The following is a 57,671-nucleotide window of genomic DNA, read 5'->3' on the forward strand; positions in this document are numbered from 1 at the left end:
AATTGCTCTTCTTTTTGCAGCACCGCACATTAAAATTGGTGGGCAGCCACTCGTTTTATTAGGAATTTTGGAACGTAAATTTGTATTGTTTGGACAGGTTTTTTGGCCACAAGATTTATACATATTTGCATTCACTATGATACTTATGGTGGTGTTTATCATCCTGTTTACCGTTGTATTTGGTCGGGTATTTTGCGGATGGATTTGTCCACAAACTATTTTTATGGAATTCGTTTTCCGAAAAATAGAATATTGGATTGAAGGAGACTGGACTCATCAAAAGAAACTTAATAAGCAACCTTGGAATGCAAATAAGATCTTTAAAAAAGTTGCTAAACATTCGCTTTTCTTATTGATTTCTTTCCTTATTGGTAATACATTCTTGGCATATATTATTGGAGCAGATGGATTATGGGAAATTCAAACTGATCCTCTTTCTGCTCATTTAGGAGGGTTTATCGCTATGATTGTCTTCTCACTTGTTTTTTATGGTGTATTTGCATTCTTACGAGAGCAAGTATGTACAACCATTTGTCCATATGGCAGATTGCAAGGAGTATTATTAGATTCCGACTCAATTATTGTAGCCTATGATCATGTGCGTGGGGAAACCAGAGGGCGATTCAAGAAATCTGAAAATCGCGCTGAATCTGGCAAAGGAGACTGCATAGATTGTAAACAATGTGTTCATGTTTGTCCTACAGGAATAGATATTCGAAACGGGACACAATTAGAATGTGTGAATTGTACTGCTTGTATAGATGCATGTGATGACATAATGGAAGCCGTAAATCTTCCTAAAGGACTTATTCGTTATGCTTCGGAAAGTAATATTGAAGGGGGAAAGAAATTTGTTTTTACAAAAAGAATGAAATCTTACTCTGCCCTGCTTATTCTATTGATGTTGATTTGGGGATTATTGATAGGAACCAGAACTAATTTCCAAGCAGACATTTTAAAGAAAAGAGGGTCCAACTATCAGCAGTTAGAAGGTGGAATGATTAGCAATATCTACGAACTTCATTTAATTAATAAATCAAATGACTCTTATGAAATTGAATTGAAGTTAGAAGAGGGTCTCAATGGAGAAATAAAACTGACAAAATCTCCATTACACTTGGGACCTGAAGAACATACCAAAAACAATTTCATCATTCGAATGAATACTAAAGAACTAGAAAGAGGTCAAAAAAAGCTGAAAGTTATCGTTTTAGGTGATGGTGAAGAATTATTAAAAGTAAGAACGAGCTTTGTCGGTCCCTTGCTTTAAAAAACTAAAATTTAAAAAAATGAATTGGGGAAAAGCAATTGCAATAGCATTAATCGCATTTATGTCGTATATCATATATATGGTGGTAATCTTAGTAAGTCAAGACACAGATTTAGTGAGCCCAGAATATTATAAAGACGAAGTTACTTTTGAAAAGGAAATTACGGCTCAACAAAACGCAGTTGACAACCGTAGCAACTTGAATATTGATATTACTCCAGAAGGATTGTACCTTGTTTTGGAAACACCTGATGTAATAAATGCGTTGAATGTTCAACTGTATCGTTCTAATGCAAAAAATGATGATATCGTAGTTCAATCTCAAGGAAAAAATCTTTTCATAGAAAATTCTAAATTAAAAAAAGGGAGATATTACCTCACTACAGATTGGGAAATCCAAAATAGAAACTACCAGTTGAGAGACACAGTATGGATTCAATAATAAACATAGTAATTTTAGCTTTCACCTTGGGATTAGTAACCAACCTCCATTGTATTGGAATGTGTGGTCCTATTTCTATGGCACTCCCTTTAAACAGGAAATCTAAAGCGACAATTTCTGGTGGCATCACCTCCTATTCCTTGGGAAGAAGTTTGGGATATACAATAATGGGACTTATTGTTGGAATCATTGGACTCAGTGCATCCCTATTAGGTGTTTTGCAATGGTTAAGTATTCTTTCAGGAATAATAATCATCTTTTTTGCATGGGGAGCTTATTACAAAGGAAATGGAAAAGTTACGTGGTTTAATAAAGTTGTAATGCGAACGATGTCAAAATTTTTACAAGCTAAGCCTTCAGGTACACCAAAACTAATAGGAATTGGATTTATTAACGCTTTTCTTCCTTGTGGAATGGTTTACGTAGCCTTAGGTTTCGCTTTAACAATGGGAAGCGTTCAAAAGGCCATGATTTATATGTTTGTTTTTGGATTAGGAACTCTACCTGGCTTTATTTTCCTGGGCGTTCTCAAAGATTTTTTTGCAAGAATTGGTTTCTTCAATAGGAAATTTGTATTCGCAACCTTGATTTCTATAGTTGGTTTATTTATGGTGATCAGAGGTCTTAATCTAGGAATTCCTTATGTAAGTCCAAAAATTGAAATGATGATAGCAAAAGGTGAAAAAGAAAAAATTGGCGACCCAAGAATGGAAGTAAAAATGACTTGCTGTTCTTCCAAAAATAAAAAATAATATGATACTGAGGAGTAGGCTTAATCACCGAGAATTCCAATTACTCCATTTAAGATTATAGTTTGAATACATTTCAACTATTTTTATCATTCCAGCTTCTAAATCGCTATTTCAGAAAAAACATCTTATAAAACCTTAGTGGAAATACAACAGATTTATAACCAATAAAAAAAGGAGACCTTTCAGCCTCCTCTTCAATATCAATAAATTGGAAAGTTCTTATTTCTGAACCTGTCCTTTAATTGTAACTATTTTTGTAGAACCAGGAATGTTTGCAGTAACAGTTACTGATTTATTCATTGGTGCACCAGCTTGACTAGCATTAGAAGTAAATGACACTTCTAATTCACCTTCTTCACCTGGCATAATTGGCTCTTCTGGTTTACGAGGAACTGTACAACCACATGATGCTTTTGCATCGTTAACGATTAGGGGTTTGTCTCCAGTATTTTTGATTTTAAAAACTGTTGTAACCGGTGTTTCCTTAGGAATACTCCCAAAATCATGAACATTTGGAGTGATCTCCATTGTTGTTTGATTTGCTAAAATTTCTTCTTGTGCTTTAGCTTGTTGAGCTTTACGTTCCTCAGCAGCTTTCTGTAACTCTTCAGCAGATTGTGAACCTGAAGAAAGTCTAGATCTCTTTTGGCCTTCTTTTACTTCAATGTTTGAATCAACTCCTGTTTCATTAGCACATGAAAACGTCAATAGTGCAAAAGAAAATATCCAAATAACTTTTTTCATAATATTTTAATTCTTGATTTTATTACTGTGCAAATATAAAAAATGTAAACGAAATTTTAAACGGATATAATTTCAAATGCTTATTTGTACTCCCGTTTAACATTTATTAAGTTTGTAATTGCTTTCTTATTTTTCGTTTAAATTCATATTGTTATATGTTCCATTCTTTAAAGTATTATAACCTTCCATAAAAATTTCATTCTTAGCATTTATAATTTGGTAGAATGCTTGAAAATCCCATATATTTTGAGCAACCATAGCTTTTAATCGAATTTTAATTAAATCTCCACTCACTTCAAAATCCTCTTCAACAAATGTTAAACTACTGTCTTCTTTAACAGAATAATCAAAGAACTCATCCATAAAATTTTGATCTATTTCAAAGCCATTTTTAAATTCTTCAATCGATTTATAATTGTCTTTGAATTCTTTCCTGTGAGCGTTAGCATATTCTAAAGAAAAGGTGTTGATTACTCCAGAACGACTTAATTTTCTGTAATATTCTGAATACTCTAAAGTATCTAGCGGTACAAACACATCTGGCATAATTCCACCACCTCCGTAAACATTACGTTCTTTGATTAATGTTTTATGAACCAAAGAATCTGGTAAATTAATACTGTCTCTGTGCATCATTTCCCCATGTAAATATCTTTCCATGTAATCGTTTCTATAAGTAGCGATATCTTCATAAGACTTTTGAATAAATCTTCCACTTGGTGTATAATATCTTGCAATGGTTAATCTTAATTGACCACCATCAGACAATTCAATTGGTCGTTGAACCAAACCTTTACCAAATGATCTTCTTCCTACTATTAATCCTCTATCCCAATCTTGAATAGCTCCAGATAAAATTTCACTAGCAGAAGCAGAGCTTTCGTCAATTAAGACAACTAAACGTCCTTTTTCAAAATCACCTTTTTTATCTGCTTTCAAAACACTTCTAGGCTGTCTTCTTCCTTCAGAATAAACAATTAACTTATCATCTGTCAAAAATTCATCAGCAACATATTTCGCCGCATAAAGTAATCCACCTCCATTTCCTTGTAAATCAAAGATAAGGTCTGTCATTCCTGCCTTTTTTAATTTTTTTATCGCTTCATCAACTTCATCTTCCGTGGTTCTAGAGAAATTTGTTAATTTGATATATCCAACTTCGTCATCTACCATGTAAGAACTTACCACAGAATTTACAGGAATATCATCTCTGGTGATAGTATAATCCTTTAACTCTTCTTTCCCCCTTTTAATCGTTACGATTACTTTACTTCCTTTTTCACCCAATAAAAATTCTCTCACTTCAGAATTCTTTAATCCAGTTCCAGCAATTAACTCACCATCAACTTTGATTATTTGGTCCCCTGCACGAATCCCTAGTTTTTCTGATGGTCCGCCAGGAATAGGATTAACCACCAATAAAGTATCCTTTAAAATGTTAAAACGAATTCCAACACCTACAAAACTTCCATTAATCCTTTCATTTGCTTCTTCTACTTCATCCGCTGGAATGTAGGTTGAATGTGGATCCAATTTTTCTAACATTGAAATTATTGCTGCTTCAGAAATCTCTTTATTAGGAACATCATCCACATACATTCGGTCTATGTAAGTATATACCTCATACATTCTTAGCATGTTAGGATCCTCTTGTTGTGCAAATAAAGTGCTTGAAAGTAAAAATGTGGTTAAGGCTATTATTATCTTATTCATGGTATATTTTTAATTATTCTTTGAAATTCAATCAAATTTGACACCAAAAATAATAGTTTGGTGACTTTTAAACACTGAATATAGACATTTGTTTTATAATTCGCTTTTAAACATGTAAATGTTAATCTAATAAATCACCCTCCATACATACTCAATAACATTTAGATTAGTTTTGTAAGAACGAATAAATTGAATCATGCGTAAACTCTTCATATTTCTACTTCCTTTACTATTTAGTTTTTCTATAACAGCTCAAGTGATGGAGTTTGACAAATTAGAAATGCGATATGATCAAAGGCAATACAAGGCTGTTTATAAAACTGCTAATAAGTTGCTAGACAACCCAGAATATGATTTTTCCCTAATACCGAATTACTACTTGGCATTATCAAAACTTCAATTGGCACAAAACGACAGATGGTATAAACGTAATAAATATGCATTTCAAGAAGCCCATGAAACATTTCAAGATCTTAAGAAAACCCATGAAGGACGAGAAATAATTAGAGCGCATACGTACGAATTGAGTATTCTGAAAAGCGATTTAAAAAACTGGATGAATGAACTCAAAAGAGATGGTAATCAAAAAACATTTGAATTAGTAGAACAAGTTGTAAATACATTCTTGTCTGAAATTCCAAATGTGGATGGTATGAAACAAGACTTTACAGTTCCTGAAGAAATTGTTACTGTTGAAACTGTATCTATTTCAAAACAAAGGGAGAACATTTTAGCGCTGTCCAATGACCTACTTGGAGTTCCATACAAATGGGCCGGAAATACACCAAAAGGTTTCGATTGTAGTGGATTTACATGTTATTTGGCCGAAAAAGAAATGGGCAAAAGCATCGAAAGAAGAGCGGCTGATCAATACAATTCCTCAACTAAAATAAAAAGAAGAAATGTAAAACCTGGAGACTTTGTCTTCTTTGATAATGGGTCTGGAATTTCACATGTGGGTGTCATTTATTCTACAAATAACAACAGCATTCAAATGATACATGCAAGCACAAGTGTTGGGATTTCAATCGTTGATATTTATCAATCCTCCTACTGGAAACAAAGAATTGCAGGGTATGGTACTTTTTTGAATGATTAAAGCTAAAATTCCATCGGAATAACGAGGGTCTTGGAGTTTAACGATTGCGATCGGATCTCTCTTTCCAACCCACAAACGTAAGTCTGTTCATTCCGACAATTGGAAGCCGTGATGATTTTATTGAATCTCTTTATTTTAACTAATAAAATAGCACAATCCTTATCACTTAAGAAATGAGTGCATTAATGTTCTATTCTTGGAGTGGTTATTTGGCAATGTTGGTTTAAGAAGCTCAGCAATTAAGAATATTGAATTTAGGTTACATTACTTTAAATTAATAATATGAGGTAAATCAAGAAATCAATGTGAGAAGTTATTTTAACACACTCAAATTTGGCTTTTTAAAAAGCAATAATATCAAACTTAAAACACTAGCGATTACTCCAATAACTATATAATGCATATCTTGACTCAAAACATTAGCATTAAAAATTGAATTAAAGGCCATTATTGTAAACAAGAAATAATTAAAAAGGACTAAAAAACGTTTAATCGGAGTCAATGGTCCCTTCATTAAGCCTCCTAAAATTGAATAAATCCCTGTTCCTATTTGAAAAATAGTTCCTCCAATGAATAGTTTCCAGTAATCGGAATACATTTCTACTGCCATCAATCCAATTAAAGGTATAGAAGCCGGTAAAATCAAAGCAATGACAAATAGAAAATATGATATTTTTCTTACTTCATTGTTGCTAATAAATAAACCAAGGGATAATAAGGTAAAAAGGATTGAAACAAGTACAATCAAGTATTTCAAATGAAGGATAGGATTTAAAACATTAAACACCATCAATAATGAGTAAGTGACCAAAGCCAAAAAACTTATTATTGATAGCATTAAAAATGTTCGATTCATCATAGAAATTAAATAATATTTTTAATACTAATGTCCTAAAAACTACACAGTCTCTTCTTCTTTTCTCTTCATCAAGAAATCCTTAAAGAACAATCCTCCAATTACAATAAAGAGTAAAAGTGAACCAGCCAAAGAAGTATTGTTTGATATATCAAAAGCAGGAACTTCAAACCTCATTTCAAGTTCATAATCTCCAGCAGGTAATTCAACACCTCTTAAAAGATAGTCTACTCTAAGAATATCAACTTTTTCCCCATTGATATATACATTCCAACCATCTGGATAATACATTTCAGAAAAAACGGCAAATTGATTTTCTGTGATATTCACATCATAAACCATTGCATTTGGAGCATACAATTTCATTTCAATACTTCCTTGACCTGAAAATGTTAAAGAAGAAAGTTTATTGGCATCCTCTTGTCCTATTATAGCTTCGTTCTTTGGATCAAAATCATGAATCAATTCTATAGTTAACATTGTGTTGAAGCTATTTAAACTGTCTTTAGCTAATTCTGCTGTAGGAATCCAATTTACTGCTCCGTTTGCATCTTGTACATAACTAGAATTGATACCAGATCGCACAACATTCATCAAGTCTATATTTAACGAATCTCCATCAAATAATACTACTTGCTCTCTTCCAGAAATGGTATCTAACTTCTTTTCTACACCATTCACAAATAAAGAGTTACTTGTTCTGTTTTCAACCATGTACATATTTCCTAAAGCCAATAATTCCTTATTCGCATTTGGTTGAACACTCATTTCTTTCACCAACCATGCAGCTCCAAGAGCTCCCGGATTTCTCCTAGCTTGTCCTTCTTGAATGAAATACTTCACATTCAACATATTCAAAACATCCATGTTATTGTAATTAATATGGAAATCTTTCACATTTTGAATACGTCTTAATTTGGCTCCATGATATCCGTTGAGCGCTTTATGGAAATATGAAGCTCGCGAACTATTAAAACCAATAGCGGGTTCATAAACTCGGTAATTGGTTTCCATTCCCAAAGTTTGTAACTTTTTCAACCACAACTCATCTTGGTTAACTCTTCCTCTAGCACCTCCGTTATCGACAGAAACATTATCTATTATTGATTTTAACTCAGGATTATTGGCTAATTCTTGTTCTAGAATTTGTTTATCTGCTTGAGATGCAGCTACAGGGAAATTATTCTTCTCTGTTTCTGCCCAATGATCATAATTTCTTCCATCCGACTTTTTATTGTTGAGATAATTTAAGTCTACAGCTACCAAATCAATAACCACAAACACCGCTAATCCAATCAAAATATATTCTTTCTGTATATTGGATTTTAAGAAAATTGCAATTAAAACAATTCCCACCACCAAAAAGAATATAGAACGCCACATACTCGACTGATAAACTCCCTTTCTAAACTCTGTTAAGGCATCAAATTGATCATTTACTCGTTTCATTTGTTGATCAACTACTTGTTGAACCTGACTCGGATTATTGATATCAATACCGTTCTCTCTTAACCTCTCCGGATCCTCATTCGCCAACTGAGCTCTTACCTGATCTCCATAAGAATAAATATATTCACTTTCTTGTTGAGACATGTAACCATTTCCTAAACCTGTAAAAGTCAAAACAACCATAATTCCTAACATAGAACCAGAGGCTATGTAAAAAGCCTTTATGTTGTTCACAATAATTTCTTTTTTCTTAAACAATTCATTCAAGAACAAAACGGCCAACAGTGGAATGGTCAATTCAACCAATGCTAGAATAATTGTCACGGCTCTAAACTTGTTGTAAAACGGAACATAATCAAGGAAGAAATCTGTTAATCCCATAAAGTTCTTACCCCAAGACAACATTAAGGCCAAAACAGTCATTCCAAATAAAGCCCATTTTAGAGGTCCTTTAAGGTAAATCATACCAAGAACAGCTAAAAAGAATACTATTATTCCTAAATAAACAGGTCCTGAGGTGAAAGGTTGATCACCCCAATAAATATTGTTTTGAGCCACTAAACTCGCTTTTGACCTCATTTCAGGAGTTTTCAATTGATCAGCAAATTGACTATTTGAAATTGCTGCACTTGAACCACCTAATATATAAGGAGAAACTAGAGTCATGGATTCTTTTACACCATAACTCCATTGTGTAATATAATCTTTATCCAACCCTGAAGTGGAATTCTCCTCATTGGCCGTTCCATCTATATTAATGGAAATATCATTCCCTCCACGAATAGTATATTTTGAATAATCATTTGTAAGCGCAAGGTTTCCATAATTAATTCCTAAGGCAAAAACATAAACCAATAACAATCCAACAGTTGCTTTAACAAAACGACCAATATTTTTCTGTTTAATATGGCGTATGAATTCAGCAATACCCATAAAAACAAGAAGGATACCCAAGTAGAATGTAATTTGAACGTGATTTGCGGTTAATTGTGTACTCATAAAAAGAGCGGAGAGTACGATTCCCCATTTTAAATTATGACGATATGCCATATAAAATGCTCCAATAACAGGTGCTGCTAAACCAATTGCCGCCGCTTTAGTATTATGTCCGGCTTGAAGAATTATGAGGTAATACGACGAGAAAGCAAATGCCAACGCCCCAAAAATGGCTATTTTAGGGTTCACTTTCATACAAAGTAGCATGATATAGAAACCTAGAAGATATCCAAAAAACAATCCACCAGGAGAAGCCATCCACAAATGGAATCCATGATAAATTTTTTTCATTAAATTTCCTTCATATTTAGTAGAGATCTGATATGTTGGCATACCTCCAAACATTGAGTTTGTCCATAATGGTTCTTCACCATTAATCTCTCTGAAATGACTTATTTCATTCGACATTCCTTTGAACTGTTCAATATCATGCTGTTTCAAACTATAACCACTGAATTGCGGTTGAAAATAGATTAATGTTATGATGATAAATAATACTAACGCTAAAAGGTGTATCCAGTTCTTTTTAAATAGGAGTGGGAAATTAATTTTTCTCATGTGTTGTTTATTTGCCTCTTTAATATAAAATGTAAATATAATTAAAGTAGTGAATTAAGTTAGTTTTGAGTAGCTAATTTTGAGTAGGGAGGATCAGAATCTCTCTACTCAAAACTCTATACTCTCAACTGTATTAACCGTGTATGGTATCTTTTTTACCATATTTATTCATTAACCCTCCTTCATACTCAAGAAACTCTTTCCAACGATGATCCACATCAATGGTTGTTGCATATTTTTTAGCAAAATTCAAAAACATCATATAGTGTCTAGCTTCACTTTCCATTAATTTTCTGTAGAAAACACGTAAGTCAGGATCTGTTAATTTTTCTGATAACAACCTAAATCTTTCACAGCTCCTTGCTTCTATCATAGCTCCGAACAACATTTTTTCCACAAACTGCTGTTCTCTGCCTCCACCTTTTCTTTGAAAAGCCAATAAGTCATGAATATATTCATCCTTTCTTTCAAAGCCTAATTTCAAACCACGCTTTACAAGCTCTTGATGAACCATTTGAAAATGTTCAATTTCCTCCTTGACCAATTCTGCCATTGCTTCTACTACATCAGGATACATTGGAAATTTGACGATTACAGTAATTGCATTAGAAGCAGCCTTTTGCTCGCAATAAGCATGATCAGTTAATATTTCTTCTATATTTTTTTCTACAATATTCACCCAACGAGGATCTGTTGGTAGTTTTAAACCTAGCATATTTATGAAATTTTAAATTCATCACAAAAATAGATTTTGAATCCAAATTACCAACAGAATCTTTTTGAATACCTCAAATTTTAATATTAAAAATAAATACTTGGTTGGATCTACTCCAATAAATCAACTTGAATATTATGCCGTTTATTCCATTAGAAATTTTGTGTCTGAATCTGATGGAGGTTGTATATTTTCTTATCACCGCCCTATTTTCTCAATCTAAAATTAATTGATGAGGGATTTATCGCTGAGTGGTTAAACTGATTAATTATTATTGAATTCCTTGCAACAACCTAAGGGGAAACGATCCTTTAATCAATTAAAATTATACTGAAAGCACTTTTTTACTAAGAATTAAAGCATTCTATTTAGCTGTGAACTATTTTTTATTTACATTTGGAGCTATTTCAGAAATTAACTAAAGTAAAATTTTACCATGAAACATATCCTACTTTTCACTTTTCTAACCAGTTGCCTATTCAGTTTTGGGCAAACTACAATTTGGTCTGATGACTTTGAAGCTACTGCAGCGAATTGGGATCTAACGATTCAAACAGGTGTAAATGAACCAGATGCTAACATTTGGACTATTGATGATGGCGAAGGTGGAGTAACTCCTCCAGGATGTTCTGTGACAGCAAATGGAGACAAAACACTATATGTATCTTGTCAAGGTATGGTATGTCCAGCAGTTGGAACAGGTGCTAAGTATTATCCTGGCGATAATGGATTAGCCACCAATCCCGCAACAACAAATATTCGTGCTGCATTAACTACTCCAATTTCAACAGTTGGAGAAACTCAACTAGAACTTGATTTTGATTGGCTAGGAGAAGGAGCAGCAGGTGCAGACTTTACTGAATTGGAATACAGTATAGATGGAGGTGCAACTTGGACTGTATTATGGACTCAAACTGTAGGTCCACTTTGTGGAGGTGGTGAAGCGCAATGGAGTCAAGAAAACATTGCTCTACCATTAGTGACAGAAAACCAACCAGATTTAAGATTCGCATTACATTGGAGAAATGACAACACCAACCCTGGAGTTATAGTTTCATCTTTTGCCATTAACAATATGGTTTTAACTAGCAACTCTGCAGCAACAGGACCAAATGCAGACTTCAGTGTTGTATCATTCACTATTTGCAAGGATGATTGTATCGATTTCACTGACGCTTCTACTGGAACAAACATTTCTGCATGGAATTGGTCATTTACTGGATCAACAACAGCAACATCAACAGACCAAAATCCAACGAATATTTGCTGGAATAATGTAGGAACTTATAGTGTAACACTTTCTATAACGGATGATAACGGTACGGATAACGTAACTTATCAAATATTTGTTCAAAATTGTACTCAAGGTCCACCAACGGCAGATTTCTCAACTGAGGAATTTGTGATTTGTTCTGGAACATGTATAGATTTCACGGACGAATCAACTGGTGATCCAACTTCGTGGGAATGGGATTTTGGAGGAGCTACTCCTGCAACTTCAACTAGTCAAAACCCTTCGAATATTTGTTTTGACACGCCTGGAACATACGCTATTACTTTAACTGTTACAAATTCTGGAGGTAGTAATCAAATTACCACACCAGTTACAGTTCTTGACTTACCTTTAATTGAAGGTTTTGGAGATACCATTATAGACTTAGGAGGAGCAGCAGAATTAAATGCGATACCTGGTGCAGGTGGTTCTATATTATGGATTCCATCAAGTACTATCGACTGCCCTACTTGTCCAAACGTGATAGCTACACCTAGTATTACAACAGATTATTATCCAACAATCACTGACATTAATGGATGTGTAGGTATGGATACTGTTACTGTTTATGTAGCATTTGAAGAAATTGTAGAAGTACCGTCAGCATTCTCACCAAACGGAGATGGAAAGGATGATGTTTTAAAAGTATTAGGTATTGGAATAGCTTCTATTGAGTTTAAAATATTTAATAGATACGGACATATGGTTTTCGATACAACTGATTTAAATGAAGGTTGGGATGGAACTATGGACGGAAAAGAGATTAATCAAGGTGTATTTGTTTACACTTTGTCTTACACTCTTATCGATGGTACAAAAAGCGAGAAATCTGGAAATGTTACACTTGTAAAATAAGACTAAAATGAAATTTATACTATTGACAATATCACTTACCACTATCTTATTTGCTTCTGCACAACAAGGAAATAACTTCAGCATGTGGTTTAAGAATAACATGCAACATAATGCTGCTGCTGTAGGAACAAATGATAATGATGTTAAAGTTTTTACAAACTTTAGAAATCAATATTTCAGTGTTACAGATAATCCCTTTCGTTCCATTTCAGCCTCAGTAGATGGAAAAATCCTTAGATCTTACAAAAGGAATAGCTATTTAGGCTTGGGTGCTTCTTTCGTAAATGACATGAGTGGAGATGGCCGTTATGTAGTAAATAATTTTAAAGTTCCGGTTTCCTATCACATATTCTTCAATAAGGCAACTTCGTTATCTGTTGGGATTGCACCGGGTATATATCAAAGAACAATCGGAAGTGGAAATTTCACATGGGAAAGTCAATGGAATGGTTATGAATTTGATGGCAATATAATTGCAGATCCAATTAACAATGCATCAGTGTCAGAATTTGATCTAAATGCTGGAATATTTCTAAAGCATCAAACCTCAAACTCTAATAGAATTTATTTCGGATTTTCAGCTAACCATATTTTACAACCAGAGTTAGCTTTCAATATTCAAGATAATTTGTTTGTTCGATATGTTGGTCAATTTGGAATGAACCATAGATTCTATCAAAGTGATTTCGGTATCTCACCACAGGTCTTAACAGTTTTTCAAGGTCCTACATCGAACATAGTTGTTGGAACAAACTTTGACTTTTACCTACAAGACGCTTCATTAAGGACTGGGTTTTATACTCCAACAATGATTTCATTTGGTATTTATCACAGACTTAGAGATGCAATTATTGTAAATGCTCAATATTCTTTCAAAGGAATAACTATAGCAGCATCTTATGATTCAAATATCAACGCTATGCTTCCTGCCTCAAGAAGTATTGGAGGATTTGAAGTTGCAATTATGTATGACATAATGTTAAACAGAAAAGGTAAATACGTTTATTAATCTTTGAATTTTTTAGGACATTTATATTTCTCGAAAGAGAATCAAGAGTTAATGGTCGCCAATTTATTTGGCGACTTTGTTAAAGGTAGGAATTATTCCTACCTACCGCAAATAGTTCAGGAAGGCGTTTTTCTGCATCGACAAATTGATGATTTTATTGATCACCACCCGTTGATTACAGAATTAAGACTTCATTTATATCATGAACTCCCTAAAATTGCAGGGATAGCAATTGATTTGTATTTTGATCATCTACTCGCTAAAAATTGGCCAAAGTACCACCCCAAATCATTAGATGAATTCATAGATTTATTTTTGGAATACACTGAAGATCCGAATCATCTTCGCTATAAAAATCCAAAATTTGAATACCCTATTTATTTCAACAGCCTACTTTTGATGATTAAAAATCATAATCTTTTAAAGAAAAATCTACATCTCGACGGATTAAGAATCGCCTCCGAAGGTTTATCCCAAAGAATTGCATTTAAAAACAATCTAAATATAGCGGCAGAAGTATTCATTAATAATGAACAAAGAATAGAAAAAGTATTTCACCTATTTATGGCTGATGCTATTTTACATTTTAAATCGCTTTAGGAATTTACATCTCTCGTTTATTATTTCTCGTTTAAGAACATTTGTTAACCCAAGAAATAAACCCAATAATATCCAATAACTTATCAACTTATTCATCTGAATATCTAAATTTTAGTAACGCTATTTTATATTTTATTTTTTCTTATATTTAACCTAGAAAATATAAATTTTGATAAAAAAACTAACATTATTCACTTCAATCCTTCCCTGCATAACAGTGCTTCTGTTTATAACATTCAGTTGTCAAAACACAAAAGGGAAAGAAAACAAGCAAGATGTTGTTGGTCGTACCGATTTAAAAAAGCAAAAAGATCTTGGAGAAATCCTTAAAGACAACAAACTTACCATTTTAGCAGAAAATAGCGCCACAAGCTATTTTATTTACCGAGGGCATAAAATGGGCTTAGAATATGAAATTCTTAATGAATTCGCTAAGGAAATAGGCGTTAAATTAGAAATTAAGATTGTTCCGGACCTTGACAATATTATTTCAAGATTAAATAATGGAGATGGTGATATTATTGCCTGTAACTACACCATAACCAAAGAAAGAAGAAATCAAATTGATTTTTCTAAACCAATTATGAGGACCTCTCAAGTATTGGTTCAAAGAAAACCTGAAGGTTGGCAAAATTCAAGAAGAAGTACTTGGGAAAATAAATTAATTAGTGACCCTGCTCAATTATCTCGAAAAACCATTCACGTTTGGAAAAACTCTAGTTATTATGATAGATTGGTTAATCTTCAAAATGAATTAGGTGATACCATTATTCTTAAACCTTTAGAAGGAAATATAATTCCTGAAGATGTGATAGATATGGTTTCTAAAGGTTTTATCGACTATACAGTAGTTGATGAGAATGTGGCCCAAATCAACAAAAGATATTATCCTAACGTAGATACAGAACTTGAATTAAGCGTAAAACAGCGAATTGCTTTTGGGATAAGAAAACAAAGTCCATTATTAAGGAAAAGATTAGATGCTTGGTTAGAAGAATTTATGAAGACTTCCACATTCAACTATATAAAATATAAATATTTAAAAAATACAGCCAATGTATCCAAATCAAAAAGTGAATATTCTTCAATTAGGGGTTCCAAGATTTCTCCTTACGATGACATAATTAAAGAAGTTTCTGATCGCTATGATTGGGACTGGAGATTAATCGCAGCCCTTATTTATCAAGAATCGAAATTTCAGCTCACAGAAGAGTCTTGGGCTGGGGCTTATGGTTTGATGCAATTCATGCCTACCATTGGTCCTACCTTCGATGTTTATCCGGACTCCCCCCCTGCGGTTCAAATTGATGGTGGAATTAGAAAAATTATCAAGAATTACAATGAATGGAAAACTATTCCTGATTCAATTCAAAGAATAAAATTTGCTTTTGGAACATACAACGCAGGAATTGCGCATGTATTAGATGCACAAAGGCTAGCCAAGAAATATGGTAAAGACCCCTTGATTTGGGACGATAATGTAGAAGTTTACATTAAGAATCTTTCTAATCCAAAGTACTACCACGACCCAGTATGCTACTATGGGTACATGAGAGGGTCAGAAACCTATAATTATGTGAGATCTATATTTATTAGATATACTGAATATAAAACTGCATTTCCATTGGAAAGCTAGCCCTTATATGAAAGAGAGTTATTGTATCATGAAGTAGTTCCTAATTAATGGCTCGAAATCACTTGCATCTCGTATTGTACAATTCCAAAAATAAGTATCTAAAAAGGTAAAAGACCTTAATAAAGTAGTCAATTAGGTTCATTTGAATTAAAATAATTAAAACAAAAAACGGGCATCTCGAAAGAGAGTACCCGCTTAATAAATTCGGTAAAATAATGCAATTATTTACTCCATTCCTTAATTGATGCTTCATTCATTCGAACATAATCTTGATTTCCTGCTTTTTGAGCTGACTCTAAAGAAACTTTAGCAGCTTCGATTGCTTCAGTTTTCTTACCTAATCCAGCTAAGATCAATGCTTTTTTACGTACATAATAAAAAGGTGCATCACCATTCATTTCTATGGCTTTGTTTATGTAAGTTAATGCATTCTCCAACTCCATGTTAGCATTCAAATAGAAATTAGCAGCACTATAATAATCACGTTCAGAAGGATTTCCTTTTATACCTTCATTGATAGAAGCAATTGCTAATTCATTTGTTGGTAATTTCACTTTAATTGACAATGAAGTATTTCCCCATTCGGCCACTAAATCAAAGTGATTTATATCAAGATTATCAAATGAGATCGTGAAAGTTTCAACATTGTTCTTAGTCTTGTTTACAGGAACTGTAACTTCAGCTGCAACCATATCTGCGGACCATTCTTTAGGCAATCCCCAGTTTTCAGTTTCTTTATACAAAATGATTTTCCATTCCTTTGCTCCAGTTACTGCATACATAGCATATGTTCCTGATGAGATATCTGTTCCTCCAAAGTTCACCTTGGTATCAAAAGATATAGTTGTATTTTTATTCGCCCCAAAACGCCATTTTTCACCTAATGGTAAAATTTCTTTGTGCATATCTCTTCCTCGCAAAGAAGGACGAGAATAATCAACTTCAACCTCAGTTAAACCTACTGTTTGTTCCATTTCAGCCTCAGGGCTTAAAGCTGGAGTTTTCACCTGAGCAGAAGTCACTAAACTAATCCCCAAAGCACTTAATAAAAATAATGTTTTTTTCATATCTATAAATTTTTGAACAAAGATAAAGATTCAAACACAACAAAGCCATCTTGGCATAGCGATAAAACAAATTCATCTTATTTAATACAAAAAATGAAATGAAACTCTAGACTATCAAAGAGAAAGTCTAAGCTATAAAAAGTGTTAAATACTAAAAAAAGTGTCCAAAGAATTACAAAATGAAAGTTCTACAATTACGAATAAAAAGACTTAGTTTATTTTTTTAAACATATATATGAAGGCATTACGAATTTATTTGCGCTAATTTTAATATTATCATTTATTATTCCTAAATTATTATTGAAAAAAGAATAACAATCAAATTCAATAAAAAAAACTATATTAGAAAGGGTTTAGCAGTATCCCGATATTATCAACTCACATTTAATTAAAATATGAACAGTTTAAAAGAGATTTTGATTCCTTCCAATAAAAAGAAAAGAAGACGTCGAATTATTCTATATGCATTTCTGGTGGTCATAATAGGATTTCGAATTTGGTTGCCCTATTTTTTAAGAGATAAAATTGTAGCTGCTGTGAATGAAGTAGATGGCTATGAATGTACACTCGAAGATATCGATTTACATTTATTTAGAGGTGCTATGATTTTCAAAGAATTTGAGATAAAAATTACAGAAAATTCCGTTACAAAACCTTTCGTTTATTGTAAGAATACAGATATTTCAGTTGAATGGAAAGCTATTTTTCAAGGTTCGATTGTAAGTGAAGTTGTTCTTGATGAATTAAAACTTTACTTTGCGGATGGAAACAGCGAAGAACAAGAACAAACCGGAGATGTTTCATGGGTAGAACCTATTATTGATTTTATCCCACTTAAAATTAACAGATTTGTTATTAATAATGGTCAGATTGAATTTGAAAATATGGTTTCAGATCCAGCCGTAAATTTAAAATTAACACAACTTCAATTAAAAGCTGAGAACTTAACTAATTCAACAGATGTCCAGGAGCCACTTCCTTCTCACTTAAAACTAACTTCGAAAGTTTTAAACAAAGGAAATCTTAAGGTCGAAGGAGATTTAAATATCTTGAAAGATTTACCAGACATGGATTTAAATGTTGATGTTAAAGATGTTGATTTAACAGAGCTAAATGCTTTTACGATGGCTTATGCAAATTTCGATTTCGAAAAGGGTGATTTTGCAGTCGCTTCTGAATTTGCAATGTTAGACGGGCAAGCAAAAGGTTATGTAAAACCAATTCTGACAGATGTGAAGGTCTTGAATTTTAAAGAGGACAAACCTGTTTTGAATGGATTTTGGCAAGCCTTTGTTGGTTTAGCCTTTAACATCACTAAGAATATTCGTAAAGATAAGACGGGAACTAAAATTCCAATTTCAGGAAATATTGATAACCCTGAAATAGGAATTGTAACTACAATAGTAAACATCTTCAGAAATGCATTTATTGAGGCTTATGAAGCCGAAGTTGACAATACCATTAGTTTAAAAGACATTGCCAATGAACAGGATGACAGAGGTTTTTGGGATAAGTTTAAAGATATATTTAACAATGATGATAAAGAGTAAATAAAATTCGGTATTCAATGTGGCAACAATAGTTGCCACATTTTTATTATTAGGAACCACATAATAATTATGAAAAATTTTTACACCACATTTTTAACGCTTTCAGTTGTTTTAATTTTAAGCCATTTAAGTTTCGCTCAAGAATCTAGAAATTATTGTTCTAAAAGAGATGCTTTTTCTAATCATCAAATGAGAAGTCCCAATTTGAACCTTCAACAAATTGCTGATGCCAAGAAATATGATATTCATTTTTATTCTCTAGATATAGAAATGGATAATTTAACAACAGATATTGCGGGAACAGGAGAAATTCATGGAATTGCAAATGAAATTTTGGATTCGGTTTTATTTGAATTGTATTCAACTTTCAATATTTCTGAAATCCGTTTAAACAACGTGGCTACTCCGTTCAACAGAAACGGTTCTGTTGTAAAAGTTCCAGTTAATTTGACAAACAATCAACCCTTTAAAATAGCTATCGATTATAGCGGAACTGCTCCAAGCTCCTCTTCTACTCCATTTGGAGGGTCAGGAATGTCAAATGATTCTTCACCTTCTTGGGGGAATCAAGTTACTTGGTCATTATCAGAACCATTTTCGGCATATGAATGGTTTCCATGTAAACAAGACTTAAGAGACAAAGCAGACAGTGTTTCAATGAAAATCACTGTTCCAAATAATTGTAAAGCAGGATCAAATGGACTTTTAGAAAATGTTATTGATTTAGGAAATGGAACATCACGTTATGAATGGTTCCACAGACACCCAATTGCCTATTATTTAATCTCGGTAGCCGTTGCAGAATATGTAGAATACAATGTTTATGCTAACCCAGTGAATTCAACAAATCCAATTCTCATTCAAAATTACATTTATGACAATCCTGTCACTTTAATGAATTTCCAGAGCGACATCGAAGAAACGGTGGATTTCATGGAATTATTTGCCGAATTGTATGGAAAATACCCTTTTGATGATGAAAAATATGGACATTGTATGGCACCTTTAAGTGGAGGAATGGAACACCAAACAATGACAACTCAAGGTTTCTTCGAAAAAGGATTAACAGCGCACGAACTAGGTCACCAATGGTGGGGAAATAGTGTGACTTGTGCTTCTTGGTCAGATATTTGGGTAAATGAAGGATTTGCAACTTATTCTAGTCATTTGATGCTTGAATATCTTCACCCAAATGAAGCAATTCCAAACATGCTAGACATTCATACCAATGTAATGAGTAACCCTGGAGGCAGCATTTGGGTAACAGATAGCCTTAACGAAGGAGCAATTTTTAGTGGTCGATTATCGTACGATAAGGGAGCGGCATTTGTTCACACTTTAAGGTTCATGATGAATGATGATTCTTTATTTTTTCAAGCATTACGAAATTTTCAAACTGATTTTAAAGATAGTGTAGCAATAGGTTTAGATGTTAGAGACGAATTCAATTCTATTTCAATCGTAAACTTTAACAATGCATTTAATGAATGGTATTTTGGTGAAGGTTACCCGACTTATAGTTTAAAATACAACATTGTTAATGATGATTTATTGTTTGAAATAAGTCACACTACCTCTAGTTCTACACCAACTTTCACAAATCCATTAGAATTAGAAATTCAGAGAAATGGGCTACCTGACACCACAGTAAGAGTTGATATTTCTAGTAATAGTAATCATTTTACAATTCCAAATTTCGGAAGTTCTTTGCAAACCTTTGTTATAGACCCGAATAATTGGATAGTAAATAAAACCGGATCAATTACAGAAGATGTCAATTACTTATCAATCGATGAAGAGTCGAAATCAGTTGATCTCAGAATTTTTCCAAATCCATCAAATGGCCAATTTAACGTTGAAATGGATGATCACTCAGAAAAGTTTATCAAAGTTTTTACATCCCAAGGAAAAACTGTTTACGAAGGAAGTTTTAATTCAGCTGTGAAACTCGACCTTCAATCAAAAAAATCTGGATATTACATCGTGAAAATTTCAGACAAAAATGGTCATCAATGGGTAAAAACAATTGTATTAAATTAATTACCAAATAGGTACTTCCAGCTTGGAATTAAGAATTAATTGAACGAATGAAAAAATAATCATTTTATGTGAGTAGTAAATTTAAACTAGATGATAGCATTTCCAATTCTGATCGCATGGATATTATTGAGAACAGAATGAAAAAGTTAGGCTATAATTATCACAGAAAATTATCAAAAATTCATTTTGGAAATAAAACCCCTTTCCTTTCAGGAAGGTTCGCCTACTCCTATTTACTATTTGGAGTTACTAAGCATGGTTATTTTGAATTTGAAAAGAATTAAATTATTTGTAAACCCTCTATTTACACTCAAATTATTGGTCTTTTTATATTAGTGATCACGTTTTCCGCAATTCTCATTAATTAGCATGGATATACCACCATAATTGCGAATAACTTATTTTTCGTTTTTCTGATTGTAAGATGGAAAAATGTTATAGCTAATGAGAGCATGCTGAAAAAATTAGTTGGATGGAGATAAATTTTTTCGGCTCATTGGAAACTTTTAATTTCAAAAATACTCAGTTCCAATTGAAACCACTTTTTTTATCGGATATTCTGACCAATAAAATTAAAATAGTTCAAATAAAAATCTTGAGCATAAACTATTAAATAACATTCTATTACAAGGTAATGAAAGGTATTTTTTATTAATTACTACTTTAAAATATCCTTTAATTTCGTCCTTACTAACGAATAAGAATTATTCAAACATTTTTTCAAATTAATTCGATTAAAATAAAAACATCTCCATTAGCTTGGGAGAACTCACGGTTATGATTATTTTGTCATTTTTCTTAATAAAATACCGAAAAAAACACATTTTTAATGATAAAATTCAGATTTTTAGTTCTTTTTACACTTTTTTCCTTCAATTTTCTAAATGCTCAAACTTCTTCTGATTCAAAATTGAAAGTCGAATTAAAACTTGAGAATCCAACCAAAGAAATTAATGATGGAATAGCCAAAATTAATGTGACAGGTGGTGTTCCACCATACCAATATAAATGGAGTGATCAAAACACATCCTTGAAATCTACAGAATCCATTGAATTAATTGAAGGACTAAACCACGTTGTAGTAGTTACAGATGCCAATGGAGATTCCATTACCAAAAAATTTAAAATTAAAGCTGAATCTATTACAGAGATTTTCAATAGTGGTGTTCAACCTGCTGTGGACGTGATGGGAGCTATATTGTTTTGGGATGCATTTTCAAAACTTGGACTATATGACCCTGTGGTTTATAGTTCTGAAAAAATCATTCAACTACCTTTATTTGAAGTTTCTTCTGAAGAAGAATTCATAGTTAAGAAATGGTTGGTTTCAGATAATAAGGTAGTTACCAAAGGTGAAGAAATAGCAATTTTAGAAACACATCAAGGTAAAGAATTTCCTGTCTATGCACTTGCTGAGGGAAAAGTCCATAAAATTATTCAAGAAGGTAATACAGTTTCACGAACACCCGAAAAGGGCTCATTTAAATCTTCACCCATCGGTGTTATTCACTTTAATTCACCACAACCTATCTTACATCCAAATGGCGAAGTTCGAACCAATAACATTCCTTTTATCGTTATTTGGTTGATTCTAGGAAGTGTTTTCTTCACTTTCAGGTTGAAACTAATAAATATTCGTGGCTTTAAACACTCAATAGACTTAGCACGAGGCAAATATGATGATCCTAAAGCCCCTGGAATAATTACCCATTTTCAAGCAATGGCTACGGCCGTGTCCGCCACTGTTGGTTTAGGTAATATAGCAGGAGTTGCTGTAGCCATATCATTAGGCGGCGCTGGAGCAACTTTTTGGATGTTTATAGCTGGATTTTTTGGAATGTCACTAAAATTCGCGGAATGTACCCTAGGAGTAAAATACCGATTTATAGATAAAGAAGGACGTATTTTTGGTGGACCAATGAATTATTTACGCTATGGTTTAGAAAAAAGAAATCTAAAGCACTTAGGGAAGTTCCTGGCAGTATGTTTTGCCATTCTTGGTATTGGTGCTTCATTTGGAGGAGGAAATATGTTACAATCAAATCAGGCATTTAAAATTGTTTCCGAACAAATTCCTTTTCTACAAGGTTATGGTTTTTGGTTCGGAATTGGATTTGCAATTTTAATTGGAATAGTAATTATTGGTGGAATACAAAGTATCGCAAAGGTTACGGCCAAAGTAGTACCCATAATGGCTATATTATATGTTGTTGGCTGTTTGGTTGTCATTGGCACGCATATAGAATACATCGGAGGAGCATTTATCGCAATATTCGAAGGAGCGTTTTATTCTGAGGCTTTAAAAGGAGGTTTTATTGGAGTTCTAATAATAGGGTTACAACGCGCTGCTTTCTCAAGTGAAGCAGGTGTTGGTTCAGCAGCCATCGCCCATAGTGCGTCAAAAACCAACCATCCAATTTCCGATGGTTTTGCCGCATTGGTCGAACCCTTCATTGACACAATGTTAGTTTGTACAATGACCGCATTGGTTTTGATATTCACAGGAATGCATGAAACCAACACTGGAATAGGTGGTGTAGAACTCACAGCTGATGCGTTTGGAAGTGTTGTTTCATGGTTTCCCAATGTACTGGCTATCGCAGTATTCCTATTTGCATTTTCTACCACTGTTTCTTGGTCATATTATGGTATGCGATCATGGACATTTCTTTTTGGTCAAAGCAAAAAATCAGAAATGATTTATAAAATTATGTACTTACTATTTGTAGTCTTGGGAGCCTCTGTAAGCTTGGGAGCTGTATTAAGTTTTGCCGACATGATGATCCTTGCCATGTCCTTTCCAAATATCATCGGATTATATATTATGTCTTCCGAAATTAGTACTGACATGAAAATTTATTGGCAGAATTTAAAAGAGGGCAAACTTTATATTGACCCGAAGTTTTCAAAAGGGAAGTGATTTATCAATATGAACTAATGTATAGTGAAAAGAACGGTTTCATAATGCTCTAAAAAATAGAACAGGAATACTATGTTTCATAATTGAAGTATTCACCCAACTAGCCCACAAACAAAACCAAAACTAATAAAAAGACAAAACCCCTACAACATTGATACGTTGTAGGGGTTTCTAATCCTCCAGCCATAGAGGCGTATTTTTATGCGGTCCGGACGAGACTCGAACTCGCGACCTCCTGCGTGACAGGCAGGCATTCTAACCAACTGAACTACCGGACCAAAACTTATTATTCTTCTTTTGAAGAACGTTGACGACAGTCAACTATAACTTATTTTACTAAGTCTTTAAATTCTGTATTGTTCATATTTAATACGTATTGAAAAAGGAAAGACAAAACCCCTACGACATTGATACGTCATAGGGGTTTCTGTTCCTCCAGCCATAGAGGCGTGTTGTAAATGCGGTCCGGACGAGACTCGAACTCGCGACCTCCTGCGTGACAGGCAGGCATTCTAACCAACTGAACTACCGGACCAAAATTTATATTCCTACTTTCGAAGGATGCTGACGACAGTCAACTATAACTAATTTAACCTAGTTATTAAATTCTGTATTGTTCATTTGCTTCCGCAACTTACTTTTTCAATTTCTTTCTTTACTTACCGTTGTAAGTGCCATACTTGTTTCGTTAGGCGAGTGCAAATATAACCAACTTTCTTCGACCGACAATGGTTTTTTGAAAAAAAAATAAACTTTTTTTATTGTTTATTTAAACTTGATTGAATTTCAACTATTTAAGGCAACACTTTTTTTTAGCCTTTTTTTTCATTATCCTTTATTTCTTCAAAATCCACATCCTCTGCCTCGCGATAACCTCCCTCCACAATGTGAACCTTTCCCTTCTCCGATTCACTCTTTTCCTTGGCTTTTCTAAAAGCGTCGTTATTTTGATTAAAACGTTTTTCGTTTTCCACACTTTTTTTAGTGGCCATAATTCGACCAATAAACCGAATGATTACAAATATTGCGATGATGATCAACACCATTCTAATCGTACCTGGAACACTTAATATTATCATAATTCAATTAATTTAAACATCTATACTCAAAAGCTTTCAAACTAAAAACAAAAAAAGTCCAGACAATAATCGCCTGGACTTTCTTATAAAATTTTCCAGAAGTAATTTTATAACTATTTAGATAAATATAAATTACGTTCCGCAAATATCTTTCTAAAGAATGGATCTTTCAAATCTTTGATAAATTGAATTGCTTCTCCAGTAGATTTCATCTCAGGTCCCAATTCTTTGTTCACATTAGGGAACTTGTTGAATGAGAAAACTGGAATTTTAATTGCATACCCACCTTTTTTAGGTTGGAAATCGAAATCAGTTACCTTATTTACTCCTAACATTACTTTCGTTGCGTATTTTACATAAGGTTCGTCATAAGCTTTTGCAATAAAAGGAACAGTACGAGATGCCCTTGGATTTGCTTCAATCACATAAACTTTATCATCTTTAATCGCAAATTGAATATTAATTAATCCAACCGTTTTTAGAGCAACTGCAATCTTCTTAGTGATATCTTCAATTTGTTGCATTACTAGATCTCCTAAGTTGTATGGCGGTAAAACCCCGTATGAATCTCCTGAGTGAATTCCTGCAGGCTCAATATGCTGCATAACTCCAATAATGTAAACGTTTTCTCCATCACAAATTGCATCTGCCTCTGCTTCGATAGCACCTCCTAAGAAGTGGTCCAATAGAATTTGATTGTCTGGCATATCACGAAGAATATCAACTACATGATGTTCCAATTCTTCTCTGTTAATTACAATTTTCATTTTCTGTCCTCCCAAAACATATGAAGGACGGACCAATAAAGGGAAACCTAAATCATTTGAAAGTTCTAATGCTTGTTCTGCACTTTCAACAACACCAAATTCAGGATAAGGCACATTGTTTTCTTTCAATAATTGTGAAAAACGACCTCTGTCTTCAGCTAAATCCAATGCATCGAAACTCGTACCCATGATTTTGATTCCATATCGCTCTAATTTCTCAGCTAACTTCAATGCAGTTTGACCACCTAATTGAACGATAACTCCTTCTGGTTTTTCATGACGAATGATGTCATAAATATGTTCCCAGAAAACTGGTTCGAAATATAATTTATCTGCCGTATCGAAATCTGTTGAAACAGTTTCAGGATTACAATTAATCATGATGGTTTCATATCCTGCTTCTTTCGCAGCCATAACTCCATGCACACAAGAGTAATCAAATTCAATTCCTTGTCCAATTCTATTTGGTCCAGAACCTAAAACAACAATTTTCTTTTTCTCTGTTACTTCACTTTCATTTTCTAATTCGAAAGTTGAGTAATAATATGGTGTTTGCGCTGGAAACTCTCCGGCACAAGTATCAACAAGTTTATAAACACGTTGAATTCCAAACTCTTCTCTTTTCGCATAGATTTCTGATTCTAAACAACGCAGTAAATGTGCTATTTGTCTATCGGCATATCCTTTTTGCTTAGCTTCGAAAAGTAATTCTTTAGAAATGTTTCCTAAATTAAATTTCTCAATATTACGTTCTAGCTTGATCAATTCCTCGATTTGACGTAAGAACCAAACATCAATTTTAGTTTTCTCGTGTATTCTATTAAACGGAATCCCCAATTTAATCGCATCATACACATGGAAAAGCCTGTTCCAGCTTGGGAACTCTAAACTTTCCAAAATTTGGTTTTGGTCAGTTAATTCTTTTCCATCGGCTCCTAAACCATTTCTTCCAATCTCAAGAGACTGACAAGCTTTTTGAAGGGCTTCTTGGAAATTACGACCAATTCCCATAACTTCTCCAACAGATTTCATTTGGAGACCTAATTTACGGTCTGCTCCTGGAAATTTATCGAAATTCCAACGTGGTATTTTTACAATTACATAATCTAAACTTGGCTCAAATAAAGCAGAAGTAGTTTTCGTAATCTGATTATCCAATTCATCTAATGTATAACCAATTGCTAGTTTAGCTGCAATCTTTGCAATAGGATAACCTGTAGCTTTTGATGCTAAAGCAGAAGATCTAGAAACACGAGGATTAATTTCAATTGCTATGATTTTCTCTTCTTCATCTGGAGAAACAGCAAACTGTACATTACAACCTCCAGCAAAATTACCAACTGAACGCATCATTTTGATGGCCATGTTTCTCATGTCTTGGAATGTTGTATCAGACATTGTCATTGCTGGAGCAACGGTGATTGAATCTCCTGTGTGCACTCCCATTGGATCAAAATTCTCAATCGAACAAATAATAACAACGTTATCATTTTTATCTCTCAATAACTCTAATTCATATTCTTTCCAACCTAAAAGTGCTTTATCAATCATCACCTCATGAATTGGAGAGGCATGCAAACCAGCATCTAGTAAATTATCAAATTCTTTTTCTGTATAAACAACTCCTGCTCCTGCACCTCCTAGAGTAAATGAAGAACGAATACATAATGGGTATCCAAATTCTTGCGCTACACTTTTTCCTTCAAGGAAAGATTTAGCAGTTTTTTGAGGAGCCATTGGAACATCAATTTCTTCCATTAAATTACGGAAGTCCTCACGGTTTTCTGTGATTTCAATTGCCGCGATATCAACTCCAATAATTTCGATATTGTTTTCTTCCCATATTCCTAACTCATCACATTTGATTGCTAAATTCAAAGCAGTTTGTCCTCCCATAGTTGGCAAAACAGCATCGATATCATGATTAGCAATAATTTCGCGAATGCTTTCTGGTTCTAGTGGCAATAAATAAATATTATCCGCTACTACTTTATCGGTCATAATTGTCGCAGGATTCGAATTAATCAAAGTTACTTCGATTCCTTCCTCTCTTAAAGATCTTGAAGCTTGTGATCCGGCGTAATCAAATTCACATGCTTGACCAATTACAATTGGTCCACTTCCAATTATTAAAACTGACTTAATTTTCTCGTTCTTAGGCATTCCAATTTTTCTTTTTGCTTTGATGTTAAAGCGTTATACAAATCGGACACAAATTTAATTCATTTTTACTACTTTTATAGGTATGCACAGGATTTTAATGATAGTTTTTTACAGTAAAGTTGAATTCACCCTTAAATTAGAAATTCTAGTTTCCAAAAATCACAGAGAAGACTTCAAATTATGCAAAGCAAAATGGAACCTAAATTAAGAAATGTATCACATGAAGATTTGCAACTTTTTTATGAAGTATATGGCACTGGAAACACCGTTATTCTTTGCTTCCATGGGAACGGCAGATCAGCAGAAGACTTCCGGTTCCTAGAGAAAAAATCTCGAAAAATCATATCTGTACATCTATTCTTACATGGCCATTCTATATTTAATCCAAGTAGAATTGATAAGGATTTAATAACTAAAGAACATGTTGAAAAATTGTTAGAAAAAATATTCATTAAAGAAAAAGTCCAAGATTTTCATTGGGTCGCGTATTCTCAAGGCGGCCGATTTACTTTAAGTGTATTTCCAACTTTTGCAAAACGCGTTAAAAGTATGTTTTTAATTGCTCCAGACGGATTGAATGATAAAAATTTCTATAGTTGGTCTCAAAGACAATGGTGGACTAGAAAATTGTTCAAACGATGGGTAAAAAAACCAGAAGAATTAATGTCTATTTCTAGAACATTAGAAAAAGGAAAAATTATACATCCTAAAATACTAAGCTTTTTAGACTACTACACCTCAGATCAAGAAAAACTAGAAATAGCTTTTAAATCTTGGAGCGCCTTCAGAAATTTAAGACCTTCTATGGAAGAAATAAAATCTGCCATTGATAAAAACGCTGTAAATTTTAATTTAATTATTGGAGAACAAGATCAAATAATCACCCTAAAAAGCGCTTCGTTGTTTTTGAACAAACTCAATAAACCCGAAGCTTTAAAGACTATTCCATATGGACATGATATTTTCAAACCTCATATAGAGAAAGAACTTTTGGCTTTGATGACTTTTGAAGCGTTTGATTGATTATTTATCGAAATTTACAGTAAAAAACAAAATGATTAACTTCTAAAATCCAGATAATACTAGAAAATACAAACCGAAAATCAATGGAAAGTATATTAATCCAATTATGCGTAATGTTTTCTTAAAAGACCAAATTTCATCACCATCTACCCTCATATAGAGTCTTAAAACATGATAAACAAAGAGCGAAATAAGGAAATACAGTCCTATCACTATTAATATTAATCCGGGTATGATACCTATTAAAGGAAGAAGTAGTACAAAAGCTCCAGTTAAAACAACTCCTGAAAGTCCAGTCAAAAAGTAAATTAACAAAAATCGAAAAGCTCTTTCAAACGGATCCAAAATAAAAGGCTCCTCCGGTTCTTCAGGTTCAATTTTCTCAACATTTTCTACTTTAATATTTGAAATTTTCTTCTCATAAAGCACTATCTCGCTACTTTCAGTGTTTACATTCACATCTTTAAATTTCATATCTTCCACATATGAGGTAGATATGTTCTTATTTAAATCAATTCCCTTTTTTCTTATATTATTTTCTGAAATCACTTCATTTATTTCTTGATCTGTTTCAAGTGTTAAATTAGATGCTTTGAAATGATTGGAGTACCTTGAGTTTTTATCTTCGTTCTTATGAGATGAAGAAATATTTGAATTCCCTTTCTTTTGAAAATGCCATCCCCTGCTATGTTTTCTTTTATCAAAAACACCTTTATTCACTGCTCCACACGAAGAAAAGAGAGCAGTTAAAACAACCGAGATAAAGAAAAGATGTGATGTTTGAAATTTCATAAAAGTAGTCTTACTCCTGTTATGGTTAATACTCTAAAATCAAATTCCATTCGCACCTAAAGATACAAGCAAGGTGATAAATGCTACAATAACTGTGGCTATAATAAGCGCTTTATTGCCATTACCTTCTTTGTTTTCCTTGTCTTTGTTAAATAATCTAGAGATAGCCATTACATATAAAAAAATAATTAGCGCTACGCCAACAGCTGCAAACAACAACCCAGCTACTTCTCCTCCGGAGCATATAATTAGACAAGACACTGCCGCTATTACATATAGTAATAACAGCAATAATAAAGTGAATAGGATAATAAGTAAAACATTAACAAATGTTGTGTTACCAGATGAAGTTTGGTTTATTGGCTCAACATTATTGATAATTCCAGAAGAAAGTGACCAATTGGAAAATTGAGAGATATTATTCATCATTCCACCGGCCATAAAAAAACCAAAACTAGATGATGTATTGACCGCCCCAATCAACGCAAGTTTCTTGGTCGAATTCAACGACCCTTGATTTTTCCAAAATTCCCATAATCCATAACTCATTCCAATTCCCGCCAGTGATATTCCTAAATGGATATTAGAAAAAGGAATTTCAAGCATGTGCCCTAGTCCTAATGATGTTCCAATCAATGCTCCTTTAGCACCAATCAATAAACTTCGTGATTGTTTGAGATTATCTGCCGCCCAATGCTGAATTTTCCTTGTATGTCTCCTTTTCACGAGGAATGGAGCGAAAAATGATAGTAAAAAAAAGCTATGGTAATTCCAAGAGTTTGTGCTTGTAGCAGTATCATCAGCGCTACTCGTTTTCGTTTTGGATGTTTGAACCTCTTCCCTATCTAAATCGTGATTACTTGGTATAGATTTTTTTAAATCTTCTTCTTTTGGAGTAATAGATCGATTTTCATCATTAATTTTTTCAACTTTATGATTTTTAGTTAAATGATTTTTTGAATTTCCATTTTTGAAATTATTCGCCACACCTTGAAAATCCAATACTACTTTTTCATTAAAAGTTGAAGAATTTAAATTTGATTCATTGATATTTCTGTTTTTTGAAAATTCTTCACGAGGAGAACTCTTTTCTGACGTTTTAGAAATATTACTTTTCTTATTGAAATGCCAACCTTTCAAATGCTTCCGCTTTTCGAATAAACCATTTCCACTTGCTCCACAAGAATACAAGAACAACGATAAAAAGGAAAGTGAAAGTAGGTAAAATATAAATCTTGATTTCATAAGTTCTATCATTAGTGAAGTGAGTGTAAAAACTTTTCGATTATTCACGAATAACCACCATAATAGTAACCAATAATATAAAGAATTCCAAAAAAGGCAATTGCAATTCCAAACCTAATTCCAGTTCTTCTCAAACTTTCTTGATAAATCCAAGAGTAATCTCCTACCGAGCGATTTCTAACTTGCATCGTGAAGTAATCAAATAATGTATATCCAAAATAGAGAATTGATATTATGGATTGATTTCTCCTTATTACGATATTCGAGTGTGATTTAATGGCTAACTTGATATAATTCAGAAACTTGAAATCTCGAATCTAAATGAGTTTTTTTGAAACAATTACAAAATCCGTCTTTTCATTGTTGGAAACTGCGTTATTTTGGACGTTTTTGGCAGTTTTAAAGTGCCAACCTTTCAAGTGCTTGCGTTTTTCAAAAATACCATTAAAACTCATTCCACACGAATATAGAAAAGCTGATAAAACCAGAAGAGCAAGAAAATTAATAAGTAGCCTTGGTTTCATTGATAGATCTAAACGGTAAGTTCTATGTGAAACTAAATATAAAAAATTGAACAAATAAAGGATCTTAATGCAGCTAATTTTTAAACTAAATTTTCTTCAATTGCACTGAAATTATTTGAACTGTTGTCGAATCAACTTTAAACTTCTCACTTACTCCAAATCCAAAAATTCCAATAATATTGCCCTTTTCACATACTAAAACTTGAATATCCTCCTTTACATGGGCCAAAACTTTTCTGTCTCGCAAAAACTTCCCAACTGACTTTTCTCCTTTCATTCCCAAAGGTTGAAAACGGTCACCAGATTGCCACTTTCTGAAAGTTAGCCTCCCTTTTATTAAAGAAGCGTCTATTAACAAATCATTTTGATTTAACTCTACATCTTCTTTTGAAAGTTCTTGAATTTCCAATTGAAACTGAGTTTCTTCTTCTCTTCGCTTCACAAAAATCAACTCCTTTCCTTCATTCCATAATTTAGTAAAATCATTACCAATAAACTTTCCCTTTTCTGAAATTGTGAGTTTTTTAATCTCTGAGGTTGAGTATTCACCCAAATCTTGTTCCGATAGAATATACTCTTTCTCCCAAATTGTTAATTCGTTCCAATCGGCAATTAATATGGAATCTGGAACTGGAAATCCTTTTAAAAACTTTAAAACTTGCTGATAAGATTCGACAATTGAAACTACATCTTGTATTGGGAAATTATTGGATTTCAACCAAGGTAAAATTTCGTTTCTGTACCAATTTCGTGTATAATTATTTGAAGCATTCGAAATATCTTCACGCCATTTCCAACCTTGTTTGTTGGCCAAAGAAATGAGATCATTTTTTGTATGTTTCAAAAGCGGACGTAAATATCCATTTCTGAAAACAGGCATTCCCGCTAGACTTCTTACCTTTCCGCCTCTTCTTAGCTGTAAGAAGAATGTCTCCACTTGATCATCATAATGATGCGCCAAAAGCACTGTTCCCCCCTCGTTTTCAATAACTTCGTCAAACCAATTGTAGCGCAATTGTCGTGCTGCCAATTGCGTATTCATCTTATTTTCCTTACTGAATTTCTTCGTTTCAAATTCATTTACTCGAACAGGAATATTTAACTTTTTGGCCAATGCACGTACAAATGCTTCGTCACCATTCGAAGATTCTCCTCGTAAATGAAAATTACAATGCAAAATACCTACATCCTTTTTCTGTTCATGCATTAAATGCAATAATACAACAGAATCAACTCCTCCGCTGCAAGCAACCCAATATTTTGCTGAATTATCCATAGGTCAATAAAACTTCTTTTAAGGCTCTTACTTTAATCATACATTCTTCATATTCCGATTCAGGTGAAGATTTTAATGTAATCGCTCCTCCAACTGGACAACTGATATTTTGCGTTTTTTCATTGTACAAAATACTACGAATAATCACATTGAAATCAAAATCTCCATTTGGACTGAAATAACCAACACTTCCGGAATACAAACCTCTTTTGAACGTTTCATGTTCTTCAATTAGCTTCATTGCGCTAATTTTTGGAGCTCCCGTCATACTTCCCATTGGAAACAAAGCTTTTAGTATTTCGAGAATAGTCACTTTTTCGTTTATTGTTGCGGAAACAGTCGAAATCAATTGATGCACAGTTTCAAAAGTATAAACCCCAAATAATTCATCCACTTGAACAGAGTTTCTTTCTGCAATTCGAGACAAATCATTCCTTACCAAATCAACAATCATCACGTTTTCTGCACGTTCCTTTTCACTTGCCAATAAATCGGTTTTCAATTGTACATCCTCATCTTGAGTCTTTCCTCTTTTGGCAGTTCCTTTGATAGGTTGTGAAATCAATCTGTTTCCTTCACGTTTTAAAAAGCGCTCTGGACTTGCAGAAAGTAGATATTTTCCTTTCCACTCCAAAAAACACGAAAAAGAAGCTTTTGTTTTCCGATTCAGTTCAAAATAGCTGGGCAAAGGTGCTATTTCACTGTTTTCCGCATAAAACTCTTGACAATATGTAACTTCATAAATATTACCATATTGAATCTCTTCACGTAGTTTTTCAATTTTTGAAATATACTCAGGTTTACTTAATCCTGCAGTTAATTCCACCTTATTAAGTGGCAAAATACTTCTCTGATTTTCAAACTCTTGAATAAAACTTAATGAATTTTGGTCAGCTTCACCTTTCAGAAAAGTTTGTTGACCATTTTCATCCCATTCCACAACATATTTAGGCACGAAAAATCCAATTTTCGGAAATCCTATTCGGTCTGGATTCTGAGAATCTAAATCTTCAATTTCATTTTTCAGGTCATAACTCAAAAAACCAAATCGATAATCATTCGTATGTTTATCAATAAAATCAGATGCATTTTCTAAACAATTACGACTGCTACATTCAAATACATCCAATGCATCAAAAGCCAAAATCGATTGATTTTTATTATTCGTTAAAAAAGTGAAGATTTTGTCCATCAAAAAATATATTCCTTATTATTACAGTAAAATTGAATTGAAAACACGAAAATAAGAAATTACCATGAAGCATTTGAATTGGATTGTACTTGTTGTATTATTTTTCGCAACATCATTTGTCACTTTTTCACAAAAAGAATCCGAAGTCAAAATCAAAAGTGATAAAGGGACAATTTATGGAAACTTAATTCAGGTGAAAAAATATAAAGAAGCACCTGTCGTAATTATTATTCCTGGTTCTGGACCAACAGATAGAAATGGGAACAGTACTTTCATTCAACCGAATTCCTACAAATTATTAGCCCAAGAACTCTCCGAAAATGGAATTTCCAGCTTACGATATGACAAATTAATGATTGGTGAAAGTCAAGGAGAATTAACAGAAAAGGATTACCGATTTGAAGACAATTCAGATCAGGTCACCGCATGGATTGATTATTTGGAGAAAAAGAAATTCACAAACATTATCTTAATCGGACATTCTGAAGGTTCATTAATTGGAATGCTGGCTGCACAACAAAGGAAAGTTTCAAAATTTATTTCCCTTGCCGGAACAGGCCGTGAAATTGATGTTGTTTTGTCAGAACAAATCGGAAATCAATCTCCAATCTTTTTAGAAGAAACAAAAACGCTCTTAACTAAAATGAAAAACGGCGAAACTGTAAGTGAATTTTCTCCAGAGTTAGCTGGATTATTTAGAGAAGATATTCAACCCTACATCATTTCATGGTTAATATATGACCCAAAGATTGAAATTGGAAAATTAGACATTCCAGTGCTTATCATTCATGGTTCAACCGATATTCAGGTTGTCAAGGAAGATGCAAAACTTCAAAAAGAAGGAAATGCTGAAGCAGAATTAAAAATCATTGATGGAATGAATCATGTATTAAAAACTGCTCCGGAAAACAAAGAAGAAAACATGAAAACCTATTACGATCCGAAATTACCTTTACATAAAGAGTTGATTCCTGTAATTGTTGGGTTTGTAAAGTGAGTATTGAATTTTGACACCCAACTAAATTCGTAATTATTTAATTCTGGATTTCCCTGCTAATTTATCCGATAAATAATACCTGAACATAAATTCCACTCCTCCTCTTCCTCTGCTGGCTTGAGTTAAGGATGAAACGTTCACATCATAAGCTATTCCAATGGCAAATCCACTAAAATCTATGATCAACTTATTTACAAACGCATCCTGGAATCTGTAGAAAGCTCCGTAGGAAATTGAGAAGTCATTTCTAAAACTTGTCCTTGTAGTGGATTGAATAATTTGATATTTAATATATGTTCCTCCCAGTATTTCTTGGGAACTTCCTTGGCGATGATAATATAATGCTGGCATCAAATTGAAACGAGAACCATTCAAAGTAAATTCAGCATCAATAAATCCAGAATACCTTATTGAAAGATCTTCATTCCCTCCTTGAATAAAGGAATAATCCGGACGAACTAAATGATAAGCTGCTGCACCTGCAGTAAAGATAAAACCATCAGAACGAAATGAATTTTGACTTAAAGAATTGTGTTTATAAACAAAACCACCTCCAGCATCAACATATCCAAAATTGCTGTTTCCAAAACTTTCTCCACTTGAAATAGCTGGATCAAAATCACTCCCATCATATTGACTAGCAAACAAGCCATTGACCTGATCGATTCCACGTTGCGCATATCCAAATTGTACACCTAAACCAAAGGTGCTTGTTCTGTCAATTCTAATATGATAAGCAAGATTTAAGTTCACATTTGAAGTCGTCATATTTAAGTCCCCTGCCACATCATGATAGAAATTAACTCCTAATGCTAGGAATCCAGTTCGATTCGAAGGGTGATTAAAATTTGCGTCAAAAGAAGCGCCAAGAGTTGTATAGGGAGACGCCACACTATTCCATTGTGTTCGGTAGTTTGCTATCGCATTATATTTTCCGTTCAGACCTGCAAGGGATGGGTTCACACTTAGCGGAGAATATTTCATTTGTGAAAAATGAAAATCTTGTGCAGAAATTTGATTAGTAAATAGAACCGCAAAAAAAAGACTGCAGTAAATTAACAAGCGATATAGAAGTGTTCCTTTCAAAGTGTGGTAAATGTAAACAAATTATAGAAACCTAAGAAACTTAAAGTTCTATGAAAATTAATCTTTGTTACTTATCATTTTTGGAATATCATCAACTAATTCGTGTAAGCTTTTCTCCTTTTCTTTAACTATTTAATGAACTCAATTGTTTTTTCGTCCTTTGGATTATAGTCAATACTTGACGTATAAAAATTTTTAATTTTCTGATAGAAAAACTTTTCCGAAATGCGAACCTCACGAAAACGTTCATGCAACTCATTGGAGTAAATCATAGATTGTCACAACTTGAAGCCATCATCATTCAATTTTTTGGCGGTGAAAAATAAGTATGTAAAACAAAAAAACCGTCTCAATTACTCGAGACGGTTTATATTTTAAAAATTAAGCTTAAAGATTAATCTTTTTTCTCTTCTTTTTCTAATAGAACTTTTCTTGAAAGTTTCCATTTCTTAGATTTTGGATCACGACCAACCACTTTGAACTTCAGTAAATCACCTTCTTTGGCAACATCTTCCATTTTAGCAATACGCTCGTTTGCAAATTCTGATACGTGAATCAATCCATCAACTCCTGGCATAATCTCAACGAATACTCCATAAGCTTGAACAGACTTCACTTTACCTTCGTAAATTGCACCTTCTTCAACAGTTGGAGGGAATGCAATTGAACGAATAGATTTCGTTGCAGCATCCATTTTCTCCGCTCCATCAGCTAAGATTTGAACGATACCTTCTCCAGTTTTCTCATCCTCTTCAATCATCACAGTTGCTCCTGTGTCTTTTTGAATTTGTTGAATGATTTTTCCACCAGGCCCGATGATTGCTCCAATCGCTTCGTTAGGAACACGAATAGTTTCAACTCTTGGTGCAGATGGCTTAAGATCAGCATTTGGCTCAGAAATAGTTTTTAAGATCTCTCCTAAAATGTGCATTCTTCCTTCTTTTGCTTGCTCTAAAGCTTCTGTCAATACTTCGTAAGGTAATCCGTCTACTTTAATGTCCATTTGACATGCAGTAATTCCGTTTGCAGTACCTGTAATTTTGAAATCCATATCTCCTAAGTGATCTTCATCTCCTAAGATATCAGACAATACAGCATATTTCCCTTCTTTGTTCATGATTAATCCCATCGCAATACCAGAAACTGGTGCTTTGATTGGAATACCACCATCCATTAATGCAAGTGTACCTGCACAAACAGTAGCCATTGAAGAAGAACCATTAGACTCTAAAATCTCTGAAACCAAACGAATTGTATAAGGATTATCTTCTGGCAATACGTACTTTAATGCACGCAATGCCAAGTTTCCGTGACCAATTTCACGACGAGAAACCCCTCTAATTGGGTAAGCTTCTCCCGTACTAAATGGAGGGAAGTTATAGTGTAACATGAATTTCTCAGTTCCTTGTCTAGTTGCAGAGTCAATCATTTGCTCTTGCATTTTACCACCTAAAGTAAGTGTTGTCAACGATTGAGTTTCACCACGTGTAAACACAGCAGAACCGTGAACCATTGGTAAATAATTTACTTCACTCCAGATTGGACGAATTTCATCAAATTTTCTTCCGTCTAAACGGATACGCTCGTTCAAGATTACATCACGAACAGCTTCCTTCATTGTTTTAGAGTAATAAGTGCTCACCAACTTACCGTGCTCAGCTAATTCTTCTTCTGTAAACAATGCTTTTACCTCTTCTTTGATTGCTTTGAATCCTTCAGAACGCTTATTTTTATCTGCTGAACCTTGACGAGCAACTTCTTGACATTTTGCGAATGCAAAGTCATTAATCCTTTGTGCTAAGTCAGCATCATTATCTTCGTGACAGTATTCTCTTTTTGGAGATGAAGTTGGAACTTCAGCAGCCAAATCAATTTGGAACTGACATTGTTCTTTAATTGCTTCGTGTGCGATTTTAATTGCTTCGATCAATTCAGATTCTTGTGCTTCGTGCATTTCACCTTCGATCATCACAACATCCTTCATTGTACCAGCAATCATTAATTCCATATCTGCTCTATCAAGTTCAGATTTCAATGGATTAACAATAAATTCACCATCAACACGTGCAACACGCACTTCAGACATTGGTCCATTAAATGGAATATCAGAAACAGCAATCGCAGCAGATGCAGCAAATCCAGCCAATGTATCAGGCATGTGCTCACCATCGTAAGCCATCATTTGAATCATTACTTGTGTATCCGCATGATAATCATCTGGAAACAATGGTCTTAATGCTCTATCAACTAAACGCATGATTAAAACTTCCATATCAGAAGGACGAGCCTCACGACGTAAGAATCCACCAGGGATACGTCCAGCTGCCGCAAATTTCTCACGGTAATCAACTGTTAATGGAAGAAAATCGATTCCTTCTTTAGCTTCTTTTGAAGACACAGCTGTAGCTAATAATACTGTGTTACCCATTTGTAACACTACCGAACCGTCAGCCTGCTTTGCAAGCTTACCAGTCTCTACTGAGATATCTTTACCTCCGATAGTGATGGACTTTTTTATTCCTATATTCATATTTATTTATTTACTTATTTGTTTTACAACAAGTCTTCAAATACTGCGTTATGCTTGTTTTTAAAAACTTCTTATCAAAAAATTAAAGAAATTAGTTTCCCTTGCTGTATTTTAACAAAAAAGGGGAACTTCGAATGATCTCGATTGCTCCCCTTTTTATTTAAATTATGTTGATCAAAAATTATCTTCTCAATCCTAATTCTTTAACTATCGCACGGTAACGCAGGATGTCTTTTTTCTTTAAGTAATCCAAAAGACTTCTTCTTTTACCTACTAACAATTGAAGTGCTCTTTGCGTAGCATAATCTTTACGATTGTTCTTCAAGTGACCAGTCAAATGACTGATACGGTAAGTAAATAAAGCAATCTGCCCTTCTGCAGAACCAGTGTCTTTCTCAGACTTCCCGTGCTTTTTAAAAATTTCTTCTTTCTTTTCAGTTGCTAAATACATTCCAATATTTGTTTAATGATTTTTATGTACGTGTTTCTTTAAACACAGCCGCAAAGATAGTGGTTTTATTTGGTTTAGCTATTAATTGGTAATTTATTTTAAATGAATTCTGTAGTTCTTTATATTTAAGTGTTAAACTCGGGATAAAATTGCATCAATCTTTAATCAATCATTGCACTTATAGAATAATTATAATCGATATCAAAATAGCTTTAACAATCACATCTGCAGCACAAAACTCTATTTCTCATCACATTTAGCTCCTTCAATTTAAATTAATCCCAAAAATAAACTACTTTTAATGTAATATTCCTTTCTAATATTAGGAACTATATATCATTCAAATCTTAAACTTCAAATAAATGAAAAAAATCTATTTAATGGGCGCTTTTCTAGCCACTTTCTTTTCAGTTGAAGCACAAAACTGTACTGGAGGAAGATATGACACAAACCAGTTCACAAATATTGATGTAACATCTGATATTCAATATGGCTCAAATTTAAACTTTGACGGCACTACGCAAAATTTATTTTTAGATGTTTACCAACCCTCTGGAGACACTGAGAATACAAGACCGTTAATCATATTTATTCATGGTGGCTCTTTTGTTTTAGGCTCTAAAATAGGGATTGATGTTGTTCCTTTAGCAGAAATATATGCAAAAAAAGGATATGTAACTTCTTCTATAAGTTATAGATTAGGAATGAAAGATTTATTTACACCAACAGGACCAGGTCCTTCAGGGGCTTCTGAAGCCGTTATGAGAGGAACTCAAGATGCAAGGGCAGCCGTTCGATTCTTTAAAAAATCTGTGGCTGAGGACAATAACCCCTATGGAATTGATACTACAAATATTTATTTGGTTGGTAGTTCTGCCGGTGGATTTATCGCTTTACACCTGGCCTATTTAGATCAATTATCCGAAATTCCAAACCATATAAATATGAATGATCCTTCTTTGACTGGGGGACTTGAAGGGAATTCGGGAAATCCTGGTTACACTTCAGACGTAAAAGCGATTGTAAACTTAGCAGGCGCAATTGGTGATGCTGCTTGGATGTCAAATAGCACAACACCTGTTTTGAGTTTACATGGAGATGCCGACGTTACTGTGCCATTCGGAACGGGTTTAATTACAGTGGCTATTTTCGACCTTTTAGTTGTTGATGGTAGCGAAAGCATTCATGTCAAAGCTGAAAGCTTTGGAATTAAAAATTGTTTCAAAGCTGAATACGGTGCAGGACATGTACCTCATCAAAGTAATGCAGCATATTTAGATACAACAGAACAATACATCACTCAGTTTCTATTGAGTGAAGTTTGTGGCGAGGTTGATTTTTGTATTTGTAATACCCCGGCTGACCCAATCGCTTGTCACCCATTAGATGATCCAGCCGGAATTACTATCCAAGAATTGAATGAATTATTGTTGATGTATCCAAACCCAGCGAAAAGTGAAGTTGCAATTTCTTTTGAAGGCTTTAACATCGAAAACATTACTCTTTTAGATATGAATGGAAGAACAATTCAAACCCAAACTGTGAATGATTCATTTGCAGATTTCAATATCAGCTCTTTAAATAAGGGAGTTTACTTTGTTAAAATAGAAACCGAAAAAGGGATCTTGACTAAGAAATTGGTTGTTGAATGATTGTTCAATAAATAATTTTATTGCCTCAGTGTCATTAGAATACTGAGGCTTTTTTTTATATATTAGGCTCTGCCTTTTTAAGTCATATGACTTATTTTGAAGTGAGGTATTCCAATAATAAATTAAATTGGGAATAAGTTAAATGAGATCTGTCCACCTATGAATATTGGATTGAATTTTTTTTTCAATTATCAAACAGAAAGATTGCAATGAGAGTCACCCTATTTTACTAGAAAAGTCTAATATATAAAATCAAAAAGCTCAAAGATTTCTCTTTGAGCTTTTCCAAAATCCGTCGACTGTCGGTAGACTTATCGTACTTTAGTATGAAATTCTATGTTTTCATTTATTCTATTCTATTTCTAATTAAACACCTTGTAAAATCCAGAAATATTTGAACTTCCCGGTTGTTTGAATTAGAATATTAGAATCAATTATGTAAGATGGTTCCCGCATAAATAGGACGCTCATTCATCTCTGGATTGAAAATTTGAACCTTCCAAATAAATGACTTGTTACTCGATGTCATTTTCCCAGTTCTTTGATCTTTCCCATCCCAAGCTTCGTCAGCATCAGTTGAAGTAAATACTACACCATTATCAATAGGATCAACTATTGTCAATTGGAAACGAACATCTCTCTCTGTTAAAGAATAAGGCATAAATGCTCTGTTTCTTACATCTGAACCATTTGGTTTGAATGCATCTACAGCCATTAAATTATACTTATCTCTAATTCGTACTATTTTTGAAGTTTCAGATGAGCATCCATTTGCATCTGTAACTTGCAATGAAATCTGGTATTCACCTTTATCGAAAAAGTTATGTTTCACAATTGCTCCTTCTCTTTGAATATCACCATCAAAATCCCAAGAATAGTTAGCGAAATCTTCATAAGATTCGGCAATTACCACAGGCAAACCACCTTCAAAAATATTAGCTTCTAAATTGAAATCTGGAGAAAATGCCTCATGCACCTTTATATACTTCGTTTCAATTAGTTCACCTTCTTTGTTTACAAAGTTGATGGAAATAGACTCTTTAACAGTTAATTCAAATGAATTACCACCATTCAACTCAATCCATTCACCATTCCACTGGAAACGAACTTTATCATTTTTAAATGAATTCGTGATTTCGACAGTTTCTCCGTAACAGACAATCGCATTAGAGATATGTCCTGCCACATATTGAGTTTTCTTCGTCAATTTTTCCACTGGAACTATAGGGGGCGTAGGCTGCTCTTCTTTCTTAGGTTCAACTTTTGGTGCATTTTTTTCATTAATTGAAACTTTTTCTTTCTTAGGCTCTACCTTTATTTGCTCATTAACAACAGGAAGAACTTCTTTTTTCGTTACAATTAAATCTTCAACAACTCCTTCTAAATTATCAGTTGAAACACCTTCTTCTTTATTTTGCTCTTCTTGCACAACAGTAATAGGTGATTCCAATTGATCCTCATTTTGAACAACTGCAGTTTCTGTAATCTTTGGCTTATTCTCATCATTCCATAAGAAAAAAGAACCTGTAATTACAGCTCCTACCAAAACAGTTGAAAGCACCCATTTAAAGGCACTTGAAATTGCACTACCACCGGCAGCAGCATTTGCATTTAATTGTGAGTTGACTGCATCCCAAGCTTTAGGATCGTATGCAACTTCATACTCCTCTAAACTACTTTTGAACGCTTTTTCTAAATTATCTTTCATTATCTATATTGATAAATTTTTCGCTTAATATCTTTCTTAAATTTTGCTTTGCTTTAGCTAGGTTTGATTTCGATGTTCCTTCATTGATGTCTAGAATCTCCGCAATTTCTTTATGCGAATAATTCTCAATCACAAACAAGTTGAAAACAGTTCTATATGCTGGCGACAATTCTTGTATTGCTTCCATGGCATATTCTGCTTTGATTTTAGTAATATCCTCATCGAAATCATGTTCTTGAACTGAACTTCTGTCATTGAAGACATATTCTTCATCTGTTGAAAAAGGTTGACGGTTTCTTTTACGGATAGCATCAATCGATGCATTCACCATAATTCTGCGCACCCAACCTTCAAACGAACCTTTAAAATCAAAATCCCCTAGCTTCTCAAAGATCTTTATAAAACTCTCCTGAACAACTTCTTGAGCTCTGTCTCGATCTTTCGTATACCGCATACAAACCCCCATCATCTTCCCGTAGAACAATTTAAATAACTGCTCCTGAGCACTTCTATCTTGCTCGGCACAGCGTTGAATTAATTCTTTGAGTTCGTCGTTGTTCACTTTTGTTTCATTTTAAAAACGAATGATATTTACTGGGGTTGCCTAAATAACGTAAAGATATTAAATTGACCTTTTATCCTGTAATTTGTCGACCGCAAAACTAAAAAATTTATGCTTTGAATAAAATACCTATTTAAACATTTCAAATTCGAAGGTTAATTGATAATTATTCCAGATATACTGCTGCTTTTTTTGATTAATTTCTTAATTTCGTGGGCAGAATAATCTATTAAAAAATAAAATTATACCATAATGAAAGTAACAGTTGTTGGAGCAGGTGCCGTAGGAGCAAGTTGTGCAGAATATATTGCGATGAAGGATTTCGCAGCAGAAGTTTGCGTGTTAGATATCAAAGAAGGTTTTGCTGAAGGAAAAGCAATGGACTTAATGCAAACTGCCTCATTAAATGGATTTGACACAAAGATTGTTGGTTCAACTAACGATTATTCAAAAACAGCTAACTCAGATATCGCAGTGATCACTTCAGGTATTCCAAGAAAACCAGGAATGACAAGAGAAGAATTGATCGGAACAAATGCAAACATTGTTAAGACTGTTGTTGAACAACTAGTAGCTCATTCACCAAATGTTATCGTTATTGTTGTGAGTAATCCAATGGATACAATGACTTACTTAGTACATAAAGCAACAGATATTCCTAAAAACAGAATTATTGGAATGGGTGGAGCTTTGGATAGCGCACGTTTCAAATACAGATTAGCGGAAGCTTTAGAATGTCCAATTTCTGACGTTGACGGAATGGTAGTTGGTGCACACAGTGACACTGGAATGGTTCCATTAACAAGATTGGCTTCAAGAAACGGAGTTCCTGTAACTCAATTCTTAAGCGATGAGCAATTGGCTACAGTAGAACAAGAAACACGTGTTGGAGGTGCAACATTAACTAAATTATTAGGTACTTCAGCTTGGTATGCGCCAGGTGCTGCAGTTTCTGCTTTAGTTCAAGCAATTGCTTGTGACCAAAAGAAAATGTTCCCATGTTCTCTTTACTTAGAAGGTGAATACGGACAAAACGACATTTGTATGGGAGTTCCAGCATTGATCGGAAGAAACGGAGTTGAAGAAATCGTAGAAATCGAATTATCTGATGACGAAAAAGCCAAATTTAATGAAGCAGCTGATAAAGTTCGCGATACAAATGGAGCTTTGAGTTTATAAGATTCAAAATACTTTTATATGGAAATGGTTGTTGGAGAAATTCAACAACCATTTTTTTATGGCTTCCACTACTCTAGTAAAAGCCCGGTAAATTGTGTTAATTCCTATTTGGGCGGCTACTCTGGCTTTCTACTTCAATCTTTCACTGCCAAGTTTACAATTAATCTTCCCAAAGGAGCTTCCGTTAGTCGCTCTTTCGCTACGTTATTTGTAAAAGCTCAGCAGAGAAAGGATTTCCTTGACAATCCAGGCCGCGGGGTGAATACATGAATTAAACATTTAGAAATAAAACTTTCAATACTACTTCATAAGTCAAGCTTCAAGCCCCAATAGCTATAAGCCTAAGATTCAAGTGTAACTTTTCAATGGGGAAAATTGTCTTACTACTATAATGGTTCAATAAAAATATTAATTATGAAAACGCTGATCACTGTTACTCTATTCTTTTTTTGTTGGAATTTATCCATTGGACAAGTAAATTCTACAAAAGACAATTTTGAACGAAATACAATTTATGCAGAGGCATTTGGTCAAGGATTTTGTTGGTCATTGAATTATGATCGACTTTTCAATACCGAGAAAAGGTTTATGAATTCGTTTACTGCAGGTTTAGTTTATGTTCCACAGCCTATAGATTTTGGAGATGGGATTTATTACGGGATTCCTGTCTCGTATAACTGGTTACTAGGTAAAAAAAGTCATCATTTAGAGTTAGGAATCGGCTTGACATCACTTTTGGTAAATCCACATTCTAATAAAAAGTCAAGTTTCTACGCTTACTTAACTCCTAAAATTGGATATCGTTTTCAAAGACTACAAGGAGGATTGTTTTTCAGAGCTACATTAACTCCAATGATAGATATATTGAGTGTGAGCACTAGCAATCTGGGAAATGTAAAAAATCGTAGTTTTTCAACACTAAGCAATGTTGCTGGACTTGGATTTGCGGCTTTTCCTTGGCCAGGATTGAGTATTGGATACACTTTTAAGTGACAATCGACAGGCAGCAATACCTTCGATTTTAATATTGATGTAAATGAAATGTATGTCATCTTCGATATAAGATATAGCAAACAGTCCGCCACAAAGCCTCAATCGTTGTTTATTAAATAAATCTAAAAAACTATATATAAATGAATATAGTGCAAGTCTGTTTTACAATATTATATGCTATTACATATAATCAAGCAAATAATTCCTGATTCCAACATCTCACGAAGTAAATCATTCCCTTCACGTGTACACTCTCTCTAAGCTTCAACCTTCTCTCCCTAGGATTTTCTCACAAAACAACCTTTATTCCACTGGAAAACATTTACTCAACTTCACCCCTGCTCCTAGACTTGTTTTACTCAATTCATCTATATCTGGAAAGTCGATAACCAAAAATCCACTTGTTGGCAAACTAATTCTTTCATCAAGTAAATAGCAGGCTAAATCAGAAATCCCTTTATTGTGCCCTATGATTAACACATCATCAGTTGGGTGATTAACATTCCAAATAAAGTTCAATAATTTAGTTCTTTCAGCTAAATACAAATCGTCGAGAAACTCTAGCTCCTCAACTTCTAAAACTGGAGCGATTATTTGCCAAGTTTCTTTCGTTCTTTGAGATGAAGAAGAAAATACCGTAAATTCATGATTACTGTATTCGTTTTCTAATCTTTTCTTAACACGTTCAACTTGATTTCTACCTAACTCAGTAAGGCCTCTATCGAAATCTTTTCCTTCTTTTGATTCCTTTTCTGCATCACCATGTCGAAGTAAATATAATCTCATGAATTCTATTCTTTAATTTGTAAATGGCGAAGTTTCAAAATTTTATTGAATTTTACCAACCTATTCTCTTAAAATTCCGTTTAAATTAATGAAAAGTGTTCAAATACATTATTCTTATTAATTTGGGGAACAAGGAAAACATAAGAAGAGTCAATAACTACATGCATATAGATGTCAAACTACTCAAGGCTTGCATTAAAAACAAGCGCAAAGCTCAAGAAAAACTCTATGAGGCGTGTTATTTGTTTTTGATTCCTATTTGCAAGCGTTATCACAATAGTGAGCAAGATGCTCGCTCAGCTTACAATGTGGCTTTTCTAAAAATCATTGATAATTTACACAAACTAGACTTAGAGGAGGTACCTTTCGCTGCTTGGGCAAAACGTGTGATGACAAATACGCTAATTGACGAATACCGAAAAAACAGAAAATACCGAGAAAGAATTAGTAAAAGAGATCAAGAACGGGAATTAGAGTATCATGCTGATGGAATTATAAATGATGCTGAAAGGAACTTCGCCGAAACCAGTATTATGCAATTACTCGAATACCTTAAACCAGCCACAAAACGTGTTTTCATTCTTTATGTAATTGAAGGTTATACCCATAAAGAAATTGGTGAAATTATGGATATGTCAGATGGAACTTCAAAATGGCATTTATCCGTTGCAAGGAAAGAACTTAAAATACTACTCGAAAAACAAGAAAAAATTAAATTGCAGAACTTAGCAATATGAGTGAAGAAAATAAAAATATAGACCAATTGTTTCGTGATGCAGCGCAAGCTGAAAAAGCACCGCAATACAATAAAGCATATTGGAATGAAATGAATGCTATGCTTAACGCTAGAGATGCTAGAAAAAAGGCTTTCTTACTATGGGCTTTTGGAGGTTCTGCAGCTTTTGCTGTGCTCCTGTTTTCATTATTTGCATTAAATATGGACGACTCAACTATCGAACAGCGTTATGCGAGAGAAGAAGTGAATTTAAATATCGAGAAATTAAATCATGCTAGAATTGAAAATTCTAATCAACAGGAAAACTTGAATATTTCCAATGAATTTAATGCAGTTGAAAATTCTACAATAAATGATGAATATGAAAGCAAGAATCTTAAAAACAATGTCATTGCGATGAAAGAAAATGGAGAATCTGTGCGCTCTTCAGCTAAGAAAAGCAAGAATTCAGTAACCTACACTAATACCAATGAATTGAATAATTTAAAATCAGAAACTGAAAACCTTTCACAGCACGCTGATAAGGTATTGGATAAAAATTTAAATGCACAATTCAGAACTTCAGCGTTTGAAAAAATCAACTATTCACTTCCATATGAAGAAACGAATCAATTATCACAAAGTAGCTCTGGGAATATTATTCAATCTACTTCAAATGTTAAAGCACCTATCCGCTACATTTTATACACAAAATTCAATGCGGGATTGATGGAGAATTACAAAACCAGTCGACCATTCGAATCTAGATTGTTTGATTTATCTTTAAATTTAGAAATCAATATGAATCACGTTTTGTTGCGTACCGGACTCGGAACACAGCTAACAAGTAACGCGGATTTAATCGTATCTCAAAGAAAAACAATTAATGGAACAACGGTGATTAACCAGCAAAAGGATTTATCCTACCAGAACTTATTTGACATTTACATTCCATTAGAATTTGGTTATGAATTGAACAACACCTCTTTCGGAATTGGTGCTCAAGTGAATTATTTAATGACAACTTCGATGAATTTAAATAATTATGAAAATAAAATTCTCGTCAATACAACAAGGCAATATGGAAATAGAAATGGTTTGAACAGTTTCTCAACACAAGGATACATTTGGATAGAACAAAGGTTCACTCCAACTATTTCTTTAGGGTTAAAAACAGGAACTAATATTTCTGGTAGAATTAAGGATGGTGCTTATTTTAATGAATCTGCAACGACTAATCCAATATATGGACAGTTATCTCTAAGGATGAATCTATTGAAATAGTTTGATTTCAAGGTTCCTTATTAATCTTATTTGAATAAAACCTAATAACCGACTTATTCTCAGCTTCATATCAAACCAATAATTGAGGTTAAATGAACTCATTTCCATTCCGCACAATATTCTACATTCAAAGCAAAGTAACAGATAGACATCTTAAATTAATATAAAATATTCCTTGTCAAATTCTTATTTCAATAGTACATTTAAGACTTGAAACCACACAGTTACTTTAGTTTCGCGTATTTTTCGTACATTTCATGAAATAAATTCATTATGATGAAAGCACTTTTACTCACTTTGATTGTCCTAATTTCTCTAACCTTAAATGGTCAAATCACAATTGATGATTCAGATTTCTTTCAAACAGAAGATTCTGTTGGGATTTCGATTTCCGATGATTTAAACATTGATTTTACAACAACTGGAGCTAATTCCAATTGGGATTTTTCAAACCTCACAGCAAGTGAGCAACTATTTGAAACCGCACGAAGTTTAACTTCAGGAGGAATAATAATAAATCTACAATTTGGCCCATTTGCCCCGTCGGAATACCAATCTTCCTATTTTCAAAAATTTGATGGATTACCAATTGACGAAATAACAAGTTTTCTTCCTATTCAAGTTAATTCAGTGAACAGAATGGTGAAACTAAACAGTAATGAATTAACTTACCCTGGATTTAGTTTAGAAGCAGAAGGACAATCAATAGGATTTCAAAGTGATACAATCGAAATTGGATATGAATTCCCTCTAAATTTTGGAGATAGTTACTCTTCAGTTGGTTATACAGATATTAATTTCTCGCCACTTTACGAAGCAAGGATAAAAATGCATCGCCAAAGGACGAGTACGGTTGATGGTTATGGACAGTTAACCACACCACATGGAACTTATGACGTTTTGAGAATCCATCATTCCATTGAAGAATTAGATTCTATTTATATCGAATTTGGACCAATTCAACAATGGATACCATTTCCAAGAATAACGAGTGAATATGAATGGTGGGCGAAAAACAAGAAAAGACCTGTTTTGAAAATTGAAACTGAAACCCTTTTTGGTGCAGAGACACCAAGTAGAATTTCTTACCTCAATAATCAAGTTGCTCAACTTGAAAAAAATGAACTCGAAACGAAGGTTTACCCTAATCCAAGCAATGGAATTATAAATATTGAGTCTTTAGTCTTGATAAACACCATTAAAGTTTTTAGTACAGACGGAAGAATGGTGTATCAAAAAGCCACATCAGGAACAAATTCAACAATAAACCTTTCACATTTAACACCTGGAATGTATACCATTCAAGCAATCTCACCAAAAGGTCAAAGTTTTAATCCTATTATCATCAAATAAACATTAATTTTGCACAAAAGGCAGATCGTTTGTCGCTGTCTCGATTTAATATCGGGAAAGAGGAAAGTCTGGGCAGTATAGAGCACCGTACTTCTTAACTGGAAGGGTTTCGAGCAATCGGAATACAGATAGTGCCACAGAAATAAGTAGCCTAGGAGTCAAATTCTGGGTCATAGTGAAAAGGCGAGGTAAGAGCTCACCGCTTCAATGGTGACATTGTTGGCTAGGTAAACCTTACGGACTGAAAGACCATGTAAACCAAGGCTAAAGGGCTGCTCGCTCAACTTGGAGGGTAGGTCGATGGATCCCGAGGGTGACTTCGGGACTAGATAAATGACAAACAGCCATCTTCGGATGGTGTACAGGACCCGGCTTATGATTTGCCTTTTTATTTTTTTTCTTAACTTTGATATATGGAATTTTTAGATGAAAAATTGGAGGAATATGTCAATGCACATACTACACCAGAATCAGAAATATTAAGTGACCTTAACCGTCAAACCCACATTAACGTTCTTCAACCAAGGATGCTTTCGGGGCATTTACAAGGTAGAACTTTAAGTTTACTCAGTAAAATGATTCAACCAAATCGCATTTTGGAAATCGGAACTTACACTGGATATTCTGCTATTTGCATGGCTGAAGGCTTAAAAGAAAACGGAAAACTTATCACTATAGATGTGAATTATGAATTGGAAGACATGGTGAAAAACTATGTCGACAAAGCAGGATTTAAAGATCAAATTGAGATGAAAGTTGGTGATGCGATGGAAATTATTCCAAAACTGGACAAAAACTTCGATTTAGTCTTCATTGACGCCGACAAATCAAATTATTCGAATTACTTCGATTTATTGATTGCTGATTTACCAAAAGGTTCAATTATGATTGCAGACAATGTTTTATGGTCTGGAAAAGTAATTGAAGAAACCAAGAAAAATGATAAAGACACAGCAGCATTAAAGGTCTTCAACAAAAAAATTCAAGACGATGATCGCGTTGAGAATGTCTTACTTCCGATTCGTGATGGTTTAATGGTGATTCGAAAAAAATAAAATATGCACACAGATTTACGTTCAGATACAGTGACTAAGCCATCCAAAGAAATGAAGGCTTTTATGATGGATGCTCCTGTTGGTGATGATGTTTTTCAAGAAGACCCTACAGTTAATGAGTTAGAAAAATTCGCTGCTGATTATTTTGGAATGGAAGCCGGATTATATTGCTCATCTGGTACCCAAACTAATCAAATAGCAATCAATGTTCATTGCCGACCAGGAGATGAAGTGATTTGCTCAAAAGATGCGCATATTTACTTTTACGAAGGAGGTGGAATTGCTAAAAACAGTGGAAGTTCAGTACTTTTACTTCCTGGAAATCGTGGAAGAATAACTGCAGAAGATGTTAGAGGCGGAATTAAAGATCCAAATAATCCGCATTATCCACTTACTAGTTTAGTGTCACTAGAAGACACAATGAACCGGGGCGGTGGTGCCATATATGATTTCGAAGAAATTAAAGCTATTCGTAAAGTATGTTTAGAAAACAAACTTCCACTCCATTTGGACGGTGCTCGATTATTTAATGCATTAATTGAAAACAATATTCCGCCAAAAGAATATGCGGCACAATTTGATTCTATTTCAATTTGTCTTTCTAAAGGTTTAGGTGCTCCAGTGGGTTCAGTATTACTTGGAGCAACAGAATTTATCCATAGAGCTCGACGTGCAAGGAAAGTTATGGGAGGTGGAATGCGCCAAGCAGGAATCATTGCAGCAGGAGGACTTTATGCGATGAAAAATAACATTGAAAGATTAAAAGTCGATCATCAAAATGCTAAATATTTAGGTTCTGAATTAGAAAAGCTTGATTGGGTTGAAAAAGTTTTATCTGTTCAAACCAATATTGTTGTTGCTAAACTTTCTGACTCTGTTGATGTGAATGCTCTAATTGCAAAGTGTGCAGAAAAAGACATTCATTTTATGGCTTTTGGAGAGCAAACTATTCGAATGGTGACACATTTAGATGTGAACGCCGACAATATGGAATACACGCTTTCCGTTCTAAAGGAAATTTAATTCACGAATCATGTTTTTTCAATTGAATAAATGGTTTCTTCTCGTTTCCTTATTTCTATTATGGAGCTCATGCTCTGATGATACTGAATATGAAATCGTAAACTCAGATGAAATTTTACCACAATCTCAAGGTACTTACACGTATGAAGAAGATTCCATTGAGTTGGATGAAGTTGAATTATCATCCACTCAAAGAACACTTTCGCAAATTTTTAGCACTATAGATTTTGATAGTGAAAATATTTTAAAAGAACGAGAAATACTTTTTATGCCCAATCGACTGGGTTTTACTGATAAAGAGGAAATCTATTTCACTAATGACAGTATTCCATATCATTTTATAGAGTGGGTATTTGAAGACAGCTTAAAAACAGTCAATGCTTTTTACAATTGGATGGATTGTTTTGGAAATAAGTGTAATTCGGTTAGAATAAACGAAGAAATAAATGCAAACAAAGAAGCATTTGTAATTTGGATTTCTAATAATAAAATCTCCTACCTTTCGAGCACTAAAACTATTAAAAGAAGAATTTATCAAGATGTTCTTTTAAATAATGAAGAGAAAAAATGGAATTATATTCTTCAGCAAGCACCGCGAGGGAAAATAAATTGGGTGGTGAGTTCAACTCCAAAAATTGAAGATGAAGCTGAAGAAAAATAAAAACCAATGATTCTCAAGCTAAACTTGCTCAACCATTGGTTCATTTGCATTATGGAAAAGTTTAGTTTTCTAAAATGACTCTAAATTAACGTCATTCTCTTCCATGTTAACTTCACATTCTTTTATGGCAGATTCAAACTTCTCATTTAACTCTGACGATTTTTCATTGTATTCTTTAGGATTTTCAAAAGTTTCAGTTGCTTTTTCAACGTAACATTCACAATCGTAACCTCCCATTGTGATACAACCATTTTTAACTAAGTTTTTTTGATCATCTGACCAACCTCCTCCGCAAGAAGTAAGAAATAAGAACGCGGTTCCGAGTATAAGACTAAATAGTTTATTCATAAGATTTTTTTGTAAATTTGGAATAAGATTTGTTTAAAAATAAACATTATTCATTAAAATCAAAAATATGAAATCAAAATTAATTGTTGCTTTATTCATTGGTGCAGTACTTTCGTTTACGACAAATGCACAAAATGTAACTGTTTCTGGTGCTACATTTCCGGCTAAATTTAAAATTAGTGATAAGGTAGTAGAATACAATGGTGCAGGTTTACGTCAAAAGTACTTCTTCGACTTATATGTATCGGCATTATATGTTCCTAAAAGAACAAGTGATGCACAAACAATAATTGATCAAAACGAAGAGTCTGCAATGCGTTTGAAGATATTATCTGACAAGGTAACGCGAGATAAATTCTTAGAAACTGTAAAAGGTGGATTCTCAACATCTACTGAAGGAAAAGCGAGTAATGAAGAAATTGAAGGATTCATGAAGATATTTAAAGAAGACTTCAAATCAGGTGATGAAGTAATTTTACTCTATAAACCAGAAAGTGGTATTGAGGTTTATCACAATGGAAAACACTTAGGTGGAGCGAAAGGATTAGAATTTAAAAAAGCACTTTGGGGAATTTGGTTAGGAAAAACTCCTGTTGATGAAGGGGTTAAGAATGCCATGCTCGTAAAAGTCTAGTGTTTTTTGTTTAGAAAGCTCATTATCTGCGTTCCAACATTTTTTTAAATCAGTTATTGACTAATGTCAACTCTTTAAATTTAAAAAATATTGCGCCTTGTTAATGAGCTTTCTAATTCAAAAAACAGATTCAACAACAACTCCTTAAAATACAAATTAATCACGCCTAACGCTCAAGCTTTCAATTTCAAAAAATAGATTTCAACGGTAACTCCAAAAAGAAATTTCAAATAGCTTCTGATATTATAATTCAGAAGCTATTATTTTTCTAATTCTCTGATCATTTCGTTTCTTTGTAGTTATGAAAATTGGTTTACTTTCTGATACACACAGCGTACTTGACAAGCGTGTTTTTGAATACTTCAAAGATGTTGATGAAATATGGCATGCTGGAGATGTGGGAGATCCTACAATTATAAATCAGTTGGAGGAGTTTAAACCGTTAATTGGTGTATATGGCAATATAGACGACACGGCTGTTCGGCAAAAACTTCCTGAATTTAATAGATTTGAAAGAGAAGGAGTATCCGTTTTAATGACGCATATAGCAGGAAAACCTGGGAAATATTCCACACCACTTCTGAAAGAATTAAAAGAAAATGGAGCGCCACAATTATTCGTTTGTGGACATTCGCATATCCTTTTAGTAAAATTTGACCCTCGATTTAATATGCTATGGCTAAATCCTGGTGCATGCGGAAACCATGGTTTTCATAGCGTAAAAACACTATTGCGCTTTGACCTGCTTAATGGAGAAATAAAAAACTTGGAAGTAATTGAAATGGGAGGAAGAGGTATAGAAGTTTGAGGCATTAGGCAAAAGGCAAAATAAAAAACTGTGCTTCTTTAATATCGTTTTTGAATCATTGTTTAATTAAATTTTCCTTTTATACACATAACTTACAATTTTTCATAAATTCGAGCGTTGAACAAATCAGATGAAACGACTAATAATAATCCTTGCCTTAATTCCATTTATCACCCTAGGACAAACGGGTGGAAACAATGCTTTTCCATTTTTAGACTTACCGGATAATGCAAGGTCTGCAGCATTAGGTAGAAAATTTATCACCGCATACGATGATGATATAAATATGGGAATTCAAAACCCAGCATCCTTCAACTCTCAAATGGATAATTCCATCGGATTTAACCAAGCCTTATTGGCAGGTGGTGTTAATCATGGAATGGTAGCCTACGCTAAAGACATCAACAACGTTGGAACAGGTGCAATCCATTTAAGATATGTGGCCTATGGAAATATGGACAGAACAGATATAAATGGAGACAAAATCGGAACATTCTCGGCCGGAGATTTCGCATTAGGAGGAAGTATTGGTCGTGAGTTAAATCCAAATATTTCTATTGGAGCAACAGTTAATCTAATTTGGTCTCAATTAGAATCATACAATTCAATGGGAATTTCTGTTGATTTAGCAGGTATGTACAGATCTATAGATAAAAGAACAACTGTGTCAGCCGTGGTAAGAAATGCAGGCTTCCAATTAACCACCTACACCGACAATACCCGAGCGCCATTGCCAATTCAAGCAATGATGGGGATTTCGCATAAGTTAGAGCATGCACCTTTTCGTTTTTCACTAGTTGCTCATCATTTAAACAAATGGGATTTAACTTATAATGACCCCAATGCTGTTCCAACAACAGATCCTTTAACCGGAGAAGTTGTTCCAGTTGAAAAAGCTGGATTTGGAGAAAAACTAGGACGTCATCTTATTTTTCAATTAGAAACCCTTTTAGGTAAAACAATGAGAATTAGAGCTGCTTTCGACTATAATCAAAGAAGAGAAATGTTAGTTCAAAATCGACCAGGAATGGGTGGATTTTCATTTGGAGCTGGTCTTAATTTCAAAAGATTTACAGTTGATTATGGATTGTACATCTATTCTAGTGCAGGATTTAATAATTTAATTACGCTAAGAACAGATTTTGATAATTGGAGAAAATAATTTTTAGTACTTTTCCACGCTGAAAAGTTTAAATTAATTATTCGATGCTTAATCATAGTAAAATATGCGTTTTAATTGACGATGACGAAGATGACCAACTCATATTCAAAACTGTCATGAATATGCACTTTAAGGATTATCAATTTAAGTCTTTCTCTAACTTCGAGAATGCAACAGCATATATTCTAAATAATCATGAAGAAATTGAAGCGCTTTTTATTGATCTCAATATGCCTAAATCTAATGGTATAGATTGTCTTAACTTTCTAAGGAAACAATCAACTTATAAAGACAAACCAATAATTATCTATTCAACTTCGAACAACCCAGATGATGCTAAAAAATGTTTAATACATGGGGCAACAGCTTTTATGACTAAACCTTCAAGGGTAAATGAATTGGTTGAGAAATTAAGCGAACACTTAAAATTAAAAGTTAATTGATAATTTAAAAATTCCAAATCCAGAATACAATTTAGTTTTGATAAAATTAAAATTAATTATTGGGGTGAATTTTATTTGGTGCGCTGTACATTCGACTTCTTAAGGTCTGTAAAGCAATAAATTATGTATAATTGACAAAGGTATTTTTTTCTTCATCAATACAAAATTTTCACGCATAGCCATAGCTACAGTTTAAAATTTCAACGTAGAGGTTGGAAAAAGAGCTAGTCGAAATGAATTAATTATTTCGTTACAGATGCTTGGTTAAAGATCTTGAGAAAAAGACTATAAATGTTGATGTTTTGAAGTGGATTGTTTTAATTCTCCTGTTTGACTGACGTGCTTATATTAATTGAATATCGGATTTCCCGATTAATATGCCGGAAAGGTTGTTAACATTGTATTCAGCGCTGACTTATCGGCAATCCGAAAACTTAGTTTATTTTTAGGATTCGTTGTTTTTCTTTGAGTTCAGATTATTTATCCAAAATACATTTTCACTTTTCTGCGTTTTAGTAGTTTCAATCAATGTTTTATAGAACTAAATGTATTAGTTCCTGTTGAGTGAGAAATTCCGTATTTTTGCGATAATCGAATATCTTTATTTATTTATTTTGTTCGGTATTTTCAGACTAAATAATTCAAACATAATGAACAAAATTATTTTATTAGCTAGCTTCCTTGTTTCTCTTTCCAGTGTTGGACAAGAGTTAGAACATTATTGGTCTGGATCAATTGGAGACCCTGTGCCAAACACCAGTCAAATTCCAGTTGAAGTAGTTATCGATGCCGACAACAATAAATACATTTCAGGTCGATTTACAGGAACCCATGATTTTGATCCTGGACCAGGAGTATTTCAATTGAACTCAATGGGTAGTGACATTTATATCTTGAAGTTGGATTCAATGAACAACTTTTTATGGGCTAATTCATACGGAACGACAGGGTCATTAGAAAATACCGGCTTGGTTGTAGACCCTTCTGGAAGTGCATATACATACGGGTATTTTAAAGGCAACTTATTTTGTGATCCTCAGAATTCTATAACTACCTGTGTAAGCTCAACTTGGTGGTACGAAGATTGTTATGTTCATAAGCTAAAACCTAATGGTGATTTTGATTGGATTAAAGCATGGGGAAATAGTGGTCGCGATGGGATTTCTCACATGGTGATGGACGAACAACAAAATTTCTATTTCACTGGAACTTTCGAATCTAATTTTGACGCAGATGAAGGCCCCGGAGTTTACACACTTAATTCCCCACCTGGAAATGGAACGTTTTTAGCAAAATACGATGCGAATTTTAATTTCATTTGGGCAAAACAATACGAGGGGACTGGAAGTTCAATTATTCATGATTTTAATTTAAACGATCATGGTGAATTGACCCTTACAGGCGGATATACAAAGCAAATAGATTTTGACATGTCTGCGGGAGAAGATTTGGACACTTCGCAAACAACTGGCTACACTGATTTATTTACGCATGTAATGGACACATCTGGAGTCAGTAAATGGCATCATACAATCAAAGGTTCAAACTCTCAAAGAAATTTTCAAATTGTAGAAGATTCAGAAAGGAATAGGTATGTGCATGGAACATTTCTGGGTACAATAGACTTCAATCCTGGAGGAACACCTAACGTAATTGAAGCTTTAGGTTTTAGCGATGCATATCTAATCAAGCTGGATTCTTTGGGAAATCAAATTTGGGCAAAAGTCATGCACGGAGAGGGCTCAGATCGGATTCATGGAATGACAATAGATGATGATCAGTTATTAGTGTTTGCTACTATAGAAGATAAAACTGACGTTAACCTTAATAGTGGGATTCATATAATTGAACCCCCTTTACAGATGAATGACTTGCTTTACATTGAAAAATTGGATGGAAATGCGAATATTCTGTGGCATGAGGAATTTATAGGGTCAAATATCTTAGGGATTCGTCAATTGGTGATAGATGAAGCAGACAATTACTTCGTTGTTGGTCATTTATATGGAACCGTAGATCTTGATCCAAGCGCGGGAGTTGCTCAATTATCACACAGTAATAATATAACTACTTTTTTTGCAAGTTTCGGAGAACTTCCTTGCGCACCATTGGGTACGGATTTGTCATCTCACACAAATGCTACTTGTTCTGCTTCTGGAGGCGTTGACGCAATTGGCGTTAGCGGAGTTCCTCCTTACAGTTTTTCATGGCTTACGAATCCTCCAATTTCTGGTGCTCAACTCGTAACGGATACAACTGGGATGTATTTGGTTGAAGTAACGGATGCGAGTGGTTGTGTTGATACAAACGGAGTATATATTGAGGGAGCGACAACCTCGGCGGGATTTGATCTTGATGTGAACATGGTATCTGGTAATTTCATTCAAGGACAACCAAATATCCTGTGGCTTGATGCTTATAATGGAGGATGTCAATCGGTATCTGGCTCCATACAGTTGATATTGGATCCTTTGGTACAGTATGACTCAGCATCGGTTGCCCCATCTTCTATTCAAGGAGATACACTAATTTGGAATTATAGCAATTGGAACTATGATTCTACACATTTTATGGCAGCCGTTTTCGTCACAACTAGTCAATCAGCAATAACTGGGGACACAGTTTGTTTTAAGGCT

The 57,671-nt window shown here is 33.7% G+C and carries 49 protein-coding genes, 2 tRNA genes and 1 other RNA gene (2 of these 52 only partly in view); 29 read left to right on the forward strand and 23 right to left on the reverse strand.

Features of this window, described 5'->3' with window-relative positions; genetic code table 11:
- The 3 genes in view from ccoG to C6368_RS02955 are tightly spaced (at most 19 nt apart) and all read left to right on the forward strand, a layout consistent with a single transcriptional unit that may run on beyond the window.
- Positions 1 to 1,270, forward strand: partial view of a cytochrome c oxidase accessory protein CcoG gene (gene ccoG, locus C6368_RS02945; protein ID WP_107037689.1) — the 3' portion only. 140 nt of this gene lie to the left of the window's left edge; the window shows 1,270 of its 1,410 coding nt (coding positions 141–1,410); its start codon lies off the left edge, out of view; it ends in the stop codon at positions 1,268 to 1,270.
- A gap of 19 nt (positions 1,271 to 1,289) precedes the next feature.
- Positions 1,290 to 1,712, forward strand: coding sequence for a FixH family protein (locus C6368_RS02950; RefSeq protein ID WP_107037690.1), 423 nt, complete (start codon positions 1,290 to 1,292; stop codon positions 1,710 to 1,712).
- Complete coding sequence (locus C6368_RS02955) at positions 1,700 to 2,464, forward strand: sulfite exporter TauE/SafE family protein (protein WP_107037691.1); 765 nt, start codon at positions 1,700 to 1,702, stop codon at positions 2,462 to 2,464. Before C6368_RS02950 ends, C6368_RS02955 begins: the two co-directional genes overlap by 13 nt.
- Positions 2,465 to 2,683: 219 nt before the next feature.
- On the opposite strand, the gene C6368_RS17435 is transcribed toward C6368_RS02955, so the two are convergent.
- Positions 2,684 to 3,208 carry a DUF1573 domain-containing protein gene (locus tag C6368_RS17435; RefSeq protein ID WP_107037692.1) on the reverse strand — a complete coding sequence of 175 codons (525 nt, stop codon included), beginning with the start codon at positions 3,206 to 3,208 and terminating at the stop codon, positions 2,684 to 2,686.
- A gap of 126 nt (positions 3,209 to 3,334) precedes the next feature.
- Positions 3,335 to 4,921, reverse strand: a complete 1,587-nt coding sequence (locus tag C6368_RS02965; protein ID WP_107037693.1) for a S41 family peptidase — start codon at positions 4,919 to 4,921, stop codon at positions 3,335 to 3,337.
- Between the two features lie 196 nt (positions 4,922 to 5,117).
- Here C6368_RS02965 and C6368_RS02970 point away from each other — a divergent pair, with 196 nt between their 5' ends.
- Positions 5,118 to 6,020 (forward strand): C40 family peptidase, encoded by a 903-nt coding sequence (locus tag C6368_RS02970; protein WP_107037694.1) that lies wholly within the window; start codon positions 5,118 to 5,120, stop codon positions 6,018 to 6,020.
- A gap of 313 nt (positions 6,021 to 6,333) precedes the next feature.
- Here the strand turns inward: C6368_RS02970 and C6368_RS02975 are convergent, their stop codons facing one another.
- The 3 genes from C6368_RS02975 to miaE all read right to left on the reverse strand — a co-directional run bounded on the left by C6368_RS02975 (position 6,334) and on the right by miaE (position 10,594).
- Positions 6,334 to 6,858 carry a hypothetical protein gene (locus tag C6368_RS02975; RefSeq protein ID WP_159038402.1) on the reverse strand — a complete coding sequence of 175 codons (525 nt, stop codon included), beginning with the start codon at positions 6,856 to 6,858 and terminating at the stop codon, positions 6,334 to 6,336.
- Between the two features lie 60 nt (positions 6,859 to 6,918).
- Positions 6,919 to 9,879, reverse strand: coding sequence for a glycosyltransferase family protein (locus tag C6368_RS02980; RefSeq protein ID WP_107037696.1), 2,961 nt, complete (start codon positions 9,877 to 9,879; stop codon positions 6,919 to 6,921).
- Positions 9,880 to 10,012: 133 nt separating this feature from the next.
- Positions 10,013 to 10,594, reverse strand: a complete 582-nt coding sequence (gene miaE / locus C6368_RS02985; protein ID WP_107037697.1) for a tRNA-(ms[2]io[6]A)-hydroxylase — start codon at positions 10,592 to 10,594, stop codon at positions 10,013 to 10,015.
- A gap of 436 nt (positions 10,595 to 11,030) precedes the next feature.
- On the opposite strand from miaE, the gene C6368_RS02990 reads away from it, so the two are divergent.
- The 4 genes from C6368_RS02990 to C6368_RS03005 all read left to right on the forward strand — a co-directional run bounded on the left by C6368_RS02990 (position 11,031) and on the right by C6368_RS03005 (position 15,967).
- A complete protein-coding gene (locus tag C6368_RS02990) occupies positions 11,031 to 12,722 on the forward strand; it encodes a PKD domain-containing protein (RefSeq protein ID WP_107037698.1) in 1,692 nt (563 codons plus the stop codon).
- Between the two features lie 7 nt (positions 12,723 to 12,729).
- A complete protein-coding gene (locus C6368_RS02995; protein WP_107037699.1) occupies positions 12,730 to 13,731 on the forward strand; it encodes a PorP/SprF family type IX secretion system membrane protein in 1,002 nt (333 codons plus the stop codon).
- A 3-nt stretch (positions 13,732 to 13,734) separates the two neighbouring features.
- Positions 13,735 to 14,331 (forward strand): ACP phosphodiesterase, encoded by a 597-nt coding sequence (locus C6368_RS03000; protein ID WP_449374860.1) that lies wholly within the window; start codon positions 13,735 to 13,737, stop codon positions 14,329 to 14,331.
- A 169-nt stretch (positions 14,332 to 14,500) separates the two neighbouring features.
- Entirely contained in the window at positions 14,501 to 15,967 is a 1,467-nt protein-coding gene (locus C6368_RS03005) for an MltF family protein (RefSeq protein ID WP_159038403.1), read from the forward strand.
- Between the two features lie 221 nt (positions 15,968 to 16,188).
- On the opposite strand, the gene C6368_RS03010 is transcribed toward C6368_RS03005, so the two are convergent.
- Positions 16,189 to 17,034 carry a DUF2911 domain-containing protein gene (locus C6368_RS03010; protein WP_107037702.1) on the reverse strand — a complete coding sequence of 282 codons (846 nt, stop codon included), beginning with the start codon at positions 17,032 to 17,034 and terminating at the stop codon, positions 16,189 to 16,191.
- A 395-nt stretch (positions 17,035 to 17,429) separates the two neighbouring features.
- Here C6368_RS03010 and C6368_RS03015 point away from each other — a divergent pair, with 395 nt between their 5' ends.
- From C6368_RS03015 to C6368_RS03025, 4 genes are all read left to right on the forward strand, one after another.
- Positions 17,430 to 18,584, forward strand: coding sequence for a DUF748 domain-containing protein (locus C6368_RS03015; protein ID WP_107037703.1), 1,155 nt, complete (start codon positions 17,430 to 17,432; stop codon positions 18,582 to 18,584).
- A gap of 69 nt (positions 18,585 to 18,653) precedes the next feature.
- Positions 18,654 to 20,624: a M1 family aminopeptidase gene (locus C6368_RS03020; RefSeq protein WP_107037704.1), complete on the forward strand. Its 1,971-nt coding sequence runs from the start codon at positions 18,654 to 18,656 to the stop codon at positions 20,622 to 20,624.
- A 68-nt stretch (positions 20,625 to 20,692) separates the two neighbouring features.
- Positions 20,693 to 20,908 (forward strand): hypothetical protein, encoded by a 216-nt coding sequence (locus C6368_RS17210; RefSeq protein ID WP_159038404.1) that lies wholly within the window; start codon positions 20,693 to 20,695, stop codon positions 20,906 to 20,908.
- Positions 20,909 to 21,453: 545 nt separating this feature from the next.
- Positions 21,454 to 23,544, forward strand: a complete 2,091-nt coding sequence (locus C6368_RS03025) for an amino acid carrier protein (protein WP_107037705.1) — start codon at positions 21,454 to 21,456, stop codon at positions 23,542 to 23,544.
- A 204-nt stretch (positions 23,545 to 23,748) separates the two neighbouring features.
- Here the strand turns inward: C6368_RS03025 and C6368_RS03030 are convergent.
- From C6368_RS03030 to carB, 4 genes are all read right to left on the reverse strand, one after another.
- Positions 23,749 to 23,822: transfer RNA gene (locus tag C6368_RS03030), tRNA-Asp, on the reverse strand.
- A gap of 183 nt (positions 23,823 to 24,005) precedes the next feature.
- Positions 24,006 to 24,079, reverse strand: a tRNA-Asp gene (locus C6368_RS03035).
- A 277-nt stretch (positions 24,080 to 24,356) separates the two neighbouring features.
- Positions 24,357 to 24,623, reverse strand: coding sequence for a hypothetical protein (locus C6368_RS03040; protein WP_107037706.1), 267 nt, complete (start codon positions 24,621 to 24,623; stop codon positions 24,357 to 24,359).
- 113 nt (positions 24,624 to 24,736) lie between these two features.
- Positions 24,737 to 27,553: a carbamoyl-phosphate synthase large subunit gene (carB, locus tag C6368_RS03045; protein WP_107037707.1), complete on the reverse strand. Its 2,817-nt coding sequence runs from the start codon at positions 27,551 to 27,553 to the stop codon at positions 24,737 to 24,739.
- Between the two features lie 192 nt (positions 27,554 to 27,745).
- Between carB and C6368_RS03050 the strand changes: the two genes are divergently transcribed.
- The gene (locus C6368_RS03050; protein ID WP_234369074.1) at positions 27,746 to 28,576 is read left to right on the forward strand and encodes an alpha/beta fold hydrolase; all 831 of its coding nucleotides are present in this window, start codon (positions 27,746 to 27,748) and stop codon (positions 28,574 to 28,576) included.
- 42 nt (positions 28,577 to 28,618) lie between these two features.
- On the opposite strand, the gene C6368_RS03055 is transcribed toward C6368_RS03050, so the two are convergent.
- From C6368_RS03055 to C6368_RS03075, 5 genes are all read right to left on the reverse strand, one after another.
- Positions 28,619 to 29,368 carry a hypothetical protein gene (locus C6368_RS03055; RefSeq protein ID WP_107037709.1) on the reverse strand — a complete coding sequence of 250 codons (750 nt, stop codon included), beginning with the start codon at positions 29,366 to 29,368 and terminating at the stop codon, positions 28,619 to 28,621.
- Between the two features lie 39 nt (positions 29,369 to 29,407).
- Positions 29,408 to 30,613 (reverse strand): hypothetical protein, encoded by a 1,206-nt coding sequence (locus tag C6368_RS03060; RefSeq protein WP_107037710.1) that lies wholly within the window; start codon positions 30,611 to 30,613, stop codon positions 29,408 to 29,410.
- 44 nt (positions 30,614 to 30,657) lie between these two features.
- Entirely contained in the window at positions 30,658 to 30,801 is a 144-nt protein-coding gene (locus C6368_RS17215; protein WP_159038405.1) for a hypothetical protein, read from the reverse strand.
- A gap of 421 nt (positions 30,802 to 31,222) precedes the next feature.
- Positions 31,223 to 32,413, reverse strand: coding sequence for a tRNA lysidine(34) synthetase TilS (gene tilS / locus C6368_RS03070; RefSeq protein WP_107037712.1), 1,191 nt, complete (start codon positions 32,411 to 32,413; stop codon positions 31,223 to 31,225).
- Complete coding sequence (locus C6368_RS03075; protein ID WP_107037713.1) at positions 32,406 to 33,605, reverse strand: anthranilate synthase component I family protein; 1,200 nt, start codon at positions 33,603 to 33,605, stop codon at positions 32,406 to 32,408. The genes tilS and C6368_RS03075 overlap by 8 nt, the downstream gene beginning before the upstream one ends.
- A 64-nt stretch (positions 33,606 to 33,669) precedes the next feature.
- Here C6368_RS03075 and C6368_RS03080 point away from each other — a divergent pair, with 64 nt between their 5' ends.
- A complete protein-coding gene (locus C6368_RS03080) occupies positions 33,670 to 34,602 on the forward strand; it encodes an alpha/beta hydrolase (RefSeq protein WP_107037714.1) in 933 nt (310 codons plus the stop codon).
- Between the two features lie 33 nt (positions 34,603 to 34,635).
- Here the strand turns inward: C6368_RS03080 and C6368_RS03085 are convergent, their stop codons facing one another.
- The 4 genes from C6368_RS03085 to rpsO form a co-directional block, all read right to left on the reverse strand.
- Positions 34,636 to 35,688: a PorP/SprF family type IX secretion system membrane protein gene (locus tag C6368_RS03085; protein WP_159038406.1), complete on the reverse strand. Its 1,053-nt coding sequence runs from the start codon at positions 35,686 to 35,688 to the stop codon at positions 34,636 to 34,638.
- 128 nt (positions 35,689 to 35,816) lie between these two features.
- The gene (gene rhuM / locus C6368_RS03090; protein WP_107037716.1) at positions 35,817 to 35,960 is read right to left on the reverse strand and encodes a RhuM family protein; all 144 of its coding nucleotides are present in this window, start codon (positions 35,958 to 35,960) and stop codon (positions 35,817 to 35,819) included.
- Positions 35,961 to 36,082: 122 nt separating this feature from the next.
- Complete coding sequence (locus C6368_RS03095; RefSeq protein WP_107037717.1) at positions 36,083 to 38,218, reverse strand: polyribonucleotide nucleotidyltransferase; 2,136 nt, start codon at positions 38,216 to 38,218, stop codon at positions 36,083 to 36,085.
- 181 nt (positions 38,219 to 38,399) lie between these two features.
- Positions 38,400 to 38,669 (reverse strand): 30S ribosomal protein S15, encoded by a 270-nt coding sequence (rpsO, locus tag C6368_RS03100; protein WP_107037718.1) that lies wholly within the window; start codon positions 38,667 to 38,669, stop codon positions 38,400 to 38,402.
- Between the two features lie 362 nt (positions 38,670 to 39,031).
- On the opposite strand from rpsO, the gene C6368_RS03105 reads away from it, so the two are divergent.
- Positions 39,032 to 40,321 carry a T9SS type A sorting domain-containing protein gene (locus C6368_RS03105; RefSeq protein ID WP_107037719.1) on the forward strand — a complete coding sequence of 430 codons (1,290 nt, stop codon included), beginning with the start codon at positions 39,032 to 39,034 and terminating at the stop codon, positions 40,319 to 40,321.
- Between the two features lie 430 nt (positions 40,322 to 40,751).
- Here the strand turns inward: C6368_RS03105 and C6368_RS03110 are convergent, their stop codons facing one another.
- Together C6368_RS03110 and C6368_RS03115 are read right to left on the reverse strand one after the other, a co-directional pair.
- Positions 40,752 to 42,029, reverse strand: coding sequence for a PKD domain-containing protein (locus C6368_RS03110; RefSeq protein ID WP_107037720.1), 1,278 nt, complete (start codon positions 42,027 to 42,029; stop codon positions 40,752 to 40,754).
- Positions 42,019 to 42,591: an RNA polymerase sigma factor gene (locus C6368_RS03115; protein WP_107037721.1), complete on the reverse strand. Its 573-nt coding sequence runs from the start codon at positions 42,589 to 42,591 to the stop codon at positions 42,019 to 42,021. Before C6368_RS03115 ends, C6368_RS03110 begins: the two co-directional genes overlap by 11 nt.
- A gap of 252 nt (positions 42,592 to 42,843) precedes the next feature.
- Between C6368_RS03115 and C6368_RS03120 the strand changes: the two genes are divergently transcribed.
- Complete coding sequence (locus C6368_RS03120) at positions 42,844 to 43,770, forward strand: malate dehydrogenase (RefSeq protein ID WP_107037722.1); 927 nt, start codon at positions 42,844 to 42,846, stop codon at positions 43,768 to 43,770.
- A gap of 414 nt (positions 43,771 to 44,184) precedes the next feature.
- The gene (locus tag C6368_RS03130; protein WP_199851582.1) at positions 44,185 to 44,763 is read left to right on the forward strand and encodes a hypothetical protein; all 579 of its coding nucleotides are present in this window, start codon (positions 44,185 to 44,187) and stop codon (positions 44,761 to 44,763) included.
- A 303-nt stretch (positions 44,764 to 45,066) separates the two neighbouring features.
- Here C6368_RS03130 and C6368_RS03135 read toward each other — a convergent pair whose 3' ends face one another.
- Complete coding sequence (locus tag C6368_RS03135) at positions 45,067 to 45,549, reverse strand: SixA phosphatase family protein (RefSeq protein WP_107037724.1); 483 nt, start codon at positions 45,547 to 45,549, stop codon at positions 45,067 to 45,069.
- 95 nt (positions 45,550 to 45,644) lie between these two features.
- On the opposite strand from C6368_RS03135, the gene C6368_RS03140 reads away from it, so the two are divergent.
- From C6368_RS03140 to C6368_RS03170, 7 genes are all read left to right on the forward strand, one after another.
- On the forward strand, positions 45,645 to 46,286 hold the full coding sequence (locus C6368_RS03140) for an RNA polymerase sigma factor (protein WP_159038407.1): 642 nt from the start codon (positions 45,645 to 45,647) through the stop codon (positions 46,284 to 46,286).
- The gene (locus tag C6368_RS03145) at positions 46,283 to 47,548 is read left to right on the forward strand and encodes a hypothetical protein (RefSeq protein WP_107037726.1); all 1,266 of its coding nucleotides are present in this window, start codon (positions 46,283 to 46,285) and stop codon (positions 47,546 to 47,548) included. The genes C6368_RS03140 and C6368_RS03145 overlap by 4 nt, the downstream gene beginning before the upstream one ends.
- A gap of 273 nt (positions 47,549 to 47,821) precedes the next feature.
- A complete protein-coding gene (locus C6368_RS03150) occupies positions 47,822 to 48,901 on the forward strand; it encodes a T9SS type A sorting domain-containing protein (RefSeq protein WP_107037727.1) in 1,080 nt (359 codons plus the stop codon).
- Positions 48,902 to 48,917: 16 nt separating this feature from the next.
- Positions 48,918 to 49,293, forward strand: an RNA gene (gene rnpB, locus C6368_RS03155) — RNase P RNA component class A.
- Between the two features lie 21 nt (positions 49,294 to 49,314).
- Positions 49,315 to 49,956, forward strand: coding sequence for an O-methyltransferase (locus tag C6368_RS03160; protein WP_107037728.1), 642 nt, complete (start codon positions 49,315 to 49,317; stop codon positions 49,954 to 49,956).
- A 3-nt stretch (positions 49,957 to 49,959) separates the two neighbouring features.
- Complete coding sequence (locus C6368_RS03165) at positions 49,960 to 50,979, forward strand: threonine aldolase family protein (RefSeq protein ID WP_107037729.1); 1,020 nt, start codon at positions 49,960 to 49,962, stop codon at positions 50,977 to 50,979.
- A gap of 10 nt (positions 50,980 to 50,989) precedes the next feature.
- Positions 50,990 to 51,640, forward strand: a complete 651-nt coding sequence (locus C6368_RS03170; protein ID WP_107037730.1) for a hypothetical protein — start codon at positions 50,990 to 50,992, stop codon at positions 51,638 to 51,640.
- 69 nt (positions 51,641 to 51,709) lie between these two features.
- On the opposite strand, the gene C6368_RS03175 is transcribed toward C6368_RS03170, so the two are convergent.
- Positions 51,710 to 51,988, reverse strand: a complete 279-nt coding sequence (locus tag C6368_RS03175) for a hypothetical protein (protein ID WP_107037731.1) — start codon at positions 51,986 to 51,988, stop codon at positions 51,710 to 51,712.
- A 67-nt stretch (positions 51,989 to 52,055) separates the two neighbouring features.
- Here C6368_RS03175 and C6368_RS03180 point away from each other — a divergent pair, with 67 nt between their 5' ends.
- From C6368_RS03180 to C6368_RS03200, 5 genes are all read left to right on the forward strand, one after another.
- Positions 52,056 to 52,622 (forward strand): chalcone isomerase family protein, encoded by a 567-nt coding sequence (locus tag C6368_RS03180; protein ID WP_107037732.1) that lies wholly within the window; start codon positions 52,056 to 52,058, stop codon positions 52,620 to 52,622.
- Between the two features lie 301 nt (positions 52,623 to 52,923).
- Positions 52,924 to 53,430 carry a metallophosphoesterase family protein gene (locus tag C6368_RS03185; protein WP_107037733.1) on the forward strand — a complete coding sequence of 169 codons (507 nt, stop codon included), beginning with the start codon at positions 52,924 to 52,926 and terminating at the stop codon, positions 53,428 to 53,430.
- Between the two features lie 130 nt (positions 53,431 to 53,560).
- Positions 53,561 to 54,592, forward strand: coding sequence for a type IX secretion system protein PorQ (porQ, locus tag C6368_RS03190; RefSeq protein WP_107037734.1), 1,032 nt, complete (start codon positions 53,561 to 53,563; stop codon positions 54,590 to 54,592).
- A gap of 44 nt (positions 54,593 to 54,636) precedes the next feature.
- On the forward strand, positions 54,637 to 55,035 hold the full coding sequence (locus tag C6368_RS03195; protein ID WP_107037735.1) for a response regulator: 399 nt from the start codon (positions 54,637 to 54,639) through the stop codon (positions 55,033 to 55,035).
- Positions 55,036 to 55,685: 650 nt separating this feature from the next.
- Positions 55,686 to 57,671: the 5' portion of a T9SS type A sorting domain-containing protein gene (locus C6368_RS03200; RefSeq protein WP_107037736.1), read on the forward strand. The gene runs 765 nt beyond the window's last position; only the first 1,986 of its 2,751 coding nucleotides appear in the window; its start codon is at positions 55,686 to 55,688; the stop codon falls past the right edge of the window.

This window comes from Brumimicrobium mesophilum, assembly GCF_003025005.1.
Classification (GTDB): Bacteria; Bacteroidota; Bacteroidia; order Flavobacteriales_D; family Crocinitomicaceae; genus Brumimicrobium; species Brumimicrobium mesophilum.

What these genes read in the sequence shown, in the direction of transcription:
- C6368_RS02980 (WP_107037696.1), bottom strand. Translation starts at nt 9,879, where the DNA reads ATGAGAAAAATTAATTTCCCACTCCTATTTAAAAAGAACTGGATACAC.
- C6368_RS03020 (WP_107037704.1), top strand. Translation starts at nt 18,654, where the DNA reads ATGAAAAATTTTTACACCACATTTTTAACGCTTTCAGTTGTTTTAATT.
- tilS (WP_107037712.1), bottom strand. Translation starts at nt 32,413, where the DNA reads ATGGATAATTCAGCAAAATATTGGGTTGCTTGCAGCGGAGGAGTTGAT.
- C6368_RS03010 (WP_107037702.1), bottom strand. Translation starts at nt 17,034, where the DNA reads ATGAAAAAAACATTATTTTTATTAAGTGCTTTGGGGATTAGTTTAGTG.
- C6368_RS03195 (WP_107037735.1), top strand. Translation starts at nt 54,637, where the DNA reads ATGCTTAATCATAGTAAAATATGCGTTTTAATTGACGATGACGAAGAT.
- C6368_RS03050 (WP_234369074.1), top strand. Translation starts at nt 27,746, where the DNA reads ATGGAACCTAAATTAAGAAATGTATCACATGAAGATTTGCAACTTTTT.
- C6368_RS03175 (WP_107037731.1), bottom strand. Translation starts at nt 51,988, where the DNA reads ATGAATAAACTATTTAGTCTTATACTCGGAACCGCGTTCTTATTTCTT.
- C6368_RS03040 (WP_107037706.1), bottom strand. Translation starts at nt 24,623, where the DNA reads ATGATAATATTAAGTGTTCCAGGTACGATTAGAATGGTGTTGATCATC.
- C6368_RS02950 (WP_107037690.1), top strand. Translation starts at nt 1,290, where the DNA reads ATGAATTGGGGAAAAGCAATTGCAATAGCATTAATCGCATTTATGTCG.
- porQ (WP_107037734.1), top strand. Translation starts at nt 53,561, where the DNA reads ATGAAACGACTAATAATAATCCTTGCCTTAATTCCATTTATCACCCTA.
- C6368_RS03110 (WP_107037720.1), bottom strand. Translation starts at nt 42,029, where the DNA reads ATGAAAGATAATTTAGAAAAAGCGTTCAAAAGTAGTTTAGAGGAGTAT.
- C6368_RS03120 (WP_107037722.1), top strand. Translation starts at nt 42,844, where the DNA reads ATGAAAGTAACAGTTGTTGGAGCAGGTGCCGTAGGAGCAAGTTGTGCA.
- C6368_RS03095 (WP_107037717.1), bottom strand. Translation starts at nt 38,218, where the DNA reads ATGAATATAGGAATAAAAAAGTCCATCACTATCGGAGGTAAAGATATC.
- C6368_RS02990 (WP_107037698.1), top strand. Translation starts at nt 11,031, where the DNA reads ATGAAACATATCCTACTTTTCACTTTTCTAACCAGTTGCCTATTCAGT.
- C6368_RS17435 (WP_107037692.1), bottom strand. Translation starts at nt 3,208, where the DNA reads ATGAAAAAAGTTATTTGGATATTTTCTTTTGCACTATTGACGTTTTCA.
- rhuM (WP_107037716.1), bottom strand. Translation starts at nt 35,960, where the DNA reads ATGATTTACTCCAATGAGTTGCATGAACGTTTTCGTGAGGTTCGCATT.
- C6368_RS03105 (WP_107037719.1), top strand. Translation starts at nt 39,032, where the DNA reads ATGAAAAAAATCTATTTAATGGGCGCTTTTCTAGCCACTTTCTTTTCA.
- C6368_RS17215 (WP_159038405.1), bottom strand. Translation starts at nt 30,801, where the DNA reads ATGCAAGTTAGAAATCGCTCGGTAGGAGATTACTCTTGGATTTATCAA.
- rpsO (WP_107037718.1), bottom strand. Translation starts at nt 38,669, where the DNA reads ATGTATTTAGCAACTGAAAAGAAAGAAGAAATTTTTAAAAAGCACGGG.
- C6368_RS03055 (WP_107037709.1), bottom strand. Translation starts at nt 29,368, where the DNA reads ATGAAATTTCAAACATCACATCTTTTCTTTATCTCGGTTGTTTTAACT.
- C6368_RS02955 (WP_107037691.1), top strand. Translation starts at nt 1,700, where the DNA reads ATGGATTCAATAATAAACATAGTAATTTTAGCTTTCACCTTGGGATTA.
- C6368_RS03170 (WP_107037730.1), top strand. Translation starts at nt 50,990, where the DNA reads ATGTTTTTTCAATTGAATAAATGGTTTCTTCTCGTTTCCTTATTTCTA.
- C6368_RS03015 (WP_107037703.1), top strand. Translation starts at nt 17,430, where the DNA reads ATGAACAGTTTAAAAGAGATTTTGATTCCTTCCAATAAAAAGAAAAGA.
- C6368_RS03180 (WP_107037732.1), top strand. Translation starts at nt 52,056, where the DNA reads ATGAAATCAAAATTAATTGTTGCTTTATTCATTGGTGCAGTACTTTCG.
- C6368_RS03145 (WP_107037726.1), top strand. Translation starts at nt 46,283, where the DNA reads ATGAGTGAAGAAAATAAAAATATAGACCAATTGTTTCGTGATGCAGCG.
- C6368_RS03185 (WP_107037733.1), top strand. Translation starts at nt 52,924, where the DNA reads ATGAAAATTGGTTTACTTTCTGATACACACAGCGTACTTGACAAGCGT.
- C6368_RS03080 (WP_107037714.1), top strand. Translation starts at nt 33,670, where the DNA reads ATGAAGCATTTGAATTGGATTGTACTTGTTGTATTATTTTTCGCAACA.
- C6368_RS02975 (WP_159038402.1), bottom strand. Translation starts at nt 6,858, where the DNA reads ATGCTATCAATAATAAGTTTTTTGGCTTTGGTCACTTACTCATTATTG.
- C6368_RS02965 (WP_107037693.1), bottom strand. Translation starts at nt 4,921, where the DNA reads ATGAATAAGATAATAATAGCCTTAACCACATTTTTACTTTCAAGCACT.
- miaE (WP_107037697.1), bottom strand. Translation starts at nt 10,594, where the DNA reads ATGCTAGGTTTAAAACTACCAACAGATCCTCGTTGGGTGAATATTGTA.
- C6368_RS03025 (WP_107037705.1), top strand. Translation starts at nt 21,454, where the DNA reads ATGATAAAATTCAGATTTTTAGTTCTTTTTACACTTTTTTCCTTCAAT.
- C6368_RS03135 (WP_107037724.1), bottom strand. Translation starts at nt 45,549, where the DNA reads ATGAGATTATATTTACTTCGACATGGTGATGCAGAAAAGGAATCAAAA.
- C6368_RS02970 (WP_107037694.1), top strand. Translation starts at nt 5,118, where the DNA reads ATGCGTAAACTCTTCATATTTCTACTTCCTTTACTATTTAGTTTTTCT.
- C6368_RS03150 (WP_107037727.1), top strand. Translation starts at nt 47,822, where the DNA reads ATGATGAAAGCACTTTTACTCACTTTGATTGTCCTAATTTCTCTAACC.
- C6368_RS03130 (WP_199851582.1), top strand. Translation starts at nt 44,185, where the DNA reads ATGAAAACGCTGATCACTGTTACTCTATTCTTTTTTTGTTGGAATTTA.
- C6368_RS03165 (WP_107037729.1), top strand. Translation starts at nt 49,960, where the DNA reads ATGCACACAGATTTACGTTCAGATACAGTGACTAAGCCATCCAAAGAA.
- C6368_RS03060 (WP_107037710.1), bottom strand. Translation starts at nt 30,613, where the DNA reads ATGAAATCAAGATTTATATTTTACCTACTTTCACTTTCCTTTTTATCG.
- C6368_RS02995 (WP_107037699.1), top strand. Translation starts at nt 12,730, where the DNA reads ATGAAATTTATACTATTGACAATATCACTTACCACTATCTTATTTGCT.
- C6368_RS03160 (WP_107037728.1), top strand. Translation starts at nt 49,315, where the DNA reads ATGGAATTTTTAGATGAAAAATTGGAGGAATATGTCAATGCACATACT.
- carB (WP_107037707.1), bottom strand. Translation starts at nt 27,553, where the DNA reads ATGCCTAAGAACGAGAAAATTAAGTCAGTTTTAATAATTGGAAGTGGA.
- C6368_RS03075 (WP_107037713.1), bottom strand. Translation starts at nt 33,605, where the DNA reads ATGGACAAAATCTTCACTTTTTTAACGAATAATAAAAATCAATCGATT.